Genomic DNA, 54,978 nt, shown 5'->3' with positions numbered 1-54,978 from the left:
GAGAAACAACGTCGCCGCGAAGCCGACATGCTTGAAACCCACAGCGCCGACGACGCCGCCAGCAAAGAACAATGCTGGTCGTCACGCTCTCGCTTTATGCCATCCAGAACGCCCTGCTCAGCCGCAGCGGCGCCGGTCTGCGCTAGGAGGCCCGGATGTCCTCCCCGCGATCAACCACCACCAGCCGGCTTGGCCGCTTCGGCCTCGGGCTGACGGCCATGATGGTGCTGGCTTTCCTCATGGCGCCGCTGATCATCATCGTGCTGTTCTCGTTCAAGAGCAGCGGCGATTTCACCTTTCCCATCACCGGCTGGTCGCTGAAATGGTACAGCGAGTTCTTCTCGATGCAGACCTGGATGGATGCCCTGCGCAACAGCCTGGTTCTGGCTGTCTCGACGACACTTTTGGCGACGCCGCTAGGCACCATGGCCGCGCTCGGCCTCGCGGCGCCTAATCTGCCAGGTCGGCGCACGATCTCCGCCTTGCTGCTGGTGCCGATGATCGCGCCGGTGGTCATCGTCGGCGTCGGCATGTATTTCGTCTTCTCGATGGTCGGCCTGACCGCGACCCTTCCCGGCCTCATCCTCGGCCATACCTCGCTCGCCGTTCCCTTCGTCGTGGTGACCGTCTCGGCCGTTCTCACCGGTCTCGACAGGCGGCTGCTCTGGGCGGCCGCCAGCATGGGGGCGCCACCCTTCCTCACCTTCCGCAAAGTCACGCTTCCGGTCATTCTGCCGGGCATCGCGTCGGGCGCGCTGTTGCCTTCGCCACCTCGCTCGACGAAGTCGTGGTGACGATGTTCCTCGCCGGTCCCGGACAACGCACCTTGCCGCGCGAGATGTTCACCATCGCGCGCGACACGCTGACGCCGACCATCGCGGCTGCTGCCACAGTGCTGATCGCCGCCTCGATCGTTTTGCTGATTGCGTCCACAGCGCTCGGCCGCTCGAATCGATAGCGCCGGCCGTCCCGACGGCTTCTGGCCACGGGTTTGTCGATCAAACGCATGTTGCCCAAAACTGCACAGCGGCTCGGGACAGCGGCTCGGATTGAAACAGGAGCGCAAAAGCGCGTCAGCGGATCGTGGTCTATCGCGTAATAAAGCCTTTCAGGAACGCGGCCAGCGATGGAAGTCGAGTTAATCCTGATCGTCCAGCAAAGCGATGGCATCGAACGGTTGTTCGCGCGGCACCCGGATTTCGGCGCCGATACTTTGAAGGCTGGCAAGGAGTGCCGACACCCTTTCGGGCTCTTCCGGGTTCTGTTTCAGCACGCCGCCGGCAAGTCGGGTCAGCGGGCTATGGAGGAATTGCCGCTAGCGGGCAAAGGTGATGCGGATCGCTCCATAGGGTCCGAAATCGGCAGCGATAGTGTCACTGTGGCGACACTCCACGGGCCGGATGAACGAGCCCGACAGCACGGCCTGTCCGGCGGATATCTGCATGCCGTACTGATGCAGCCGGTTGGCCAGCCAGGCGATGCCCTTCGCCGGATGATCGAGCACCCCGGCGCCGAGCCCGGTCTCTTCGACCTCGCCATTGCGCGACAGGATGGCGCCGATCCAGCGCAGGTCGGCCTCGCGCGGTGCGGCACGACGGCCGCCGACGACGACGCCGGCATTGGCGGCATTGTCGGAGATGGTGTCGAAGAAGGTCCGTATCCTGCCGCTCTCCTTGTTGACGCGCTCGATACGGGTGTCGAGGATCTCCAGCGCCGGCGTGATGTAGTCGGTGGCGTCGAGCACGTCGTCGATCGACACGTCCGGACCGGCCAGCGACGCCTTCATTACGAAGGCGATCTCGGCCTCGATGCGCGGCTGGATGAAGCGGCCGGCTGGAACGGTGCCGCCGTCATCGAAGAACATGTCGTCGAACAGCACACCGGAATCCGGAATGTCGATGGCGAGCGCCGACTGCATCGCCTTGGAGGTCAGGCCGATCTTCCAGCCTTTGATCGTCAGGCCCGAGGCCACTTTTCGTTTCACCAGCGCCGCCTGGACGAGATAGGCGTCATCCATCGTCGCCCCGGGGAAATCAAGGCTGAGCAGCCTGATCTGGCGGCGGTCGCGCTCGGCCTCGAACAGCCTCGCGGCCGCGTCTTCGACCTGTTCTGGCGTCATCATCGGCCGGTCCCTTCGTCGACGACGCCGTTGCTGAGCAAGCCAATACCGTCGGCCTCGACCTCGATCACATCGCCCGGCTTCAGCCAGATTGGCGGGTCGAACCGGGCGCCGGCGCCGGTCGGCGTGCCGGTGACGATGATGTCGCCCGGCGCCAGCGTGGTGAAGGTCGAGATGTAGTTGATGATCTTGCGGAAGGAAAAGATCATGCGGCCGGTGCGGTCCTGCTGGCGAACCTCGCCATTGACGCGCGTGGTCAGCGCGATGTCAGCGATCTGTGCCTCGTCGGTGAACGGCACAAGCCAGGGGCCGATAGAGCCGGTCCGGTCGAAGTTCTTGCCCTGGGTGACATTGAACTTGGCGTGGCGCACCCAGTCGCGGATGGTCCCTTCGTTGCAGAGCGAAAGTGCTGCGATATGGCCCAGCGCATCCGCCTCGGCGATCCTGCGGCCGCCCTTGCCGATGACGATGACGATCTCGCCCTCATAATCGAGCTGCGGCGATTCCCACGGCCGCACGAGGGGCGTGCCATGGCCGACGAAGGAGCGCGGGAAGCGGATGAACAGCGACGGGTTCGAGGGTGCGGCCTGTCCGTCCTTGTACTCCTCGTTGCGGTCCGGATAGTTGACGCCGACGCAGATGATCTTTTCGGGCGAGGGGACGGGTATCTCGTAGGCGATGGCGTCGAGCGGGAAATCGGCGGCGAAAGCGTCCGCCTCTTCCGTCAGCCGTCGCAGTGCGCCGGCCTCTATCACCTCGCGCAAACTCGGCCACTGTGCGTGTCGCGCCGACAGGTCGACGACGCCCTTGTCGGTGATTGCGCCGTAGCGCGTTTTGCCGCCAACGGTGAAGGTGGCGAGACGTGCCGCGCTCATTTGTTTCCCCTGCAGTTAGCCGACGTCACGGCGCGACGATCGGCGAGGCCGCCAGATCGGACTTGCGCGGCTCGACGCCGGCAAAGGTGCTGCCTTCCTCGAACCAGCTCTTCGGCGCCGGTGCGCCCCACAGCGTCTGGCGCTGCGGGTCCTTGAGGTCCCATTTGATCGGCTCTAGGTCGGGATCTACCGTCTGGTAGTCCGAGCAATAGATCTCGATGCGGTGATTGTCGGGATCACGGATATAGAGGAAGAAGGCGTTGGAGATGCCGTGCCGGCCGGGGCCGCGCTCGATGTTCGGCAGCCAGCCGGTGGTGGCCATCAGGTCGAGCAGATCGATGATGTTGAGCGGCGTCGGCACCCAGAAGGCGACGTGGTGCAGGCGTGGGCCAATGCCGTTGGTGAAGGCGATGTCGTGGACACCGCCCTTGCGGTGCGTCCATGCCGCCCAAAGTCTTCCGGTCGCGGCATCCTCCGTGTACTCGGTCACGCGGAAGCCGAGCTCGTTGTAGAACGCCACCGATTCATCGACATTGGGCGAGAAGCAGTTGAAGTGGTCGATGCGCAGCGGCTTGACGCCCTTATACAGCGCATACTTCTGATGGATCGGCGGCAGCCGCTCCATTCTGGAATAGAATTCGAGCGGAATGCCGTGCGGGTCGCGGGTGCGGAAGGTACGCGACTGGTAGGGCCGCTCGACCCATTTCACAGGCAGGCCCCTGGCTTTGAAGAAGTGCTCGGCCTTGTCGAGATCGTCGTCGGAAAACAGCTTGAAGCCGAGGTCGCGGGCTTCCGGCGCGGCACCTTTCCTGAGCACGATGCAATGGTGGCCGCGCTCTTCCATGGCGCGCAGATAGATGGCGTCCTTGGTCTCGTCGGTCACCTGCAGGCCGAGCGTGTCGACATAGAACGCGCGCGACTTACCGAGGTCTGTAACAGCCAGCTCGACGTGGCTGAGCCGCACGATGTTGAATGCCGGGTAGAGATTGGGTGTGGGCAAGGGCATCGTTGGGGTCTCCGGTCAGCCGCCGAGCTTCTGGATGGAATGCGGCGCCGTGGCGAACGCGATGTTCTTGGTTTCCATGTAGAAATCGAACGACCAGTCGCCGCCGTCGCGGCCGATGCCTGAGTTCTTGGCGCCGCCGAACGGCGTCGGCAGGTGGCGCACATTCTCCGAATTGACCCAGATCATGCCGGCGTCGAGCGCGTCGGTGAAGCGGAAGGCGCGGGTGACGTCCGAGGTCCAGAGATAGCCGGTCAGGCCGTATTGCGTGTCGTTGGCCAGCGCCAGCGCCTCGGCCTCGTCCTTGAACGAGATGGCGGTCAGCACGGGTCCGAATATCTCTTCCTGGGCGATGCGCATCTTGTTGGTGGCGCCGACGAACAGCGTCGGGCTGACATAGCAGCCGCCGCCCGGACCGGCGAACTTGCCGCCGCCGGCGGCGACGACAGCGCCTTCCGACTTGCCGATCTCGATATAGGACAGCACCTTTTCCTCATGCGCCGGATGGATCAGTGGGCCAACCACGGTTTCGGGGTCGAGCGGATGGCCTATCCTGATGCGCTTGGCCTTCTCCGCCACCAGCGCGGTGAACTTGTCGTAGATGCTTTCCTCGACCAGCAGGCGTGAGGACGAGGTGCAGCGCTCGCCGTTCAGCGAATAGATCATGAAGACGGCAGCGTCGGCGGCCCGCTCCAGGTCGGCATCGGCAAAGACGATGACCGGGTTCTTGCCGCCGAGCTCGAAATGCACGCGCTTCAGCGTGTCGGCACCCTGCTTCATGATCATCGAGCCGGTGCGGCTTTCGCCGACGAAGCCGATCGCCTTGATGTCGGGGTGTTCGGTCAGCGCTCTGCCGGCGTCCTCGCCAAAGCCGTTGACGAGGTTCCACACGCCCTTCGGCAGGCCGGCCTCCTCGGCGATCTCGACCAATAGCCGTGCCGTCAGCGGCGAGAACTCGGCTGGCTTGTGGACGATCGTACAGCCGGCGGCGAGCGCCGGCGCGATCTTCCAGGTCGACAGCATGAAAGGTGTGTTCCACGGCGTGATCACGCCGACCGGGCCGACCGGCACGCGCGTCGTCATGTTGACCTGGTTCGGTGCGCGGATCGCGTGGCCGTCGCGGGCCTCCGGCGCGCGGTCGGCGTAGAAGCGGAAGTTCTCCGCGCCGCGCAGCGCTGCCTTGGCCATGAACTTCAATGACTGGCCGGTGTCCATGCATTCGACGAAAGCGATTTCCTCGGCCCGCGCGACGATGGCGTCGGCTATTTTGTGCAACTGCTTCTTGCGGGCGTCGCCTGATATCGCCGCCCAGTCGCGGAAGGCAGCCTTCGCCGCTTTGGCGGCGCGGTCGATGTCGGCGGCCTTGCCGCGTGCCACCTTGGCGATCGGCTTCAGGTCGATTGGCGACAGCGTCTCGTATGTCGAGCCGTCGGCGGCCGGCACGGCTTCGCCGCCGATCTGGTTGAGCACGCCAGCGCTTCTGAAGCGCTCGAGATAGGCCTCGGCCTTTCTCAGATTGTCGTCCAATGCCGCCATGATATGGGTTCCTGTCACTTGCCGCCCAGGCGCGGGTGGATGGCATTCTTCTTCCAGCTTAGTTCGGCATCGATCTCGCGGATCTCCAGCGACAGCGCGAAATGCGGCGTCGTGAACAGAGATGCGAGATGATCCGAAACAGTAGTGAAGATCGCCTCGCCGGTGCGTTTCTTTTCCTCGGCGCTGCGGCCCTTGCCGATGCGGAAGTTCATGTCGATGAACCCGTTCTCCGGGAGGCGATCGGCGATCGCGTATGCCTCGGCGCAGAAAGCGCGTACCCTCACCGCGCCATGTTCGAACAGGCCGGTTTCGAGGATGGTGCGAGCGACCAGCGTGCAAAGCGCGCTGATGTCGACCTTGGCGTCGAGATTCGCCGAATATTCGATCGCCATATGTGGCAAGGTTTCCTCCACCTTGTAATTAACATGTGAATTACATCTTGACGGCGGAATGTCAAGTGTCGTTCTCTATGCAGGTACAGCTCCCGATGGTGGGATTGCCGCCCCCGGCAAAATCGCGGATATAGCTGCGATCCGAGCCTCATTGTGTGGTGCGAGTCGTACCGGAATTGGAATTTTTTGGAGACCTGACCTTGCTACCGCCCAGCACCCGCCGCTCCCTGCCCATGGCTCTGCTTCGCGCCCGCGAAGTGATCATGGCGCATTTCCGGCCGATGCTTGCCCGCCACGACATCACAGAGCAGCAATGGCGTGTGCTGCGTGTGCTTGCCGAAGCCGGGCCGCTCGAGGCAACCGAACTTGCCCATCGCGCCTCGATCCTTCCGCCCAGCCTGACCCGTATCATCAAGGCGATGGAGGAACGGCAGTTCATCACCCGCAACAAGGTCAAGGATGACGGTCGCCGGGCGCTGCTCGCAATCAGCCCGGCCGGGCTGGTGCTGATCGAGGATTTGTCGCCCGAGCGCATCGCCATCTACGATGCGATCGAGCAGCGCTACGGCGCCGAACAGCATGAGCACCTGCTCGACCTGCTCGAAAGCCTGATTCAGTCGGAATCATCCGAAAACCAGACCTGACAGCCTCTACCCGCCAAAACTGCCGAGTGCGCTCGGCTGCATGTAGTTGCGGCCGACATAGAGCAGCGCCGCCTCGTCGCTGCCGTGGCGGATGTCGACGACGCGGCCGAACATCACATTGTGCGTGCCAACCTTGTTCACGTCGCCGATCTCGCAATCGAAGCTGACGATGGCGTCGAGCAGCGCCGGCATGCCGGACGGCATGGTCTGCCATCTTGCCGCATTGTAGCGCTCGCTCATGTCGCGGATCGTGCCGGCGAACTTTGCCGCCAGATGGGTGTGTAACTGCGTCAGCACGTTGACGCAGAAACGCTGGTTGGCGAGGAACAGGCCGGTCTGCGCCGAGCGCTCGTTCATGCACACAAGCAGCGTCGGCGGATCGTCGGAAACGCTGCACATGGCGGTCGCAGTGAAGCCGCCGCGGCCGGCCGGACCATCAGTCGTGACGATGTTGACCGGCGCACAGACCCGCGCCATCGCCTCACGGAACTCCAGCCTTGCAACTTGTGGCTCCATGGCCGGGACCTCAGCTTGCGCCAGCCGGCAGCGGCGGCAGCCAGGTGTCGCCGGTCCAGCCCTTTTCGTCGTAGTCGGCCATGCAGGTGTCGACCAGTTCCTCCATCGCCCTCAGGCGCCCGCCGCGCTCAGCGCCCTTCAGCACCTGCAGCCGCACCTCTTCCGGCGCACCGGCATAGTTGAGCTCATAGAGCGCGTGGCGGCCGCCGAACTCGGTGCCGGTCGCATCCCACAGCAGCTTCATGATCTTGATGCGTTCGACATGGCCCATGTCATTGGAGCCGCGCACGTACTGGGCAAGGTACTTGTCGATCTCCGGATTGTCGAAATCCTTTGCCGAGGACGGCAGGTAGATCAGCCCCGAAGCGATGACTCGGCGCACCGTATCGATAACGCGCGGATAGGCCTCCGACATGAAAGTGCGATAGGCGAGCGCCGCTTCGAGATTGGGCAGCACGGCGCCGTTCGCCCATGGGATCGGGTTGTGCGCCATGGCGTTGGAAAAGCTCCAGAACATGTGGCGCAGCGCAATTACTTCGCCGAGGGCCGCCTGGTTGCCGCGGAAGGCATCCCCGCCCGTCGCGCGCAGCGCCTTCGCCAGCAGGCCTGCGAGGAAGTCGAGCTTGACAGCGAAGCGCGTGCAGCCCTGAAAACAATAGCCGTGCATGAAGCCCGACGCTGGGTGGAAGGAGAGGATCTTCTGCGCATCGCGCAGCACCAGCACGTCCTCCCAGGGGATGAAGACATTGTCCAGCACCAGGATCGCATCGTTCTCGTCGAAACGAGACGACAGCGGATAGTCGAAGGGATGGCCGACCGTGTTGGCCGTCTGCTCGTAAGAGACGCGGCAGAACATCTTTATCCCCGGCGCGTTCATAGGCACGATGAACATCACCGACAATGACGGGTCCTCGGTGACCGTCGCCGAGCTCTGCGCCAGGAAATTGTAATGGGTGAGCGCTGACGACGTCGCCACCACCTTGGCGCCGGACACCCAGATGCCGGCGTCGTTCTCCTTCGTGATGTGCACGAACACGTCCTTCACCTGCTCGGCCGGCTTGTGGCGGTCGATCGGCGGGTTGACGATGGCATGGTTCATGAACAGGGCCGCTTCCTGGGCGCGTTTGTGCCAGGCGAGTGCATTGTCCCTGAACGGGCCGTACCACTCGGCATTGGCGCCGAGCGTGTTCATAAGTGCTGCCTTGTAATCGGGCGTGCGCCCCATCCAGCCGTAGGACATGCGCGACCAGTCGGCGATGGCGGTCTGCTGTGCGGCGAGATCCGCGGCGGAATGGGCGACGCGGAAATATTTGTGCGTGTAGCCGCCAGAACCGGTGTCGGTCGGCGAGGTCAGCACCGCCTGCCGCGCCGGACCGTGCAAGGCATCGTAGAGGCGGGCCAGCGAGCGCGCCGAGTTGCGCATCGCCGGATGGGTGGTGACGTCGGCAATCCGCTCGCCATTGATATAGACCTCGCGCCCGTCGCGCAGGCTCTGCAAATATTCGGCACCGGTAAACGGCCGTTTCGTGTCGGCCCGGAAATCTTCCGATCGCATCATGATCCTCCTTTAACGCGTCAACTGTAGCGATCGTCGTGACAAAGGTTTATGGACGAAAGTATAGAACCACTTGGATTTTTTCGCCGTGATGAGCCAGACTGCCATTCCCGAATTCTTCGTCTACGGCGAACCGGCGCGTGCGCTCGACGTCGGATTCCTGCATGTCGAGACTGTTCTTGCACGTGCGTCCGTGCATCGCGGCCAGGTTCTCGCGCACAAGCACCCGCAAATGGCGCAGATCACCTTCTGGACCGGCGGCAGCGGCATTTATCGGATCGAAGACGAGACCTGGAGTTTTTCGGCGCCGACGGTGAGCTTCATGCCGAGCGGCGTGGTACACGGATTCAGCATCGAGACGGGCGCCGACGCCGTCGTTGTCTCGGTCGCCGATGCTGCCCTTGCGGCGATCGCTGAGCAGTCCGCGCTGCCGCTCGACCAGCCGGTCTTCGTCACCGGACGCGGTGAAACGGCCCTCTGGGAAAGGTTGGGTGATACGGTTACGATGATCCAGGCGGAATATGCCGACAGGTTGCCCGGTATGGAGAAAATCCTGCCGCCGCTGATCGCCGTGGCATTGTCGGGCATCGCCCGCCTCGATGCGCAGTCGCATGCTGTCGCGGTGCCGGCGACGGTGGCGCTGGGCGGCCGGCTGCGGCGTCTGATCGACCGGCATTTTCGCGACGACTGGCCGGTCGAGCGCTATGTCGCCGCGCTCGGCACCACGCGCCATCTGCTCGACAAGGCAGCGCGGCAGGTGCTCGGCGCGGGCGTACGCCAGGCGGTTGGTGAGCGGCGGCTGGTCGAGGCCAAGCGCCTGCTGCTGTTCACCGTGCGCCCGGTCGAGGACATCGCCTATGAGACCGGGTTCAACGACCCGGCTTATTTCTCGCGCTTCTTCCGCGCCGCCGTCGGCCTCTCGCCGGCGGCGTGGCGACGCCTGCGGCTCGGTCAGGACTGAGCGTCACCGTCGCTCAGGCGGCTGCCGTCAGTCCGGCGTCGAGAGCCTCGGCGATCTTTGCCACATCGGCGGACGAGATCACCAGCGGCGGCGACAGGATGATGGTGTTGCCGGAGACGCGCAGCATGACGCCGGCCTTGTAGGCGGCCTCTGCGGCGGCATTCATCGTCTTCTTGTCGGTCGGCTTCTTGGCGGCACGGTCGGAAACCAGTTCGAGCGCCGCCATCAGCCCTTGGTAGCGCACATCGCCGACCAGAGCGTGCTTCGTCTTCAGCGCTTCCAGCGCATTGCCGAGTTCGACACCGCGCGCCGCCGCATTCTCGTTGACGGCAAGCCGCTTGGTCTCGGCGAGTGTGGCCAGCCCCGCCGCGCAGCCGACCGGATGGCCGGAATAGGTGTAGCCGTGCCCGATCGAGCCGAAGCTGGTCTTGTCGGCCTCGAAGACGTCGGCAACCTTGGCGCTGATCAGCGTGGCGCCGAGCGGGAAGTAGCCTGAGGTGATCGCCTTGGCGATGCTCATGAAATCCGGCTTCACTCCGGAGAGCCGCGAGCCCGACCAGGCGCCGGTGCGACCGAAGCCGGTCACCACCTCGTCGGCGATGAGCAGGATGTCGTGACGGTCGCAGATCGCCCGCACCATCGGCATGAAGCTCTCATGCGGAACGATCACACCGCCGGCGCCGAGCACCGGCTCCATGATGAAGGCCGCGATGGTGTCGGCGCCCTGGAAGGCGATCTCGTCTTCGATCGCCCGCGCGCAGAGTTTCGCCAGCTTCGCCGGGCCGGTCTCGTCGAATGGGTTGCGGTAGGTCCAAGGCGCTGGCGTGTGGAAAACGCCGGGCATCAGCGGCTCGTAGTTGCGGCGGAAATTGGCGTTGCCGTTGACCGAGGCGCCGCCGAAATGCGTGCCGTGATAGCCCTTCTTCAGCGCCAGGAACTTCGTCCGGTCGCCCTGGCCCCTGATCTTCCAGTATTGCCGCGACAGCCGCAGTGCCGTCTCGACCGAGTCCGAGCCGCCGGAGGTGAAGAAGGTCCGTACCATGCCCTCGGGAGCGAACCAGTCGCACAGCTCATAGGCAAGCTCGATCGACGGTCCGGTCGAGGTGCCGCGAAAGCCGGAATAATAGGGCAGGGCGTCGAGTTGTGCTGCGATCGCCTTCTTGATCGGATCGCAGCTGTAGCCGAGGTTGACGTTCCACAGGCCCCCGACTGCATCGAGGACGGTGCGGCCTTCGGCATCGGTGACCGAGACGCCTTCGCCCTTCATGATGATCTTTGGCGGCGTCGCGCGCATCTCGGCCGGATGCGCCATCGGATGCCAGATCGGCTTGGCGTTGTTCTCGGTGAGGAAGTTGATGTCGCGCATCGGTGGGAACTCCGTTTCTTGAATTCTTAGGCCGCAACGCCGAAATGGCCGAGCGCCTCTGCATAGCCTTGCCCCGGTTGGGCGACGTCGAAATGCACGGCCAGCATGCCGGCGGCGACCGCGCCGTCGACGTTACGCTTCTGGTCGTCGACGAAGACGCAAGCCGCGGGCGGCAAGTGCAGTGCTTCGCTCACCATCGCATAAGCGCGCGGATCGGGCTTCAGGATATGCGTGTAGGTGGCGTCGATGATGGTCTCGAACAGCGACAGCAGCGGCAGGCGCTCGCGAAAGCTGTTGCCGTAGAACAAGTCGAGCTCGTTGGAGAGGATGGCGAGCCGGATGCCAGCTTCATGCGCCACACGGATCGCTCGTTCCGCCTCTGGCCGCACCACCGCTTGCGGGTCGGCGCCGCGCGCCCGCTGCACGAAAGTCGACATGTCGTCCCAGTCCTCGCCGACGAGACGGCCGACTTCACGCGTGCGCGTCTTCCAGTAGTCGCGCTCGCTGATCTCGTCGGCTTGCATGGAACGCCACAGCGGGTCGGATTCCGAATCGAACGGCCCGCGCCAGCCGAGCGTGCCGGGCGTCAAGTCCAACGCGCGTTCGGTCAGCGCGTGCGTCTCGAACAGCGTGCGGGTGACGACGCCGCCGAAGTCAAGCACCAGCGCCTTTGGCAATGGCCCGCTCATGCAGCTTGTGTTCCTTCCGGCGCGCCCAGCGGCACAATGCCTTCGGCGACCCAGCGGTCGAAGATCTCCAGCGCCTTGGCGCTGAAGGCGGCGTCGTTGATGTGCCCTGATATCTCGTGCAACTCGGCATTGCCGGGCACGCTCGAGCGCATCTCCTCGACAAAGGCCGACAGCGCCTCCGGTTCGTGCAGCGGCTCGCCCTCCTGGTCCCATTGCTGGATGCCGCCTGCCGGCAGGATGAAGGCGGTCGGCCCGGTTGCGGCGGCGAGCTTCTCGCCGATGGCGCGCGCGATCTCCTTGCGGGTTTCGCCGTCTGATGTCACCGAGGCGAGCAGGCGGTTGTGCGCATGGTACGGCCGTTCGAAGAAACGGGCAGGCACTGCTTGCCAGGTCGGAAAATCCACCATGTCGACGGCGCCAGGTGCCACGATCTGAGGGATGCCTTGCCGACCGGCATTTTCCAGCCGGTCGGAGCCCGAATTCACCACCGAGCCGGTCAGCTGGTTGGCGAGTTCCTGCAGGCTGAAATCCATCACCGCGACGAAGCCGCGCTGCGCGGCGATCGCCTCCAGCGCCCGGCCGCCCATGCCGGTGGTGTGGAAGACGATGACTTCATAGCCGCGCTTCTCCAGCTCCGGCTTCAGCGTCACCATATAGTGCAGGCAGCTTTTTCCCAGCGAACTCATGCCTATCCTGGGCCGCGTCGCGTCCGGCTTAACGACGGCGCGCGCGGCACCCACCACCGCTCCGCAGGCCTGCGACAGCACCGCCTTGCAGGCACTGTTGAGGCCATAGAGACCGCCCGCCCACAGGATCATCATCAGGTCTGTGGCGATCCGTTCTGGTGGCAGCAGATGTGAATAGGCAATGGTCGAGATGACGAATTTCGGCACGCCGAGCGGCAGCGCCAGCGCGACGTCAAGCGCAAGGTCGGTGCCCATCGAGCCACCGAGCGCGATGAAACCGTGGATTTCGCCCTTGTCGCAGAGTGCGCGGGCAAGCCGCGAGGCGCCGAGCGCCATCAGCGTCATCGCCGAATTCTCGTCGCCGCTGGCGATGATCGCCTCGATGGTCGTGTCGGCAGCTTGAGCCACCGCATGCTTGTCATGCGCCGGCTGGTAGGGCGGATCGCCGAGCACGCTCACATCCATCATCACGGCGACACCGCCGACCGCCTCGATGCGCTCGCGCATGAAGAGCAATTCGTCGGCCTTGGTGTCACCGGTGCCTATAACCAGGATTCGGCGTGTCTCCTCCACAGTCAATCTCCTTGCAGGGGTATTTGTTGTCATGCTCGCTTGAGGCCCGGCTGGCCCTGCCGTCCGAAAAGCCGCTCGCTGATAACGCGCGCAGCCGCCGCCACACTGGCGCCATAGCGCTCGATCTCGCCCTTCTGGACCCGCACCTTAGGCGCCGCGACGGCGATGATGCCAATGGCAAAACCGTCGGCGCCGAGGATCGGCGCCGCGACGCTGAGCACGCCCTCCTCGAAGCCTTGCGAGCCGGTCGAGTGCCCGCGCGCGCGGGCGGCGGCGACATGCTCGGCAAGTGTTTTCGCGTCGCGTATTGTGTGGGGCGTGAAGGCCGGCAGCGGTCCGGCCAGAACAGCGTCTCGGATACGCTCTTCCGTGAACGCCAGGAACGCAATGCCAGAAGCCGTCGCATGCATCGGCAGCACCTCGCCGAGTTGCACGCTGACGCGATTGGCCCTGGTCGATTCGACGACATGGACTGTGATCAGGCCGCGCTTCGAATATTCCGACAGGTGCACCGTCTCATCGGTTTCCGCCGCCAGCGCCTCGACCACCGGCACCGCCATGCGCAGGAAGGGGAACTGGGCTTCGCGCATCAGCGCCAGCCGCGCGACACCGGCGCCCAGCCGGTAAAGACGCGTGGCTTCATCCTGCTCGACCAGCCCATGCGCTATCAGGGAGACCAGCAGCCGGCGCGTTGTTGCCTTGTCATGGCCGGCGCGCCGGGCGAGGTCAGCCAACGCCGTCTCGGGCTCGCCGCGACCGAGCATTTCCAGGAGCGTGATGGCCTTGCTCACCGTACCCATGCGTATCTGATCCTCCATCTGATACTTAACGTGCGAATTAACTTGACAGGAAGCCGGTTCCTTTGCAAGTCTATATTCGAAATGTCGTTGCAAATAATGAAACGACAAGGCGGCCCGAAACAGGGCCTCGACATTTCAGGGACACTTGGCTTCCGCAGCGCGGAATTGGAGGGAAAGATGACGACAATTGAAGCCGGCGAAGCGAACCGGCTGAGGAAGAACAGCCTTGGCGTTGGCGCCATCACCTTCATGGTGATCTCGGCAGCGGCGCCTCTGACGGCTGTGGCTGGCGGCACGCCGCTCGGCATGCTGATGGGCAATGGCGCGGGCTTTGCCGGCACCTATCTGATCGTGACGCTGCTGCTGCTGTTGTTCGCGGTCGGCTATGTCGCCATGTCGCGCCATGTCGGCAATGCAGGCGCCTTCTATGCGTATGCGGCGCGCGGGCTCGGCGGTCTCGCCGGCGGCGCCACGGCGCTGATCGCAATCCTGTCCTACAATGCCATGCAGATCGGCGTCATGGGCCTTCTCGGTGCCGCGACCGCCGGGCTGTTCGCCGGCTGGGGCATCAACTTGCCCTGGTGGGCGTGGAGTTTCGTCGCCATCGCCATCGTCGCCGTGCTCGGCTACAGGCAGGTCGACCTGTCGGCCAAGATCCTGACCGTTCTGGTGCTTGCCGAATACGTCGTGGTGCTGATCCTCGACATGGCGATCGTCAAGACCGGAGGCGATAGTGGACTGTCAGCGGCGCCGTTCAGTTGGAGCCAGATCACCAGCGGCGCGCCGGCGATCGCCATCCTGTTCTGCTTTGCCGCGTTCATCGGCTTCGAGGCAACGACGATCTATGCCGAGGAGGCGCGCGACCCCAAGGTCACCATTCCGCGGGCGACATATTTCTCCGTCATCCTGATCGGCGTCTTCTACATGGTCACCGCATGGCTGATGGCGGTCGGTGCCGGCGTTGACAAGCTGCTGCCGGCGCTGCAGGGGCTTCAGGATCCGACCACGTTCCTGTTCGGCCTGTCCGACCGCTACGCCGGAACGATGCTCTCGCACGCCATGAGCATCCTGTTCGTGTCGAGCCTGTTTGCCGGCGTACTGGCGTTCCACAATGCGGTCGCCCGCTACATCTATGTTTCCGGCCGCGAGAAGCTCCTGCCGCGGACCATCGGCGTGACCCATTCGACGCACCAGAGCCCGCATGTCGCCTCGGTCATCCAGAGCGTGCTTGCCGCTGTCGTCGTCGGGCTCTTCGCCGTGCTTGGCCTTGACCCGGTGCTGGCGCTGTTTTCGTGGCTGACCAACGTTGCCACTCTCGGCGTCATCGTGATGATGGCGGTGGCCTCGCTCGCCGTCGTGATGTTCTTCCGTGCCAACCCGTCCAGTCAGGAGAACGCGGTGAAGACCACAATCCTGCCGGGGCTGACCTTCATCGCCTTCGTCATCATCATCTACCTGATCGTCATCAATTTCGGCGGCCTGTCCGGTGCTGGCGGGTTCCTCGGCGTGTTCCTGCCGGCGCTGGTGCTGATCGCGGCCGTGGTTGGCCTTGTGCTGGCGAGCGCGTTGAAGAGCCGGGATCCGGTGGCCTTCGCCGAGCTTGGACAGCCTTTGAAGGACTGAGATCAAGAGGGGCGGCGCATGACGCCGCCCCCTTCTTCACCCTAGGGGAGTAGCGGCGTTGAGCTTTGCCGAGAGCATCACCGTTGAGGCGCTGGAAGCCGATCCGTATCCGATCTATGCTGAACTGAGGCGCAACGCGCCGGTCGCTTTCGTGCCGGCGGTCAACCTCTGGTTCGTCACCCGCTGGAAGGATGTCGAAACGGTCGCGAAGTCGCCCGACATCTTCTCCGCGGTTGTCGGGACATCCCCGGTCGAACGCTCCTTCGGCAAGCCGACCATCCTGACCACCGACGGAGACGTCCACAAGGATCTGCGCCAGGGCGTCGACCCGAAATACCGGCCGCGCACCGTCGCTTCCTATGCCGGGGATCTCGTGCGCTCGATCGCCGGACCCTATCTCGACCGGATCGCCGAGCAGGGTGCGGCGGAACTGATGGCCGAGTATTTCGAGCCGGTGTCGACGCTCAGCCTGGCGCGCTCGCTCGGGCTGGCCGACATCGACATGCCGACCTTGCGGCGCTGGTTCTATGGCCTTGCCCAGGGCGCCATCAATTTCGAGAACGATCCGAAGCGCCAGGAAATCGCCGATGCGATCAGCGCCGAGGTTGGCGCCGCCATCCTGCCGACGCTGGAGAGGCTTGTCCACGCGCCTGACGACTCCGCCCTGTCGCACATACTGCATGACGGCATGCCGCAGGGTGCGACCCGCGCCATCGACTTCGTGATGCCGAGCATCAAGGTCATCCTGCTCGGTGGCATGCAGGAGCCCGGCCATGGCGCCGGCTCCATACTTGCCGGCCTGCTTTCGCATCCCGAGCAGATGCGGCAGGTGCTGGACGATCTGGAAACCTTGGTGCCGAAGGCGGTCGACGAGGGTTTGCGATGGGTCGCGCCGATCGGCACGCAGACGCGCCAGACGACGCGCGCGGTCGAGCTCGGCGGCGTGACCATCCCGGCGGGCGCGCCAGTCGCCGCGCTCGTCTCCTCGGCCAGCCGCGACGAAATCCGGTTCTCCGATCCCGACCGTTTCGACATCCTTCGTGATGAAGGCAACCACGCTGCCTTCGGCTTTGGCCATCACTTCTGTTCGGGTCGGTTTTTTGCGCGCGAGCAGATGTGCCTCGCGGTAAGGCTTCTGCTGGAACGGTTTCCGGATCTGCGGCTGGTGCCAGGCAAGGAACCGGTGTTCCGGGGCTGGGAATTTCGCGCGCCAACCACCCTGCATGTCGCCTTCGGAGCCGGTACCCAATGATCAACCAGAACACCATCGATATGCTGCGCAAGGCCGAGGTCGGTGTGCGAAACCTCTTCATCGATGGTGCGCAGACCGCAGGTGCAAGTGGCGCCACGCTGCCCGTGATCTCGCCGATCGATGGCCGCCCGTTCGCCAGCATCGCCGACGGCAACGCCGTCGATGTCGATCGCGCCGTGGCGTCGGCGCGCAAGGCGTTTGAGAAGGGCTCGTGGTCGCGCGCCGCCCCCGCCTTCCGCAAGAAGATTCTGACGAAGTTAGCCGAGCTGGTCGAAAAGCATGTCGATGAACTGGCGGTGCTTGGCGTCCGCGACAACGGCACCGAGATCGGCATGGCCTACAAGGCCGAGCCGTTATCGGCCGCGGGCACCATCCGCTACTACGCGGAGGCTATCGACAAGGTCTATGGCGAGATCGCGCCGACGGCCGAGAATGTGCTCGGGCTGATCCACAAGGAGCCGCTCGGCGTTGTCGGCGTCATCGTACCCTGGAATTTCCCATTGATGATCGGCGCCTGGAAGATCGCGCCGGCGCTGGCTGCCGGCAATTCCATCGTCGTCAAGCCGCCCGAGGTCGCTTCGCTGACGCTTCTGCGGCTGGCTGAGCTCGCTGCCGAAGCCGGGCTTCCCGCCGGTGTGTTTAACGTCGTTACCGGCCGTGGCGCGGTTGCCGGCGAGGCGCTCGGCCTGCACATGGATGTCAACGCCATAGCCTTCACCGGCTCGGGGCCGGTCGGCCGGCATCTGCTTGAGTATGCGGCGCGTTCCAATCTGAAGCGCGTCTTCCTCGAACTCGGCGGCAAGTCGCCCAACATCGTCTTTGCCGACGCCCCGGACCTGAAACAGGCCGCAATCGTCTCGGCCAACGGCATTTTTCGCAATTCCGGCCAGGTCTGCGTTGCCGGCTCGCGCCTGCTCGTCCAGGCGTCGGTCTACGACCGCTTCATGGACGAGCTCCTCGCAGCGACCACGCGGCTGAAGGTCGGCGATCCGCTCAATCTGACGAGCGACGTCGGTGCGGTATCAAGCGCCGAGCAGCTGGACAAGAATCTCGGCTTCGTCGAACGGGCGACAGCTGAAGGCGCCCGTCTGGTCACCGGCGGCGGACGGATCCTGGCCGAAACCGGCGGCAGCTACATGGCGCCGACGATCTTCGAGAACGTGACGCAAGAGATGCAACTCGCCCGCGAGGAGGTGTTTGGGCCGGTGCTCGGCGTGATGCGCTTCGAGACCGAGGAAGAGGCGGTGCGGCTTGCCAATTCGACGGTCTATGGCCTTGCCTCGGCGGTGTGGACCGCCAACCTCTCCACGGCGCATCGTATGGTGCGCAACATCAATGCCGGCGTCGTCCACGTCAACACCTATGGCGGCGCCGACATCACCGTGCCGCTCGGCGGCGTCAAGCAGTCCGGCTTCGGTCGCGACAAGTCGATGCATGCGCTGGACAAATACACCGATCTCAAAACGGCCTGGATTTCTCTCGGCTGACCGTTTCTCGCTAAGCGCTGCCGAGGATGAAATCGGCACAGCGGTCGGCGATCATGATCACCGGCGCGTTGGTGTTGCCACTGATGAGCCTGGGCATGACCGAGGCATCGCAGATCCGCAGGCGCGGCACGCCGCGGACGCGCAACCGCGGATCGACCACGGCACTGTCGTCATTGCCCATCCGGCAGGTTCCCGATGGGTGGTAGACCGTCTTGGCGTGTTCGAGGATGTGGCCGACGATCGCCTGGTCAGGAAGATCCGCGGCCGCGCCCGGCGAAAGCTCCTCCGCCACCATGGCCTGCAGCGCCGGCTGGCGCAGGATGGTGCGGGCGATCTTCATGCCGGCCAGCAGCAAGGCGAGATCGTCCGGATCGGACAGGAAGCCGGTGGTGAAGCGGATCGGATCGGCCGCATCGCGCGAGCGCAGCCTGACCGTGCCGCGCGACTTCGGCCTGAGCACACAAGGATTGATCTCCATGCCGTGCCGCTCGATCGAGCCGTGTTCGGCGCTCTCGATCATCACCGGCAGGACGTGGAACTGGATATCGGGACGGCCATCGCCATCGGCGTCGAAGAAGCCGCCGCTCTCGACCACATTCGAGGTGAGCAGGCCGGTGCGGAACATGAGGTACTGCAGGCCGTGGCGCAGCGCCCGCAGGCCACGGTCCTCACCAAGCAGCGAGATCGGCTGGCGCGTCAGCGCATAGACGGGAGCCGCGACGTGATCCTGCAGGTCGCGGCCGACCGCGGGCATGTCGCGGATGACGGGAATGCCCAGCGCGGTCAGATGTTCGGCTGGCCCCAGTCCCGACAGCATCATCAGCTTCGGCGTCGCCAGCGCGCCTGATGTGAGGATCACTTCGGCTTCCGCCGTCGCTGTATGGGTCTGTCCGTCCGATGTGGTGTAGGCGAGGCCGCTTGCCGCACCGTTTTCCAATGTCACGCCGGTGACAAGCGCATCGGTGACGACGGTGAGGTTGGCATTGCCTGCCAACGGCTTCAGGAACACCTTTGCCGCCGATTGTCTTTCGCCATTCGCGGTCGTCGTCTGGTAAAAGCCGACGCCTTCCTGCCTGTCCCCGTTGAAGTCGTCATTGAAGGGATAGCCGGCCTGTTGCGCGGCCCTGACATAGGCCAGAGACAGCGGATGGCGATGGCGGGGATCGGAGACGGGCAGCGGTCCGGTGGTGCCGTGGCGATCGCCGGCCAGCCGCTCGTTGCGCTCCAGCCGCCTGAACACCGGCAGCACCTCGTCCCAGCCCCAGCCGGGACAGCCAAGGTCGCGCCAGTCATCATAGTCCTGCGGCTGGCCCCTGACATAGAGCATGGCATTGATCGACGACCCGCCGCCCAGCGTGCGGCCCTGCGGCACCGGTAGCCGGCGGCCGCCGACGCTGGGTTCGGGATCGGATTCGTAGATCCAGCTGCGCGCCGTGCCGATCACCTTGGCGAAGGTGGCGGGCATGTCGATGAAGCGCGAATTGTCGGCCGGCCCGGCTTCGACGATCAACACGCGCTTGCCGGTATTGACCAAGCGGTTGGCCAGCGTGCAGCCGGCCGAGCCGGCGCCGGCGATGATGTAGTCGTACGCAGCGTTCATGGCGTCAGGCGTAGCGCATGATGACGGTCTTGGTCTCGAGATAGCCGTCGATCGCCGCGCGGCCGTGTTCGCGGCCGATGCCGGACTGCTTGAAGCCGCCGAAGGGTGCCGCAGGGTCCAGCGTGTTATGCGAATTGACCCACACCGTGCCGGCCTTGAGGCCGTGGACGGCGGTCATCGCCTTGCCCATGTCGCGGGTCCAGATCGAGGCCGACAGGCCATAGCGCGTGTCGTTGGCGATATGGATCGCCTCGTCGAGATCGGCGACCGGCATCGCCGCTACCACCGGACCGAACACCTCCTCACGCGCGATCTCCATGTCGGGCCTGATATTGTGCAGGATGGTCGGCGCGACATAATGGCCCCTGGCCGGTACCGACCGCGCGCCGCTGACGCGTTCGCCGCCGGCCGCCAGGCTGCGCTCGACAAAGCCCTCGACGCTCCTTCGATGCTTGGCCGAGACCAGTGGGTTGATCTGGGCTTCGGCATCGCGGCCGGCGCCCAGTGTCATGCCATCGGCGATCTCGGCCAGCCGCGCCAGCGTGCGGTCATAGATAGACTTTTCGATCAGCAGCCGCGAGGCCGAGGTGCAGACCTGGCCCTGGTTGAAAAACATGCCGAGCCCGGCGACCAGGGGCTCAATACCTTCTTCCATGTCGGCAAGCAGGATCATCGGCGATTTCGACCCGAGCTCCAGCGTGAAGCGGGCGACGCGGTCGACGGCCGCGTGGCCGACGCGCTTTCCCACTTCCGTCGAACCGGTGAAGGTCAATTTGTCGATGCCGGGATGACGGATCAGCGCCTCGCCGGTGACGCTGCCGCTGCCGGTCACGATGTTGATGACGCCGGGCGGGAAGCCTGACGCCTTGATCAGTTCTGCGAGCCTGAGCAGGCCGAGCGGCGTCTCCTGCGGCGGCTTCAACACCACGGTGCAGCCGCAGGCGAGCGCCGGCGCGATCTTCCACATGCCGATCAGCAACGGGAAATTCCACGGCACGATGGCGCCGACGACGCCGACCGGTTCCATTATGGTCATCGCTTGATGCCTGGCGCCAGGCGGCACCGGAATGGACACCTGGAAGGTCGAGCCCTCGATCTTGGTCGCCCACCCGGCATAATAGCGCAGCCAGTCGACGCTGCCGCCGGCGCTAAGCATGCGGGCGACACCTAGCGACTTGCCGTTCTCGATGCTTTCGATCTCGGCCAAGAGATCGGCATCGGCCTCGATGGCGTCGGCGAGCTTCAGCATCAGGTTCTGGCGGTCGACCGGCCGCATTGAGGCCCACGGGCCTTCAAGGGCTGCACGCGCAGCACGCACCGCCTGGTCGACCAGTTCGGGACCGCTCTCGGGCACATGCGCGACGATCTCGCCGGAGGCGGAATCATCGACAGCGAGGCCATTTCCCGCCAAGCCGTCAACAAAGCGTCCATTGATGAAGGGCCGGTGCGGACGCGCCAGGAAAGCGGCGGCAGCAGTGCTGATCGGCGGCACGGTTCTCTCGTTCACGCCATCCTCCTCGATTGCTGGTGAACACGTTGCATCAGGGTTATGGAGCGTGTCGGCTGGCTTCAAGCGGCTGATGGTGCCAGTGCACGCTCAGTCAAAACAAAGTTCCCGCTTGGACAAGACGCCCCGCAGTCGACTGGCCTAGACCAAAGTCGCATCGAGCAGCGTGTTTTGCGCAGGCTTCCCGGTTGTCAAAGAGGTGTCGACGATTGAGTGCGTTGCTGGGCAATCCGATGGTCACCACTGCTGCGCTGCCACTCGCGCTCGGCACGGTGATGGCGCTGTTGGCAAGGGTCGCACTGCCGGGATCAGTGCTTTCTCTGCTGTGGGCCGCTTTGATTTTGTTCTTCTATTGGGACACGCTCGGGCCGCCTGTGGTGCCGCCGGTCGCCGCCAGCCAGAAGCTGATCTATCTCGCCTCTGGCGGCATCGTCGTGGGCCTGTTGCCCGAACGCCTGTTGAGCGCTGCCGTTGCGGGCAAGCTTGTCGCCGCCGCGCTTGCGGTAGCCTTGCTGTGGCTTGGCTGGCGCCGCCTGGCCGGCGGTTCACTCGACCTGCAGATGGTCGCCGCCCTCATCGCCGGCCTGTTGGCGATCGTCGGCGCCGCGATGCTGCTGTCGGCGCGGTCCTCGCCATCGTCGTCCGCCGAAGCGCCGTTCCTGGTGCCGGCGGCGATGCTCGCTTTTTGCCTGGCCGGCGCCATCATCTCGGTGCTTGGCGCCTCGATCGTCACCGGGCAATTGCTGGGATCGCTTGCCGCGCTCGCCGGCGGCTGGTGTCTTGTCCAGTACATCACAGTGCTGCGCGGAGGCTCCGCCGTTGCCTGGAGCAAGGGCACTGAACTGCTGCTTATCTACGCCGCAGCCACCGTGCAGATCCAGGTCGCGCTGCTGGCGCCGAAGGCTAATCCGGTCGCGCTGGTGCTTTCATCCTTGCCGCTGATCGTGGCCATGCTGATGCCCGGTCCGCTGCGGGGCCTTGTTCCCGGCGTCCGGCCGTTGCGGCCGCCGATTGCCGGTCTGCTGATCGCCACACCGGCGATATTGGCCATCCTGACGGCGATCCTATGGGCGCCGCATGGAGCCGCCCTCGGCTTTTCCTGAGCCAAAGAACGACAACCAACAATGGGGAGAGTTACGTGACGATGAGAAAACTGACGGCCGCGTTGGCCTTTGCCTCGGTGTGCGCATTCGCATCGGCAGCACATGCCGACACTTACGAGATCGACGGCCAGCACGCCTGGATCACCTTCACCATAAAACACGGCATCTACGGCATCGCGCATGGCCAGTTCGATGCGGTGAAGGGCGCCATCGTGATGGACAAGGCCGATCCATCGAAAAGCAGCGTCAAGGCCGAGATCGATGTCGGCTCGGTGCACACCGCCTATGACCAGCGCGACAGCGATTTGAAAGGCCCCGACTTCTTCAACGCCGCCGAATTCCCGGCGATCTCCTTCGAAAGCACCAAGGTAGAGAAGGTCAGCGACAAGACCGGCAAGGTCACCGGCAATCTCACCATCAGCGGTGTGTCCAAAGAGATCACCCTCGACGTGACGCTGATCAACGAGGCGCCGGCGCCGTGGGATGCGACGCTGACCAAGGCGGCGTTCAGCGCCACAGGCAAGGTCAGTACGGCCGACTTCCCGATGGCCAAGGCCGCGGCCGGCTTCGGCCTTGGCCCGGATGTCGACATCGTCATGGATTTGGAAGCGGTGAAAAAGTAATCCGGCGAGCGAGTGCCGCGCGCAAGGTCGCGCGGCACTTCATCGGACAGGGCGCAAAGTGCGCACTCAGTCAAAACAAAGTTCTCGCTCGGACAAGACGCAGATTGGCCCGTGCCGCATTATTCCCAGCGAAGATCGGCACATAGCCGGCGCGCTTACCAATCGGGATGGAACAATGCGATTTTCGGGAAAGACGGCTTTCATTACCGGCGGCGGCACCGGGATCGGCGCGGCGGTGGCCAGGCGCATGGCGGCCGACGGCGCCAAGGTGGTCCTGATGGGCCGGCGGCGCGAGCCGCTGGAAGCTGTGACCAAGGATATTGGCGGTCTGGTGGTGCAGGGCGATGCCGCCGATCCGAAGGCGGTGCGTGCGGCGCTTGCCGAAGTGCATGAAAAAATCGGACCTGTCGACATCCTCGTCGCCAATGCCGGCGGCCATGGTGTCGGCCCGACGATTTCGATGAGCGACGAAACCTGGAGCCTGGCGACGCGCACCAATCTCGACACCGCTTTCGTCTGCGCCCGCGAATGCCTGCCGGACCTGATCGCGCGGAAGGGCAACATCGTCGTCGTTGCCTCGATCGCCGGCCTGTTTGCCGGCCCGGACGCCGCCGGCTACGTCACCATGAAGCATGCCTGCATCGGCTTCGGCAAATCGCTGGCGCGCGACTATGGCCGCAAGGGCGTGCGCACCAACATCATCTGCCCGGGTTGGGTCTCGACCGACATGGCCGACGAACAGATGGCGGTGATCGTCGAGAAGCACGGACTTGGCTCGATCGACGATGCCTACCGGCTGGTGACCAGGGACGTCCCGCTCGGCCGGCCGGCGACACCGGAAGAGGTTTCCAACGTCGTCTGCTTCGTCGCTTCGAGCGAGGCGGCCATGATGAACGGTTCGATCCTGACCGTCGATGGCGGCGCCACCGTCGTCGACCTGCCGACATTAGCTTTTGTCGATTGATTGGGGGAGTGCGATGAACGACCAGAACAGGCCGGCGGACTGGAAGCATTTCGACGATTTCGCCGCCGGCATCGCCACCAACCGGCTGGCGACGACATCAGCGTTGCGCGGCCAGACCTTCAAGATCACGCTCGACACGGGGCGCACAATCGACCTTGCCTTCACGTCGCCCGACACGGTGGCGTGGAGCGAGGGCAGCGAGGCCGGCGCGGACTGGTACGAGGCGCTCGAAGTCGCCGCCAACGTGTTCTTCATCAACATGACTTTCGCCGCCCGGCCGACCGAGGATGAGGCCTACATCGTCAACACAAGCACGCGCCGGGTGCTGTCGGTGCGCGAACGGGTGCGTGAAGCAGGCGAAGCGCCCGGCGAGCCGCGCGTCGCGCAGACCTGGTCGGCCGGCGTGCTCGGGGATCCCAGCAACGCGCCGACCGGTATCAAGCCGGCGCCGACCCGGGACCTGATCGGGCTCACCGCGCACTACACATACAGCCCCAACCACGTCTACGAGCACATCTATCTAAGCTCCGAGCGCTATGCCTGGCAGAACCTCGTCGGCATCCAGCGTGGCCATGGCGACGTCGACCTGGCGACCACCTGGAAGTTTGCCGACAACCAATATGTGTTCGGCTTCCGCGAGTTCATCATCCCGGTCGCCTCGCTGTTCTTCTACAATTGGGACGTCATGCGCTCGACCGGGAAATTCCTCGGCGTGACCAGCCTGGGCAAGGTCGAGAACAAGCCGGCCGGCGCTCACATCGAGAAGAAATCCAGAACCGTCTACGACGAAGGCAAGGCGCCGGTCTGACCGCGCGGGAGAACGCGATGAACAAGAACTACGAAGCGATCAAGGCCCATTACGCCGGTTCCGATGCCAAGGACCTATCTGCGATGATGGCGCCAATCACCAGCCGCACCGCCTGGACCGAAATGGCGGGCTTCCCCTATGCCGGCACCTATGTCGGCCCCGACGCCATCATAGCGGGGGTCTTCAAGCGCATCGGCGAGGAGTGGGACGGCTACACGCTGAAGCTCGAAAGACTGGTCGACGGCGGCGCCACCATCGTCGGCATCGGCACCTATTCGGGCACCTACAGGAAGACCGGCAAGCAAATGTCGGCGCGCGTCGTCCATGTCTGGGAGATGGACGACGGTAAAGCCGTGAGTTTCGAGCAGTTCACCGATACCAGGCTGGTCGCGGCAGCGACGGTCTGAGGCATGCGGGCGGGCGCCGATGCGTCCGGCCGATGAAACAACCTGGGAGGATGCAATGGGAAACAATCTGAAGGCAATGCTGGCGGGCCTGGTGCTGTCGACCGCACTTGCGGCCGGCGGCACAGGAGTCGCGAATGCCGCCGGCGACGAGATCGTCATCGGCGCTCCGATCTCCTTGACCGGGCCGCTGGCCGGCGACGGCAAGGAGCAGAAATGGGCCTATGAGCAAGCGGTGGCCGACATCAACAAGGCCGGCGGCATCATGCTCAAGTCGGCCGGCAAGAAGCTGCCGGTGCGCCTCGTCGTCGCCGACGACGAAAGCTCGGAAGGCAAGGTCGCCTCGGCGCTGGAAAACCTCATCAAGGTGCAGAAGGTCGACGCGCTGCTATCGACCCATTCCGGGCCGATGAACATCGCCGGTGCCATCGTCGCCGAGAAATACAAGAAGTTCTACATGATCACGACGGCGTTCCCGTTCGAGTGGCAGCCGTTGAAGCTCAAATACTCGGCCCTCTTCTTCTTCCACCCGGGGCCGGGCGCCGAGGTGCCATTCGAGATCTGGAACAAGCTGCCGGCCAATGAGAAGCCGAAGAACCCGGCACTTGTCACCGAGGATTCGCCCGACGGCAAGGGCTTTGGCGGCGCCTTCGAGGCGGCGGCCAAGAAATATGGCTACACTTTCGCGGTCGACGATCCCTGGGCGATCGGGGCCACCGACTATTCGGCGCTGATCACCAAGCTCAAGGCCGCCAATGTCGACGCCATGCTGGTGTTCGGCTCGCCGGCCGACACGGTGACGCTGCTGCGCCAGATGAAGGAGCTCGGCTTCTCCGTGCCTTATCTGCATGGCTGGAAGGGCACCTGGACGGGCGAGTTCCACGAAGCGCTCGGAGCGGATTCGGACTACATCATGACCGACGGTTTCTGGTCGTCGAGCTATCCCTATCGCGGCGCCAAGGAACTCGGCGATCGCTACGAGGCCGAATTCAAGAAGGACTCCGTCACAGTCGGCGCCTTCTACGCTAATGCGCAGGTGCTGGCGCAGGCGATCGAAAAGGCGGGAACCACCGATGCCGCCGCGCTGCATGACGCGGTCTTCAACCAGGAATTCAAGGACACCGTCGTCGGCGATCTCAAATTCGACCAGACCGGCTTTGCGCTGATCCCCAGCGTTGCCACGCAATGGTGGCAAGGCAAGCACCAGCTGATCTTCCCGAATGGCAACTGGACCTACAAGCCGGCGCCGGCCTGGGACAAGCGCTGAGCGGCGAGGGCACGGGCTCCGACGTTGCCGCCTGCCCTTCTCCCCGTCCTACTCGGGGAGAAGGCCGGCAGGGCGATGAGGGCGGCGCTGACCTCGATAGATTGCGCGGATAGCTTCCCCTCGAGAAACGGAAACACACGATGCAGCCTGACGAAACCTTGCTTCGCCTCGAGGCGATCCAGAAGCGGTTCGGCGGGCTTGTCGTGCTCAACAACATCGACATCGCCGTCGGAGCCAATGAGCTGATCGGGCTGATCGGTCCCAACGGCGCCGGCAAGTCGACACTGTTCAACGTAATTACCGCGCTCTACACCCCAACCCAGGGCCGTATCCGCTTCCGTGGCGAGGACATCACCGGCACGGCCCCGCATCGCATCTGCCGGCTCGGCATTGCCCGCACCTTCCAGCTGGTGCGCACGTTCCTGACCATGACGGCCTTCGAGAACATCATGGTAGGTGCCGTCTATGGCTCGGGCGGCCGCGTCAAGCATGCGACGGCAGCCGCCGAGGAGGCACTTGAACTGGTCGGGTTGACCGCCAAGCGCGATGTCCGCACCGCGCATATGACGTTGTCCGACCGGCGGCTGCTGGAGATCGCGCGAGCCGTTGCCTCCAGCCCGGGGCTGCTGTTGCTGGACGAACCGATGGCGGGGCTGAACCCGACCGAGATCCAGCGCACGGTCGATGTCATCCGCCGCGTGCGCACAGACAAGGGGGTCTCGATCCTGTGGGTAGAGCACAAGGTCGATGCCATCATGAAGGTATGCAGCCGGGTGATCGTGCTGGACCATGGCGAGAAGATCGCCGACGGCACGCCGCGCGAGATCGTCGCCAACCGCAAAGTGATAGAGGCCTATCTTGGCGAACCGGCTGCTTGACGTCACCAATCTGGAAGTCGCCTATGGCGACGTCGGAGCGCTGTGGGGCGTGTCGATCCACGTCGACGCCGGCAGCATCGTCGCCATTGTCGGCGCCAACGGCGCGGGCAAGACGACGCTGCTGAAGACCATCTCCGGTCTGCTGAAGCCGAAGCGCGGCGAGATCTTCCTCTCCGGCGCGCCGCTGGCCGGCAAGGCGCCGGAGGAGATCGCGGCGATGGGCATCGCGCATGTACCGGAAGGGCGCGGCCTGTTCCGGCAGATGACCGTGCTGGAAAACCTCGAGCTCGGCGCCTTCCAACCCAAGGTGCGGAAGCGCTTCAAGCAGTCGCTGGAGAAAGCCTACACGCTGTTTCCGCGGCTAAAGGAGCGGGCAGGGCAGAAGGCCGGTTCGCTCTCCGGCGGCGAGCAGCAGATGCTGGCGATCGCGCGCGCCACCATGTCGGACCCGTCGCTGCTCATCCTCGATGAGCCGTCGCTGGGGCTCAGCCCGATCGTGGTGCAGCAGATGTTCGCGCTGATCGAGACCTTGCACAAGCAGGGCGTCACCATCCTCCTGGTCGAGCAGAACATCCATCAGGCACTGAAGGTCGCCGACTATGCCTTCGTGCTGAAAACCGGCGAGCTTGCCATGCAAGGCACTGGTGCCGAGCTCATCGCCGATCCCGAAATCCAGAAGGCCTATATGGGCGTCTTGGAGGTGCAATGATGCAGAACATTCCGCCTCCGGAAATCCTGCTGCAGCTGTCGCTCAACGGCGCGCTGGGCGGCGCCATGTACGGCGTTGCGGCGGTGGGCCTCAGCCTCATCTTCGGCACCATGCGGCTGATCTTTCTGGCGCAGGGCGCGATGATCATCCTGTCCGCCTATTTCGTACGGGCGCTGTTCTACGGCGTCGGCATCGACCCTTTCGCGTCGCTGCTGATCGTCGTGCCCGTCGGGCTCGTCGTCGGCTGGCTGGTCTACCAAGGCCTGTTTCGCCGCGCGGCGGCAGCGGAGGACCGCAACATCTCACTCTTGATCGCGGTCGGTCTGATGTTCCTGATCCAGAACCTGATGACGGTTATCTGGGGCGGCAACACCGCGGCCATCGTCACCTCCTACACGGCGAGCGGCATCGAGATTTTGGGCGTGCGCACCTCCTTCACCCGCTCGATGGGCTTCGTGATTGCGCTCGCCGGTACCGGCCTGGTGGTGCTATTCCTGCGCAAGACATTGGTTGGTAAGGCGGTGCGCGCGGCCTCCGAGGACATGGAGGCGGCGACGCTGATGGGCATCAGCCCGCACCGCGTCAACGCCGTCGCCTTCGCGATCGGCATCGGACTCGCCGGAGCGGCCGGCGTCGCGGTGGCGACGACTTTCCCGTTCAACCCGTTCGCCGGCTTCATCTTCAGCCTCAAGGCGCTGGTGGCGCTGGCGCTGGGCGGGATCGGCAATGTCGCGGGCGCACTTGCCGGCGGCATCATCCTCGGCCTGATCGAAGCCTATGTGCAGTATTTCATCTCGGGCGGCTGGACCAACGCCATCGCCTACGGCGTGTTCCTGGCGGTGCTGATGTTCAAGCCGGAAGGCCTGTTCAGCCGGCCCTACAAGAAGGCTTGAGCGTCATGATGATGAAAGCCTTGCCGGAACAATTCTGGATTGGGATCGCAATTGCCGTGGTCGCTGCCCTCGCGCTGGTGCCGCTCCTGCCCGGCGCGATCGATTCTTATGCCTTCTCGTTCCTGTTCTTCGTTTTCATCTACGCCACTATGGCGCAAGGCTGGAACCTCGTTGCCGGCTTCGGCGGCCAGATCAGCCTCGGCAACCATGCCTTCTTCGGGCTCGGCGCCTACACCACCGCCATTCTGTGGAGCGGCAATTATCTCTGGGGCACGTTCTATGACGCCTATCCGCGGATCTACTATTTCGACCCGGTGACGATGATGCTGGGCGGGCTGGTCGCGGCCGTCGCCGCCATCATCATCGGCCTGCCGCTGCTGTCAAAGCTGCGCGGCGACTATTTCGCGCTCGGCACGCTCGGCTTCGGCGAGATCATCAAGGTGATGTTCATCAATGGTGGTGATTTCACCGGCGGCGCATTCGGCGTCGTGGCGCCCGCCGGCACCTTCGATACGCTCTTGCCGCACTATCTGGTCGGGCTCGGCCTGATGGTGGGCACGGCGCTTGCCATCCGCTTGCTGATGCGCTCGCGCTACGGCCTGGCGCTGATCGCCGTGCGCGATGACGAGATGGCGGCTTCGGCCAACGGTATCGACACGCTGAGGGTCAAGGTCGCCGCCTTTGCTGGCAGCGCCTTCATCGCCGGCGTCGCCGGCAGCCTCTATACCTACTACATCTTCCATGTCGGCCCGGACTCCGTCTTCGACCTCGACTGGATGCTTTTGCCGCTGATGATGACGGTGGTCGGCGGCACCGGCACCCTGCTCGGCCCGATCCTCGGCGCCTTCGTCATGTACGCGGTGTTCGACCTGGCGCGCATAGTGGTGCCGGATTACCACCCGGTGATTTCGGGGCTGACCATCATCTTGGCGATGCTGTTCTTGCCGAAGGGGCTGATGCGGAGTTTTGCGGGCAGGGCGCGGACGGCTTGAGGTCTGGGTAGAGCCCTGTTGAAGCGTCAGCGCTGCAAGTCGGGAGTGAGAGCCCTCGAAAAATTATGGAAGGTGAGGATACAATGTGCCTCATACGGGCGCAAAACAATTTGCTGTATCCGATAAAGGTACGGCTAACAGCACCTTCCTAATGCACCACCATACGCACTCGCTCCCGCAAATCTCTCGGCGCCACGTCATACTTGCTTCTGAACGCCCGCGAAAAATGTGCGCTCGAATTGAACCCGCAGGCAAACGCGATTTCCGAGATGGAGGCTGAGGCGCGGGCGGGCGACAGCAGCTCCTCCTTGCTGCGCTCCAGCCGCCTATCCCACACGAACCGCTCCAGTGTGGTGCCTTCGCCTTCGAAGGCGCGGTGCAGATAGCGGCGGGAGCAGCCCATGTGGCGGGCTATGTCCTCGGCCGACAGGTTTGAGCGCGCCAGGTTGGCGTCGATATAGGCGACGATGCGTTCGCGCAGCGCTTCCAGCGGCGAGCGGCGGAAGTCCGGCGCCGTCGGCTTTGCCTGGATCAGTCCGTTGACGAGTTGTATCAAGCTTTCTCCGACACGGCGGCAGCCGGCCTCGTCGAGCTTGTGAGCGGTGCCGATCGCCATCTGCATCAGACCGGAAACGATATGGGTGAGGCTGTCGTCGTTGCCGGGCAACGGCACCGGCGCCGAGAGCCGCGCCAGCGTCCCGTCGCCGAAGGTCGAGCGCGGCACCTGCAGGATGAGCTGGTCAACATCCGACAGGTTTTGCAGCGAATAGCTGCGCATTGGATCATAGATGATCGCAGCGCGTGGGCCGAGATCGACCGCGACCTCCTGCTGCTCGAAGCGGCTGTGACCGCTGAGCTGCATCAGGATCTTGATCGCGTCGGGATCGAAGCTGCGCCAGAAGGTACGGTCGCTGACGACCAGATGCGACTTGGCCTTGATCTCGGAAAGCCGGCAGGAGCCGAGATGCACGGAAACGAGCTTCGGCAGCGACGGCGCCTCGCCGCGTGAGAAACGCTGGGTGATCGGGCCGAACAGCATCCGCGACGCAGATAGGAAAGCCTCGCCGTCGGCGACGCTCACGTGGTGGGCGATCATAGTCTCCTCCACATTCTCGTTGTTCCCGTCTTGTCGCGGGATTGTGACGCAGCGGCAGCGCCACGTCATCCTTAACATGATAAGCATCTTTGCCGCAACGGCGGAGGTGCTTCACGCCGCGCCGGACGAAGTCGGCCGGCATCCTGGTGTCCGCGTTACTGAAGGGCCCCATGCCGCTGCCGTGCGGAAAGGCCCGATCTTGCGGTCGAGCCGTTTCAAAGGCCGGTACCCGGTCGCCGTCGGCGAGATAGCCGTGGACGTCGGCGCGATAGCCGGTCCGCTCGGTGGCCAAGCACTGGAAGACACATTCATCAGGGCGTCCATGCCGGCACAGGGAAGGCGTTCCGCCTCGGTCTATTCGACTTCGGACGCGCGAGCACGGCGAGCAGATCGCCGCCGTTCTCCTCGGAGAGGACCCTTCATAGGTCCTCCGGATCAGATCGAATTGGCGCTCATCTCAGCCCCACTTCATCTCGCCCTTCGCGACCTTCGAGCCGATGTCGAGGGCGACGCCCATGCCGAGGCCTGGGAAGCGGGCCTCCATCGCGCTCTTCAGCGCCGCGGCGTCCGCGGCCTTGGCGAGTTCCTGCTCGAAGGCCAGAAGATAGGTCTTGGTGTATTCGACAGCGGAGATGTCGACCGGCGACTCAGGCGTCATGTGCCCCGGCACGACGACGGTCGGTTTGCGCGCTGCGATCTTGTCGAGATTGGCAATCCAGACCGCGCGTGATTCCCTGGTCGGGGTGTCGGCGGTCCAAACATGAACGCCGGCGAAGACCAGGACGCCGCCAAACACCGCGTTCAGCGAGGGCGCCCAGAGATAGCGGCGATTAGCGAGGCCCTCGGCGGCGACGAACTCCACCGTCTCACCATCCACAGTCAGTGACGGACCGTCAAACGCATCGGGCAGGACGATGTCGGCCAGCGTCTGCGGACCGTTCTCCTTCAGTTGGGGTCCCCATACATCGAGCTTCTTCTTGACCGACGCCTTGATCGCGGCAACCGTGTCCGAGGCGGCGACGACCTTGGCCTCGGGGAATGCCTCACGCACCGGCTTCAGGCCGAAATAGTAGTCCGGGTCCGACTGGCTGACATAGATCGTGGTCAGTTTCTTGCCGCTGGCCTTGATCTCTTCGGCCAGCGCGCGGCCGTCCGGATAGGTGAAGCCGCCGTCGATCAGCAGCGCCTCGGTGGCGCCGGAAAGCAGGACGGGGGCGCGGAAAAAACCGTTTGGGCCGGCCGGGAAATGCTTCCAGGCAAGTCCGGTTCCAGCCGCACGGCCGATATCGGCAGGGGCGAAGACGGCAGCGGCGCTGATGGCAAATGTGGTTTTCATGACTTGTCTCCTCGTAAGCATGTGGGTGTCCTCTCGGATTGGATGGCGCTGAAGAAATCGGGGTGCGCGCGATATTGAGATCGAGTCGGCCGGGTCCAGCCGCCGGATAAATTCAGGAAGCTCAGATAGGGCCGAGTGATCGTGGTGTGGACGATACCGTTCTCGCAGTCCCCGACATGGACCCACGGTCGTCCCGGCAACCTCGGTCCAGACCATGAACACCCTTGGCCGAACTTCCAGCGCCCGGTCGCGGACGGCCTCCGCCTTGGCGAACTTGGCCGCCTCCGGAGGCAAGCGCATGAAGGTGCCTCGGCATCGAACTGCAGATGGAAGGCGAGGTCGCCGAAGCGAGCCTCGTAGACGTGGCCCATTGCGGGAAAAGCCTCGATCGTCACTCTGCTTTTCCTCCTGCGCGGACCCGGTTGCCCGACGCACAGAAGGATGGACCGTTTCGATTGGACGATAAATATCGATGAATTGGATTCAATGTGAGGTATAAGCGCACAATCGGAGCAGGCGAGCATGGAAGCGATCAACCTCAACAGACTGGCGTACTTCGCGGCCGTGGTGGACATGGGCTCGTTCACTCGCGCGGCCGATCGGCTAGGCGTCAACAAGACAGTCGTCAGCCAACAGGTTGCGCGGCTTGAAGCGGAATTGAAGACAAGCCTGCTGCTGCGCACGACGCGCAGGGTCGAGCCGACCGAGGCAGGCCGGCAGCTTCACGCGCGATGCGTGATGATCCTGAGCGAGGCAGAAGAGGCCTTCGCCGAACTTGCCCAGACCAATGCTCAGCCGTTGGGCGTACTGCGGATCACCGCGTCCAACGATTACGGCGCGATCACCGTCGCGCCACTGGCAGCCGAGTTCTGTCGAATCTATCCGGCATGCCGGGTCGATCTCATCCTCTCGGACGCCAGGATGGATCTGGTCGCCAACCAGATCGACCTTTCGATTCGCGTAGGTTGGCTTACCGACTCCAGCCTGCAGGCGCGCCGGATCAGCTCATTCCGGCAATTTCTGGTCGCCGCGCCCGACATAGCCGGAGACTTGTCCCCGAGCGAGCCCGAGGAACTGTCCGGCCTCCCCTTTGTCGCGAATGTCGCGCTGAAGGAGCCGCTGGTGTGGCGGTTTACCCGGGGGGATCATGAACTGCGGACAGTCCGCATGAAGCCCGGCATGACGATCAACAGCACCCCGGCCGTGCTGGAGGCAACCCTAGCGGGCGCCGGTATGTCGATCCTTCCCGATTTTCTTGTCGGCGATCATGTGGCGGCTGGCCGGCTGGTGCCGATTCTGCCTGCCTGGACGCTGCCTACCGGCGGCATCCACGCCGTGTATCCGGCCGGCCGGTTCCGCCCGCCCAAGGTTGCACGGTTCGTCGAGATGCTTTCTCAGAACGGCAGGCAGCGGCCTCGAAACCTCTTCCGCAACGGCTGATGTCTGCTCGCGGGCGTCGTCTCGCCACCGTGTACAGCGAAGTCGCCCCGAGTTCCTCTTTCGAGAAAGTCCGTCCAACGCCCTGAGCGTGTTCCGACCAGCCGGTCGAACCGATCGGAAACTGATCTTTGGGCAGCAGAAATCTGACCGCCGGCTATATGAGCCGCTCGCGGCATTGCGCGAGCGTCTTCGCTCTGCGGATATCCGGGCGGAGGGCAGCCGCTCGTTCCGCCCGATTTTGCGAGATTATGGCGCAAGGGCATGCCCGATGCATCCGTCGCGGAGATGCAAGGCTAAGGTTCGCCGGTGAGACGCGCCGTGATCAACCGTGCTGCCTTGATTGCTGCCCTGCCCTGTGTGGCTGCGGTCGCGTCGTCGACGCGTGAGACGGGTGAAGCCACCGCCAAGGTGCCGATCGGCTGGCCGTCAGCGCCGAGGATCGCCGCGGCGATGCTGTGCACGACTTCCTCATAGCCCTGTGCGCTGCGAGAGTAACCGCGCGTGGCGGCAAGCCGTATCGCCTCCACAACCTTGTCCGGCCGCGTCACCGTATGCCGGGTGAACACCTGCAGCGGCTTTTTGAAATAGGCGCCGACCACATCCGGGCTTGAAGCGGCCAGGAAGGCGACGCCGGACGCTGTGCCGTGCAGCGGCAGCACCTGGCCAACATCGACATTGACGCGGTTGGCCTTGGTGGAAAGCTCAACATGGACGGTCAGCAGCGCCCCGGCGCTGAATTCCGACAGATGCACGGTCTCGCCGGTTTCGAGCGAAAGCTCTCGCGCCACAGGCGCCGCGACGCGGACGAAGGGGAAATGTGCGTCGCGAATGCGGGCCAGCCGCGACAGGCCGGCGCCCAGCCGGTAGCGGCGACTCTTCGGCTCCTGCTCGATCAGCCGGTGGTTGGAAAGCGCTACCAGCAGGCGCCTTACGGTGGCTTTGTCGAGACCGGCCTTGCGGGCGAGGTCGGAGAGGCCGATCTCCGGTTCGCCGAGCGTGAACAGCTCGAGCAACGAAACCGCCTTGCCGACTGTGCTCATTATCGATTCTCCGAGATACTTCGCATGTGAATTAACTTGACAGCAGCCGACCGACCTTGCAGTCTATAACATACAAAATGCTGGTTCAAATAGTGAACCAGATTGGAACGCGCGCGCCCCAAAATAATCGCGCGGCAGGGAGAGTTAAGCGCTGTGATGGCTGCCAGCAGAAGCGATTCGCATTCAACGACCATTGGTGAGCTGCTTGACCGCGAGCAGGCGCGCTTCAGTGACACGCATCCGCGCTCAGCGGCGGCCTGGGAAGAGGGCAAGCAGCGTTTCCTCTATGGCGGACCCTCGCACTGGATGCGGCGCTGGGCCGGCGGCTTCCCGGTTTATGCCGCGTCGGCCAGCGGCGCCCATATAGGAGACATCGACGGTCACGACTATGTCGACTTCGCCCTTGGCGACACTGGCGGCATGTGCGGCCACGCGCCGGAGGCGGTGACGCGCGCCGCGCTCCGCCAGTTGCAGAACGGCACAACGATGATGCTGCCGACGCAGGACAGCCTGTGGGTTGGCACTGAGCTGCATCGTCGCTTCGGACTGCCCTACTGGACGCTGACCACCTCGGCCACCGACGCCAATCGCGGCGCCATCCGCATCGCCCGCATGATCACCGGCCGCGACAAGGTGCTGGTCTTTTCCGGCTGCTATCACGGCGGCGTCGAGGAAGCGCATGTCGAGATCCGCGACGGCCGTGTCGGCCTGCGCAACATGATCCATCCCAACGGGGTCGACCATTCGGCCGTATCGAGGGTGGTCGAGTTCAACGATGTCGCTGCGCTCGAAACGGCACTCTCGGCCGGCGACATCGCCTGTGTGCTGACGGAGCCGCTGATGACCAATTTCGGCATGATCCCGGTCGCCGATGGCTTTCATGCAGCCCTTCGCGAGATCACCCGCCGCACCGGCACGGTCTTGATCATTGACGAGACGCATACGATCTCCAGCGGACCCGGCGGTTATTCGTCCGAGCATGGGCTGGAGCCGGACATTCTGGTCGCCGGGAAGGCCATCGCCGGCGGCATTCCGGCCGGCATCTTCGGCGTCTCGCAGGCGATCGCCGAGCGGTTGTGGGCCATCGTGCCGATGGTCAATCCGCGCGTGCGCCAGTCGGGGCATCTCGGCATCGGCGGCACGCTGGCCGGCAACGCACTCACCGTAGCCACGATGCGCGCTGTGCTGGAAGAGGTGCTCACGCCCGCCAACTTCGAAATCATGATCGGCAGAGCCTCGCGGCTGGCGGAGATGGCACGTGGCATCATAAACGCCAATAAGTTGCCGTGGCATGTGACGCAGATCGGCGCCCGCGCCGAGATCATGTTCATGCCCGATCCGCCGCGGAACGGCGCCGACGTCATCGCCGGCCGGCGCGGCGATCTCGAGACGCTGCTGCACGCCTTCTACATGAACGAGGGCATATTGGTGACGCCCTTCCACACCATGTTCCTGATGTGTCCGGCGACGACCGAGGCCGATGTCGACCGCCACGCCGAGGTCTTCACCCGTTTCATTGATCTCGTGCGTGGCGCCGGAGTCGTCTGAGCGATGGCGAAACCATTCGATCTCAGCGGCAAGGTGGCGCTGGTGACCGGCGGCGGACGCGGCATCGGTGCTGCGATCGTGACCCGCTTCGCCGTGGCCGGTGCTAGTGTCGTCATCGCCAATCGAACGTTCGATATGGCAAAAGCGCTGGCCTCCGAATTGTCCGCCCGCAAGCTTGATGTGCGTGCGGTTCCGCTTGCTGGGCTCGACCGCGCCAGGCTGCACGCACTGGTCGGCGACATCGTACGTCAGGCGAGCCGGCTCGACATCGTCGTCCACAATGCCGGCGGCTGTCCCTGGGCCTCGATTGAGGATCTTGACGAGGACAAGCTCGATGAAGCGCTGGCGCTTAACCTCAAGCCTTGCTTCTGGCTGGCGCAGGCAGCAATTCCGGTGATGCGCAAGAACGGCTTCGGCCGCATCCTTGTCACCTCTTCAGTGTCGGCGCGCTTGGCGATGGCCGGCGGCGCGCATTACTCGGCCGCCAAGGCCGGCGTCAACGCCTTCATTCGGGGTGCCGCCTTCGAATTCGCGCGCGACGGCATTACCGTCAACGGTGTCGAGCCGGGCTTCATAGCCAAGCCGGGTAGGGGCACGATGAGCGCGCCGGAAGTCGCCGGGCGCCTCGGCCAACACATACCCGTTGGCCATCTCGGCGAGGCGGACGACATTGCCTATGCCATGCTCTATCTCGCCTCGGAGCAGGCCAAATACACCACCGGCCAGACGATCGTCGTCGACGGCGGCTCAACGTTGCCGGAAACCGGCTTCGCCGTCGAGCGCCATTGGGGGCTGACATGAGCCGATGCCTCGAAGGCCGCAAGGCGCTGATCACCGGTGCTGCCACCGGAATGGGCCGCGCCACTGCCGAATTGTTCGGCCGGCACGGCGCCGAAGTCATCGCCTTCGGCCTCGGCGGTGAGGGACTGGACGGCGCCGTCAAGGCGAGCGACGGTGCCGCCGTGCTCGGCGACATCACCAGCGCAGGCGATGTCGCACGTGCTATCGACGCCTGCGGCGGGTGTCTTGATATCGTCGTAAACGCCGCCGGAGTGATGATCCTCGACGAGCCGGAGAGCCTGAGCGATGAGACCTGGGCGCGCAGCTTTGCGGTCAATGTGACGGGCGCCATGATGGTCTGCCGCGCCGCACTGCCGCTCATGAAAAAGCGCGGCGGCGCGATCGTCAACATCGCCTCCGTCGGCGCCTTCAACGCCAGCGGCCAAAATGCCGCCTATTCGGCCAGCAAGGCAGCACTCGTCTCCTACACCCGCTCGCTCGCCTTTGCACATGGCCCCGACGGCATCCGCGCCAACGCGTTGGCGCCTGGCTGGGTGCGCACGCCGATGAGCGTCTACGAAATGGAAGTGGCGGCAGCGGCCAACGGCTCGACGCCCGACGAGGAGTTCACCGCGCTCACCGGCCGTATTGCGCTCAGGCGTGTCGCCGAACCGTCTGAGATCGCCAACTGCTGTCTGTTCCTGGCTTCCGATGCCGCCTCCTTCGTCACCGGTGCTGTGCTCGTCGCCGACGGCGGCGGCCGTGCACCAACGCAAAACAGGGCAGTGTGATGCGACCTGACCAGTGAGGCTTGTCACAGGCGAATGGCCAGGATACCGGCGCTCTGATAAGCGGCGCCACTTGTCTCACGCTGCTGCCTCTACCGACATTCAGATAGGGAAGACCGCGTTGATTTGCCCCGCCGCGCTTTTGGCTGCAATTCAGGCAGCCACGATGGCGCCAACGGTCGAACAGGCCAGGACTTGCTTTACACCCGCGTTCATAAACACTCAGAACGCGCGGCGATGGCAGGAATGGTCGATATGGTCGCGCGGATTGCCGTGCGAATACATGCACAACGCGCGTTTCGCTTTGCCTTCCGCGGTAATCGAGGCATCTGAACAGAAAGCATATCCGACAATATTGCCGCGGACTGCCTTCCGGACGCCCACATAGGTGAACAAGTACGCTCCCGTGGTGAACCCGACCCAAAGCGCTTCTCCCACTGGCGAAGAGACTGCACCATCAAGGTCCGGTGTCAAACACCCAGTTTCGAACCGGCTCTCAGACCGCCTGCTGCTTGAGCCGCATGTTCTCGCGGTACAGGCTGATGTGGTCCTTGAAAATACCGCCGACATAATCCTGGAAGGTCGGCAGCGTCGCGATGTCGATGGCGGCGCCCTTGGCAAACCAGGCGATGATCTCGTCGGATTCCGTCATATACTGTCCCGGCGTTAGCTCGACAGTTGGAAAGCCGACCTTGGGCAGGTGCGCGGCGAGCTTCTCTGTGATCTGGCACTTCTCTTTGCTGCCCTGTTCGACCAGCCGGATGTCGACCTGGTCGAGCAGTCTCGCCTCAAGCAGGAACACGCGAACCTTCATGCAGAACGGGCAGCCATGGAGCAGGTAGACGAGGGCTTGAACACGGTATTGGTCATGGCAAATGCCTTTTGCCGGATGCACTGCGGGTTGGCCGTGGGGCGGCTATGCGCGCTCGAATATGCCGCCGCATGACCCCGTTCGGCCGCCGGCGTTGCAAGCGCACCGGCAGGCCGATATTCAGACATGCGGAAAGATCAAGCCAAAACAGCGATTTCCGCTGCGAAGTCGCGATAGGAGCGCAGCGGGCGACCCAGCATGCCGGTCAATCGATCAACATCCCCTGCCTCAGGGACCATGCCAACCACAAGGAAGCGCTCGGCCATGAGACGCATGTCGAGCGCCATCCAGCTCGGTGCGTAATTTCGGAGGTTTTGCTCGAACCCAGCGGTATCGTCGCCGCCATAGTGGATCGTCCGCCCAAGAACATTCGACCAGATGGCGGCGACATCGGCACCGGTCAGCGTGTCGGGACCAACGACATTGATCCGCTTGAGAGGAAGCGGCTCGCTTGCCTGCTCACGGCGAACCAGCTCGATGGCTGCGATCTCACCGAGATCGCGCGCGTCGACCATCGCGATGCCTTTGTCACCGATCGGCATCGGATAGACACCGTGACCGAGCACCACGTCCTTCACCGAATAGTCGTTGTTGATGAAGTATGCAGGCCGCAGGATGGTGGCGTTGAAGCCCAGCTGCTCCAGCATGCGTTCGACACTGAACTTACCGGCGAAATGCGGCACGTTCACGTAGATGTCGCTGTGAAGCACGGACAGATAGACGATCCGCTTGATCCCGGCCTCATGGGCCAGATTGAGGGCGATCAGCGCCTGGGTAAACTCGTCGGGCACCACGGCGTTGAGCAAGAACAGGGTGGACACGCCCGAGAAGGCCGTGCGCAGCGCATCGACGTCAAGCAGATCGCCTTCGGCGAGGGCAACGGCGGCTGGTAAATTGGCCTTCGAGGGATCGCGGACGAGCGCGCGCACATTAGCGCCGCGCTTGATGAGCTGATCGACGACATTGCGGCCGACGGTTCCGGTTGCACCGGTGACGAGGATAGTCATGTGGTCACTCCTGCTTTTATCAGATCGTTAGCGCTATTTAGGAGTCCACAAACGCACCGGAAGCTGCCATTTGTAGACACCCTGTCTCACTGGTGGAACACATGGACCTGCTCGCCCTAGCCGACTTCAATCTGGTTGCACGTCATGGTGGATTCGGGCGAGCCGCGCGCGCCACAGGGCGCCCCAAGGCGACGCTCTCGCGGCGCGCCGCAGAACTGGAGAATAGCTTGGGCCTACGCTTGTTCGAGCGCGGGGCGCGTACCCTGAAGCTCACGCAGGAGGGAAAGGACCTGCATGAGCGAACCAGTCGCTTGCTGACGGAAGTGGAGGAGACGGCCGCAGCGATTGCGTCGGGAGACCGGGAACCGCGTGGAAATTTGCGGATCAGTGCACCGTTGCTCTTCTCTCAACTTGCGATGGGTAAGCTGGCGGCAGGCTTCTCGCTCAAATATCCCGACGTTATCCTTGAAGTCACGACCGAAGACCGTGCAGTCGACATGGTCGAAGAAGGGTATGACCTGGCCATTCGCGTCAATCCGCGTTCCGATGAAAGCCTGGTGGGACGGGTCTTCATGCGTGATCGGCTTGTGATCGTGGCGAGCCCGCAAGTGGCGAGACCGCGAGACGGAGACGCCGCTCCCGCTGTCGTGCGGAGCTCGGACAGAGGACTCTCGTTGTGGAATATCAAACCGGACACGGGGCCGACGACGATCGCGTTCACCCCGGTGCTCAGCCTGTCGTCGCTCATCATGGTTCGCGATGCGGTCGTCATGGGCGTGGGTGCGGCACGGTTGCCGGTATCGCTCGTGAGTCATGATCTGGCCGCCGGCACATTGGTGCATTGGGGGGACGTGGATGGTCCGGATACGGCCCTGTGGACGCTCTACCCGTCGCGGCGCCTGTTGAATGCCCGCGTTTCCGCCTTTCTCGACCATCTGAGAGGAGCGTTCCCAAAAGGAACTCCCGACGAATTGGCAGCGTTCATTCGGATTTGAAGCCGCCACGGTTACCTTCTGTCGGCCAACGCCATCACCCACGTCGCGGGCCAGCTTGATCCAATAACGCAAGCGACGACCGCCAGAAGGTGGCTGCTGCAGTCCGATGAACTACAGCAGCCGACGCATCAGCCCGCAAGCCGCGGATAGTCCGTGTAGCCGGCCGCGCCACCGCCATAGAAGGTGGATGGATCGGGCTCGTTGACGGGCGCGCCCAACCGCAGACGCTCGACGAAGTCGGGATTGGCCAAAGCCCAACGGCCGATCGAGGTCATGTCTGCCTGGCCCGAGACGATGTCCTGGTCCAGGGCTTCGCGTGTGCGGCCAAGCCGCAGCACCATCAGGGTCGTGGGCCACGCACGGCGGATGTCGGCGAGGAACTCGTCGCCCCCGCCATACATCAGATGGAGATAGGCCAGCTTCAGTGGTGCCAGCGCGGCGACCAGTTCGCGATAGAGCGCAGGACTCTCCGGACCTTCATCAAGCCCGCCCAAAGGCAGGCCTGGCGAAAGGCGGATAGCGGTGCGATCGGCGCCGATCTCATCGGCGACAGCCTGCGCCACTTCGACGGCGAACCGAATGCGGTTAGCGATCGGCCCGCCATAGGCGTCGGTCCGGTGATTGGCGTTCGGCGCAAAGAACTGATGGACGATATAGCCGTTGGCGCCGTGAATCTCGACGCCGTCGGCGCCGGCATCGATAGCCAGCCGCGCGGCCCGCCGAAAGTCCTGCACCGTGGCGGCGACTTCCTCGGTCGTCAGCGCGCGCGGCTCGGGGATCGGCTGCATGCCGCTCGCAGTGAACATCTGCTCACCGGGCGCGACGGCCGATGGGGCGACGGGCTGACGGTGATGCGGCGTGTTGTCCGGGTGCGACATGCGGCCGACATGCATGAGCTGCAGGAAGATCTTCGCGCCTTTTGCGTGAACCGCATCGGTGACCTTGCGCCAGCCGGCGACATGTTCGGGTGCGTGGATCCCCGGCGTCGCGAAATAGCCCTGGCCATCGGCCGAGGGTTGCACACCCTCGGTTATCAGCAGGCCAAGGGAGGCGCGCTGGGCGTAGTATTCAGCGGCGTGCTCGCCCGGTACGCCGTTGAACTCGGCACGGCTGCGAGTCATCGGGGCCAAGGCCAGGCGGTGGGGCAGGTCCATTTGGCCCACGCGGACCGGACTCCAGATAGTCGTCATGATAAACTCCTTGAAAGTTGAAAACTTGGTGATCAGCGGGTGAAATCAGCGACGATCTTGCCGGGTGCGTGGCCGGTGCGATTGCGCTCGATTGCGGAAGCCAAATCATCGAAGCCCACCACGTCGGCGATCGTCGATCGCAGGGCGCCGACGGCGACCTGCTGGGCGATCGCGGTCAGGCGCGCGGTATCAGGTTTGTTCGATAAAAAGACGCCGCGGCGGCCTGGCGGCGTACGTGATGCGAGGTCCGTGGCGGCGATGCTTACGAGAAGGCCATCGGGCGACAGGACTGCCCAGGAGCGGTTCACGACCTCACCACCGACGAGGTCGACGACGAAATCGATGTCGCGCGCAAGCAGCTCGAAGTTCTGCTGCCGATAGTCGATCACCTCGTCCGCGCCGAGCGCCCGGACATGTGGCAGGCTATTGGTCGAGGCCGTGGCAAAGACCGTCGCTCTGGCCGCCTTGGCGAACTGGACGGCAAAGCCGCCCACGCCGCCGGCTGCGCCATGGATCAGCACCCGCCGTCCGGAGAGGTCGAAATCCGCCGCCTGAATGACATGCCAGGCTGTCATCGCCGCGACCGGAATGGCCGCCGCCTCCACGTCGGACAGTGATGCCGGCGTCAGGACGAGCTTCTCGGCGTTGATGACCAGATGGTCGGCGTAGGCTCCGACGCCACCGATGGCGGCCATAACCCGATCCCCGGGCTTCACGCCTGTGACGCCGGGGCCGGTCCGAAGCACGACGCCGGCCATTTCGATGCCAAGTGTCGCGGGCAGGGTCAGCTTGAAGCGCTCGCGGAGGTAGCCTTCACGGATTTTCCAGTCGATACCGTTTACCGCGGCGGCCTTGACCGACACCAAGACCTCGCCCGGACCCGGCTCGGGCGCGGATACGCTATCGACTGTCAGCGATTCGGGGCCGCCATAGGCTTGAAGACGTAAGGCTCGGCCGGGGGCAAGCGGTTCGGATGTGGAGGCCCCGCGCTTGAGATCAGCGGATTGGATCATGTAGGTTCTCCTTCTTGGCAGAAGGTATGCGTTCGAAATCCGCGCCATAAGTCATCGAAATAAGACAGTCTGTCTCGCTGGAGAGACACCTAATGGCCTTCCGGCGTCTCCAATTTCGTATTTGTGGCCTTATCCGTACGGTGCTTTTCGGCCAGGCGGAAAAGCGGTCGGCCGACGGCGACCTTGTAGCGGCGCGTGATCGGGCTCGTCGATCATCAGCGCCAGGATCAGATGGGCCATGAGCCAGCTTCGGACGAGCCGCTCATCGCGTGCAGGAAGCTTATGGGTGCCCATGCCGCTCTTGAGCCGCTTGAAGGCGAGTTCTGCCAGTGTCTCGATCGAATACTAACCATAGCCTTCGGCCGGGTCCGCAGAGTGCACAGCCGCCGATCTCCATTGGCCGTCGGGCGCCCGTCCTCAGCCGGCGTGATATTCGAGCATGATGTCGATCAGCGCTCTGACTTTGCGTGGCGGGAAGTCGCCGGGAGGACGCACCACATAAAGCCCTGCCGCGACCACCGTGTGGTCGGCAAGCAGGGGGATGAGCGCACCGGAGGCGATGTGGGGCTCGATCAGGAAATCCGGCAGGGCCGCCACGCCGAGTCCGGCCAGCGCCGCCGAAAGGAGCGCTTCGCCGTTATCCGCCTTGAAACGACCGTGAGGATGGACCGCGATCGTTTTGCCTCCTTCGACGAACCGCCATGCTTCGGTCCCCTGCAACAGGCACTCGTGATCCGCCAGTTGGCCAAGCGTTTGCGGTGCCCCATGCCCGGCGATATAGGCGGGGCTGGCGACAAGCATCCCGGATATGGGCCGAATGCGTCTGGCGATCAGGCTCGAGTCAGGCAGAAATCCCGCCCTGATTCCCGCGTCGAAGCCCTCGGAAATCAGATCCACGAAACGATCGCTGTAGGCTGCATGAACATGCAGCAAGGGATGGCGTCGAGCGAGTTCGGCAAGAACCGGGGCGACAAGCCTCGGCCCGCCAGACAGGGGCGCGGCGATACGCAGAAGCCCGCGCACCGCGCCATCGGGTGCTATCGCATCCTGTGCCGCCTCGAACTCGCCGAGGATGCGAGTGGCGTGGTCGCGGAACGTCGCGCCGGCCTCCGTCAAGGCGGCGCCGCGAGTCGTGCGAGAGAGCAACTGGCTTCCGAGCGTTTCCTCCAGCCGAGCCAGTCGGCGGCTGACGACGGATTTTGCGACGCCCAGCCGCCGCGCGGCAGGCGATATGCCTCGCCCCTCCGCGATCTCCACGAAAGTCCTGACGTCCTCAATCTCCATAGCGTTCCGCTTTCAGCAACAATCAATCGCAAAACCGAAGGCTATCTTAAGCCGACAAGGAACGCCATCCTTTGTGGGTCAGTTCATCCGGCATAGCCGCGCCGGATCAACCCCATGGAGAAATAGATGAGCGTGCAAGACGTGTGGAAATACGAAGAATCTGCGCTGGTGCTGATCGACTACCAGCCGGAAATGTTCAGCCAGATCCGATCCGAAACGCCGGCCAACCTGGTCGAGCTCAACGTGCGGCTACTGATCAGGGCTGCACGGGCTTTCGACATGCCCATTATTCTCTCGACGGTCGGTGCGAACATGGGTGTCAACGGCCCCACGGTTCCGGCGATCCTCGCCGAACTGCCCGGCATCGAGGTGATCGATCGCTCGACAATGAACTCGTGGGAAGATCCGGCCTTTCGCGCCGCGGTCGAGAAGACCGGCCGCAAACGGCTGATCATCGGCGCCCTCTGGACCGAGATCTGCCTTGCTTTCCCGGTCATCGATGCGCTCAAGGACGGCCATGACGTGGCTTTCCCGGTCGACGCCGTCGGCGGTCGGTCGCAGCTTGCCCACAGCACGGCGATCCAGCGGCTCACTCATGCCGGGGCGGTCCCCAGTACGGCCTTGGCTGTCGTTACCGAACTCTTCCGCGACTGGGCGGGGCCGGTGGCCGACAAGGCCCGCGCGCTGGTGTACTGGTATTACGAGGAGCTTGCGAAGCTGCAGGGTCGGGCCGCAAAGGCCGCCTGAAGCGCCAGGCCGAGCACGGTTGGAGCGGCGGGGAAGCCTCTGACAGGGCCGATTTTTCCCGCCTGTTCCACCGGCAGCACCGACGAGCCCCGCATAGTCGGCTCTCCCGCCGCCAATTTCCCTATTTTCGAAAAGGACGATCAAAATGAACACTCAAACCGGCGCCGTTCGCGGCCCCATCAATCGTTGGAGCCTGGCGCTGTGGATCGCACAGGCGCTCCTGGCTCTCCTCTATCTGGCAGCCGGTGGCGCGAAACTGACACAGCCCATCGACGCGCTCGCCGCGAGCATGAGCTTCGTCACCCATGTACCGGAAGCCGTCACACGGCTGATCGGCACTCTCGAAGTGCTGGGCGCTGTCGGTCTCATCCTGCCGGCCGCGACGCGGATCAAGCCCTGGCTGACGCCGCTGGCGGCTGTCGGGCTTTCACTCATACAGGTGGGGGCGATCATCACGCATGCGCTGCTCGGCGAGACGGCCAGGATGCTGCCCATCAACCTGACGCTGCTCGCCTTGTCCTTGTTCATTGCTTGGGCCCGGCTGCGGAAAGCCAAGATCCCGGCTCGCTGAGCATGGCGAGTCACGAAGAGGGTAGGCCGGCCCGCCACTCGCGGATCACGACCCGTCGATGCAGACATCTACCGACATCGAGCCCCTGGAGCTTCAAAATGCAATTCGGAATCTTCTCTGTCAGCGACGTCACGCGCAACCCGATCACAGGCGTCACGCCGAGCGAGGCGCAGCGGATCGATGCGATCGTCAAGATCGCGAAGCGGGCGGACGAGGTCGGGCTCGATGTCTTCGCCATCGGCGAGCACCACAACCCACCCTTTTTCTCGTCCTCGCCGACGACTCTGCTCGCCCATATCGCCGCGCAGACGCAGCGCATCATCCTCAGCACCGCCGTGACGCTCATCACGACCAATGACCCGGTGAAGATCGCGGAAGACTACGCGATGCTGCAGCATCTCTCGAAGGGGCGGATGGACCTGATGCTCGGCCGCGGGAATACAGTGCCGGTCTATCCCTGGTTTGGGCAGGACATGCGTGACGGCGTCGCACTGGCGCTCGAGAACTACAATCTGCTCCACAAGCTGTGGCGCGAGGACGTTGTCGATTGGCAAGGCAAATTCCGGACCCCGCTGCAAGGCTTCACGTCGATCCCGCGTCCGCTCGACGATGTTCCTCCCTTTGTCTGGCACGGCTCGATCCGCACTCCGGAGATCGCCGAGCAGGCGGCTTTTTACGGGAACGGCTATTTCGCCAACAACATCCTTGCGCCCAACTTGCACTTCCTGCCGCTGGTGAACTTCTACCGCGAGCGGTTCGAGCATCACGGACACGGCACCAAGGAGCAGGCCGTCGTCGGGCTTGGTGGCTATGCCTTCATCGCGAAGCGCTCGCAGGACGCATTCGACCGATTCCGGCCCTATTTCGAAGGCAGCCCCATTTACGGAAAGACCTATCAGCTGGAAGAATATTCGCGCGATACGCCGCTCAGTGTTGGCAGCCCGCAGGAGGTCATCGACAGGACGCTGACTTTCAGGGAAGCCTTCGGCGACTACCAGCGGCAGCTGTGGGTTCTCGACGCCATGGGATTGCCGCTCGAGATGGCTCTCGAGCAGGTCGAGCTGCTGGGCACCGAGGTGGTGCCCGTGCTCCGCAAGGAAATGGCGGCGCGACGCTCGCCGGGCGCCGCCATAGCCCCGACGCACCGGAGCTTGGTGGAGGTCAAGTATGGAGACCAGCCGCCGCGCCAGCCGCGTCCGAACGCCAATCGCGGAGACAACCTGACGGATGTCCGGCCGTATCACGATACTGACGAAAACGTTACAGCGCGCGCCCCGCTGGTCGCGGGGCAGGCCGCCCGGTCCGGCAAAGCCGACGTTCCACCCGCGGAGCTGTAGGTCGACTGGCGGGTACATTCAGGAAAGGATTCGAGTGATGACGAAGGCGATCGAGTGCGTTAACGAGCCCATACGGCTCGTCGTGGTGAACGCAGGCGTAAACGATCCCTCGACAACGCGGATGCTGGCTGACCGCATCGCACAGAAGAGCATCGAACGTATCACTGGTACGGGAAAGACCGCCGTCCTTAGCGTCATCGACCTGGCTCCGCTTGCAGTCGATATTGCGCGTGCCGTGGTGGCCGGATTTCCCGAGGCCAAGGTGCAGTCCGTAATCGAAACGCTTGCCGGCGCGGATGCCGTCGTTGCCGCCACGCCAGTCTACAAGGCCGGTGTCAGCGGGCTGTTCAAGTCGTTCATCGATATCCTCGACAACGACTTGCTCATTGCCAAACCGGTGATCCTCGCCGCGACGGCCGGCACCGCCCGCCATGCGATGGTCGCGGACGCGCAGATGCGCCCACTTTTCGCGTTTCTGCGCACTTTTCCCGTGCCGACGTCGATCTTTGCTGCCCCGGAAGATTGGGGGTCGCCGGAGCTCGGCGGTCGCATCGATCGAGCTGCTACCGAGCTCACCCAGTTCCTGTTGAGTGGCACCAGCCGATCCATCGCGGACGCGGCATGGAAAGGCTATCAACACCAGTTCGCAGGCAATGCGGCGCGCGCGGAGCGCAGCGCTGCCGATGTCAATTTCGACACCGATCTGATGAAGCTGGCCGCAGGAGGGACGGCTGTAGAGCGGATGATCGTCAGAGGCTGAGGGAGCTGAATTTCCTTGCCCAATCCTTTGGCCTAGTTACCGCTTGCGGCCGCATCTGCATGCACAGGAAGAAGATCAACGTCTCGACCGTGCTCGCCGGTCAGAGGCTGGGAATCAAGGAGGTCGACGACGGCATTTGGCTCGTCAGCTTCATGCATTACGATCTCGGGTATATCGACTTGGAACAGAGGACCTTGCAGACCATCGACAACCCGTTCGGCACGAGGTTGTCACCCATGTCTTAGGTACAATCTGTTACCTATGTCTCCGGGTTGGACAAAGGTAGTTATGGTAGCGGGAGAGGGACTTGAACCCCCGACCCCAGGATTATGATTCCCGTGCTCTAACCAACTGAGCTACCCCGCCAGGGCGGCGAAGGCCCGAAATCCAGCTTAAATCGGCAGGCATATCGGCGCGTTCGCCAAGGTCGCGCGGATATAAGGTTGCGAGGCCAAGCCTGTCAAGCATCGAAGTGGCTGCCGCGCCGGCATATTGCTGGCCCCGAAAGCTTTGCCGGGCAGACATTTGGGCGCACAGGCCGGGGTTGAGTTCAGCGAGGCACGTCGCTATGTCTCGGCCACGAAAGTCATGGTCATGAATTGATGAAACCGCGCATTGCAGTCCTCGGTTGCGGATACTGGGGCAGCAACCACATCCGCACCCTAAAGGCGCTCGGCGCGCTGCATGCGGTTTCGGACGTCAACCCCGCGCGTGCGGAGGGTTTTGCCAGCGAGCAGGATTGCCTTGCGATAGAGCCGGAGGCGCTGTTTGCCCGCGACGATGTCGACGCCATTGTCATGGCGCTGCCGCCGCAGTTCCATGCCGACATGGCGGTGCGCGCCGTGCTCGGCGGCAAGGACGTGCTGGTGGAGAAGCCGATCGCGCTGACGGTGGCCGATGCCGAACGCTCGGTGCAGGCGGCCGCCGATAATGGCCGTGTCTTCATGGTCGGCCACGTGCTGCGCTTTCATCCCGCCTTCGAGACGCTGAAGGCGCTGATCGACAATGGCGAACTCGGCGAAGTCCGCTACATCCATTCGCATCGGCTCGGCCTCGGCAAGTTCCACACCGAAAACGACGCGCTATGGGATCTGGCGCCGCACGATCTGTCGATGATCCTGGCCATCACCGGCACCGAACCGGTCGAAGTGCGCGGCGAAGGCGCTGCTCTTCTCGACAATCTCAGCGACTTTGCGCATCTGCACATGCGCTTTCCCAACGGCCTGCGCGGCCATCTGTTCGCCTCGCGGCTCAACCCTTACCGCGAACGGCGGCTGACCGTTGTCGGCACCAAGGCGATGGCGGTGTTCGACGATGTCGAGCCGTGGGAGCGCAAGCTTGCCGTCTATCGCCACGCGGTGTGGCAGGACAGCGGCCAATGGGCGTTCACCGCCAACGAGCCGTCCTATGTCGCGGTCGGTGAAGGCATGCCGCTGACGCGCGAGCTGGAGCATTTCATCCACTGCATCGAGACGCGGGCCGAACCGCGCACCAGCGGCGAGGAGGCCATCCGCGTGCTGCGCATCCTGACCGCCGGCACCGTCGCCCATACAAGGCCCGCCCATACAAGGCCCTAAGAGAAAACGCCGTCTATTCGGCGGGAACCCGCGCCGGCTGGACGGCAAGCCGCGTCAGCATCGCCTCGGCCTCGGCGCCGCGCTCGGAGCGCTCGATGAAGCCGCCGCCGAACACGCGCGCCTCGTTGCCATCGTCGGAATAGAGCACGCAAGCCTGACCGGGCGCGATGCCGGATTCGCCGTCGACCAGTTCCACCGAAGTGACACCGGCGCGGTGATGCAGCACGGCCGGGCGCGGCGGCCGCGTCGAGCGCACCTTGGCGAAAAGCTCAAGCCCGGCCGCCGGGATAGCGGTCAGCGGGCCATCGCCCAGCCAGTTCATGTTGCGCAAGAAGATCTTGTGGGTCTCCAGCGCCTCGCGAGGGCCGACGACGACGCGGGCCCGGTCGGCGTCGAGATGAACGACGTAGAGCGGCTCGCCCGAGGCGATGCCGATGCCGCGGCGCTGACCGACGGTGTAGCGCAAAATGCCCTCGTGGCGGCCAAGCACGCGCCCGTCTATATGGACGATGTCGCCTGGATTGGCGGCAGCCGGCTTCAGCTTGGCGATGATGTCGGAATACTTGCCCTGCGGCACGAAGCAGATGTCCTGGCTGTCCTGCTTGGCCGCAACCGTCAGTCCCATCTCCTCGGCGATGGCGCGAACCTCAGGCTTCGACAGGCCGCCGAGCGGAAAACGCAGATAGTCGATCTGTGCCTGGGTGGTGGCGAACAGGAAGTAGCTCTGGTCGCGGTCGGCGTCGACCGGCCGGTAAAGCGCGCGGTGGGCGCCATTGGCGCCGGAACGGATGTAGTGGCCGGTCGCCAGCGCGTCGGCGCCGAGTTCCTTGGCGGTCGCAAGAAGGTCGGCGAATTTCACCGTCTGATTGCAGGAAACGCAAGGGATCGGCGTTTCGCCGGCGACATAGCTCTCGGCGAACGGGTCGATCACCGCCTTGCGGAAGCGCTCCTCGTAATCGAGGACGTAATGCGGGATGGCGAGCGTCTCGGAGACGCGGCGGGCATCGTCGATGTCCTGGCCGGCGCAGCATGAGCCGGCCCGGTGCGTTGCCGCGCCGTGGTCATAAAGCTGCAGCGTGACACCGACGACGTCGTAGCCCTCGCGCTTCAGGAGGCCGGCAACGACCGACGAATCGACACCGCCCGACATGGCGACGACGACGCGGGTGTTTTCGGGGCGTCCGGGAAGATCGAGGCTGTTCATGGTTCTTTCGTTCTGCGCGGCGCTTCAATGCCAATGGCCGGAATATAGGTCAAGCGTCTCGGCTGCGCCAGCTTTGCCGGGCCGGCTCATTTTTCCTGCCGGGTTCAATGCGCTTGCCGGCAGATGTTTCAAATGCCGATGAAAAGGCTAACGCCGCGTTCATGATCCTTACCTAACCATTAGGGTCTGCTTAGGCAAATTTTAAAGCTGTGGCGGTAATGTGGTGGGGATTGGGTCTTTGAGTTTTTTGTAGAGAGTACGATGACCGATCTAATTAGACCGCGAGTCAAATATGTTATCGGGCCGGACGGCAGCCCACTTACCATCGCCGATCTGCCGCCGACGAACACACGTCGCTGGGTTATCCGGCGCAAGGCGGAAGTGGTGGCGGCGGTGCGTGGCGGGCTTTTGAGCCTCGAAGAGGCATGCCAGCGCTACAAGCTCACCACCGAGGAATTCCTGTCCTGGCAAGCGTCGATCGACGAATACGGCCTTGCCGGCCTGCGCACCACGCGCATCCAGCAATACCGGCATTAGGCCGATAAGGGCGCTGATCAGCGCCCTTACGTCTGCGAGGGGCGACGATCTGCAATTTCAGACCGTCAGCACCACCTTGCCGATCGGCCTGGTGGCGAGAAAGGCATGGGCGGCACCGGCCTGTTCGAGGGGAAACGCCTTTGCCACGTGGACGGCCAGCTTTTTCGCGTCGATCAATTTGCCGAGCTCCACCAGAGCGGCACGGTCGGGCACTACGGACATGCGCTCGACGTGGATGCCTCGCGTCCTGGCCTTTGCCTTGGTGGCATCGCTGACATCGAGCAGCGACACCAGAACGCCGCCGGCAGTGAGCACTTTCAGTGATTGCTCCGCATGCACGCCGCCGAACGGGTCCAGAACCAGATCGATGTCGCGGGCCTTCGCGGTGAAATCATCCCTTGTGTAGTCGATCACCTCGTCGGCGCCGAGCGAGCGGACGAAATCGAGCTTTTCCGGGCTGGCGGTCGCGACGACGTAAGCGCTGTGCGCCTTGGCGATCTGCACCGCCAGGTGGCCGACGCCGCCGGCTCCGGCGTGGATCAGCACGCGCTTGGCAGAATCGAGCCGGCCATGGCGGACAAGGCCTTGCCAGGCCGTCAGGCCGGCCAGCGGCAGCGCGGCGGCTTGCGCGTGATCTATGCCTTCAGGTTTCGGCGCAAGCTCATCAGCCGGGACAGCGGCGAGTTCGGCGTAGGCTGCCGCCTGTTTGGGAAAGCGCGGCATGCCGAACACGGCATCGCCGACCTTGAGGCCGGAGACGCCGGAGCCCAGCGCCTCGACAGTCCCCGAAACATCCCAGCCAAGGACAAAAGGCGGCTCGCCAAGCAGCGGATAGTGGCCGCCGCGCACCGCACCATCGACCGGATTGATGCCGGCCGCTTCGATGCGGACGAGCACTTCGCCGGCTTCGGGTGATGGCGCGGGGCGATCGGCAATGACGAGGACATCGGGTCCGCCGAAGGAATTCTGGATAATGGCACGCATGGAAGGCTCTCCTGCTGGTTTTGATGTGCCACTATCATTTGGATAGTTATTTTCTCTTGTCTAGTATGTACCTTGTTGATATATACACACCTCATGGATAGTGAAGATGTTTCCCCTTTTGGCTATGACGCCTTTCGGCGGTCGTGCCCGTCACACGCCGTGCTCGAGACGCTCGCCAGCAAATGGGTCTACCTGGTGATCTGTGCGCTGCGCCGGGGCCGGCTCCGCAACGGCGAATTGGCGCGCAAGCTCGAAGGCATCACGCCGAAAATGCTGACGCAGACGCTGCGTATCCTGGAACGCGACGGGCTTGTGCGGCGCGAGGTTTTCCCGGTCATTCCGCCGCGTGTCGAATATGAGCTGACCGAACTTGGCCAGAACCTGGCAGGACTGCTCAATCAGATCAGAGCCTGGTCGGAGCAGCATGTGCCCGACATCAAAAATGCGCGCGCACGGGCGGCGGAACAGCAAGTAGATCTGGATGCCTGAGGCGGGCACAGTCGGTGCGCAGCAATAGCGCACAAGCGCGACGCGCGTTAGAGTCTTGTTTTCAGCCGATCATGGCGCTGCGGCCGCCGGCTTCCGTGTCGCGCGCCTTGGTGTCGCGCGATTCCAGCATCTCGGCCTTGGAAAGCTCCGCTTCGGCTTCGCTCAGCAATGATTCGGCGACATTTCGCTGCTGGGCGAGGTCGCTTTGCGAATTTCTAAGGTTGTCGCGGCGCAGACGTGCCGCCTTGGCGAAGGTCGGATAAGCAAAGTGATTGATGTCGGTGATGCCGGCCTTCTTCTCTTCGGCAGCAATCTGAAGTTCCAGCTCGACGGCCATGCGCTCGAATTCGGCGATCATCATGTCGAGCTGCAGCAGCTGCCGCCGCTTCTCGCTCACCTGAAATTGCTTCAGCCGAACGAGGTTTTCACGTGACTTCATGATTCGGTACTCCCGGAAACGCACACCTGCACATATCGTCCAATTCACCCGGCAAGGCCCAGGCTTGACCCGTTTCCACCGGCTTTCCCCGAACTATGGGAAACAAACTCCTAAAGTTTTTTGCCGGCGGTAACCATTCGTTTACGGGCATTGTTAATCATACGGCTCAGGACTTAAGGGCGGGTAAAAATTCTGCTTCTCGTCGGGAAACCCGGCCAACGAGTCCGAAGAGTCGCTTAGTCTGGCTTATTAATGTGCTGCATTAACGGTTTGGGTCTGTGATTCGTTATTGGATTCAACAAGGTGTAGAAAGGGGTTAAAAAATCTGATACCGTCATGGACGGGGAATTAGGTTTTATTAACCATTCGATGGCAGCCTCTGCTCAGGCAATCACTGCTCCGGTCCTGGACGGGTCGTGAAATGGTCCGGCAGCAGAAAAGGGGAATGAAATGCGCGTTCTGCTGATAGAAGACGACAGTGCAACCGCACAAAGCATCGAGCTGATGCTGAAATCGGAAAGTTTCAATGTCTATACGACCGACCTTGGCGAAGAGGGCGTCGATCTAGGCAAGCTTTACGATTACGACATCATTCTCCTCGACCTCAATCTCCCCGACATGTCGGGCTATGAAGTTTTGAGAACACTTCGCCTGTCCAAGGTGAAGACGCCGATCCTCATCCTCTCCGGCATGGCCGGCATCGAGGACAAGGTGCGCGGCCTCGGCTTCGGCGCCGACGATTACATGACTAAGCCCTTTCACAAGGACGAACTGGTCGCCCGCATCCATGCCATCGTGCGGCGTTCCAAGGGCCACGCCCAGTCGGTCATCACCACCGGCGACCTGGTGGTCAATCTCGATGCCAAGACCGTTGAGGTCGGTGGCCAGCGCGTGCATCTGACCGGCAAGGAATATCAGATGCTGGAACTGCTCTCGCTGCGCAAGGGCACCACGCTGACCAAGGAAATGTTCCTTAACCATCTCTATGGCGGCATGGATGAGCCAGAACTGAAGATCATCGACGTCTTCATCTGCAAGCTGCGCAAGAAGCTTGACGCCGCGTCTGGCGGGCAGAATTACATCGAGACCGTCTGGGGCCGCGGCTATGTGCTGCGTGAGCCCGAAGATATCCGCGTCAGCGCCTGAACTAGGGGCGTGATCCCAAGGTGGGCGCCGATTTTTTCGGAAAAGAACCCGGCAAAACAACAAGATAGAGCCGATCCGATTTTCGTCGGAATGGAACAGCTCTGATCAGGCGGCAATCTTCAAGGCGCGGAAGCACTCGAGCAGTTGCGGCCGGTTGAACGGCTTCAGCAGGTAGCCCTGGGCGCCGGCTCGTTTTGCCCGCATGATCGCCCCGACATCGACCTCGACCAGCGAAATCAAAACCTGCGGCAATACCGGGCTTTCCATGGCGCGCAGGCGGCGGATGAGGTCCTGCGCCTGCATGTCCGGCAAGGCGCCGTCGACGACGATGATATCAGGCATGTCGGCCGCGCACATCTCGATCGCCTCGTGGCCGCTGGCGGCTTCGATCACCATCATGCCGGAACCGCCCAGGATACGCCTTGCGACCTTCCTGATGACGCTCGAATTGTCGACGAACATGCAGCGTTTCATTCCGGGACCCTCTTTGCCATGCGGCGAACCGGCAGCGTCGTGGCATCTGCCGGGGAACATAGGCCGATCTGGTAAAGAAGCCGAAAAGCCGTTAGGTAAAATTTTCCTGAAGGTGTTTTAAGTGAAATCTTCTTTCGCAATGCTTCACGCAATCAATCCGCAAGCCCGCCCACAGATGTTAGGACAACGCCGCAAATATGACTTGAGAAAAATACTTTCCCCGCTCTTTAGGAGAACTTCAGGCTGCGGAAAGGACGATCTCGTCGGCGGTCGCATGGATCGAAATCGTCATGTTGGCTTCGCGGGCCAGGAGCAGCGTGTAATAGGGCTGCACCGAATGCGCGTCGATCGGCTCTTCCGGCCTGTGGCCGGAATGCAATTCCAGGAATTTGGGCGGCACGCGGAGCATCGGGCCGCTCGCCGCGAGCGCAAAGCGCGGCTCGGTCTCGAGGTTCTCCAGCGTGACCACCAGCCTGCCGCCGCGCGGAATGGCGGCGTTA

56 protein-coding genes, 1 tRNA gene and 1 pseudogene (1 of these 58 running past the window's edge) are annotated in these 54,978 nt (G+C 63.7%); 31 read left to right on the top strand and 27 right to left on the bottom strand.

Annotated elements, in window-relative coordinates; translation table 11 throughout:
• The first annotated feature begins 155 nt into the window (after nt 1–155).
• Together NKH33_RS03125 and NKH33_RS03120 are read left to right on the top strand one after the other, a co-directional pair.
• A complete protein-coding gene (locus NKH33_RS03125) occupies nt 156–794 on the top strand; it encodes an ABC transporter permease (protein WP_352817977.1) in 639 nt (212 codons plus the stop codon).
• Nucleotides 791–958 carry an ABC transporter permease subunit gene (locus NKH33_RS03120; RefSeq protein WP_352817974.1) on the top strand — a complete coding sequence of 56 codons (168 nt, stop codon included), beginning with the start codon at nt 791–793 and terminating at the stop codon, nt 956–958. The genes NKH33_RS03125 and NKH33_RS03120 overlap by 4 nt, the downstream gene beginning before the upstream one ends.
• Nucleotides 959–1,315: 357 nt before the next feature.
• Here NKH33_RS03120 and hpaH read toward each other — a convergent pair whose 3' ends face one another.
• The 5 genes from hpaH to NKH33_RS03095 are packed head-to-tail and all read right to left on the bottom strand — an operon-like array spanning nt 1,316 to nt 5,934.
• Nucleotides 1,316–2,122, bottom strand: a complete 807-nt coding sequence (hpaH, locus tag NKH33_RS03115; protein WP_352817970.1) for a 2-oxo-hept-4-ene-1,7-dioate hydratase — start codon at nt 2,120–2,122, stop codon at nt 1,316–1,318.
• Nucleotides 2,119–2,994 carry a fumarylacetoacetate hydrolase family protein gene (locus tag NKH33_RS03110; RefSeq protein WP_352817968.1) on the bottom strand — a complete coding sequence of 292 codons (876 nt, stop codon included), beginning with the start codon at nt 2,992–2,994 and terminating at the stop codon, nt 2,119–2,121. The genes hpaH and NKH33_RS03110 overlap by 4 nt, the downstream gene beginning before the upstream one ends.
• 25 nt (nt 2,995–3,019) lie before the next feature.
• The gene (hpaD, locus tag NKH33_RS03105) at nt 3,020–4,000 is read right to left on the bottom strand and encodes a 3,4-dihydroxyphenylacetate 2,3-dioxygenase (protein ID WP_352469637.1); all 981 of its coding nucleotides are present in this window, start codon (nt 3,998–4,000) and stop codon (nt 3,020–3,022) included.
• Between the two features lie 15 nt (nt 4,001–4,015).
• Entirely contained in the window at nt 4,016–5,533 is a 1,518-nt protein-coding gene (gene hpaE / locus NKH33_RS03100; protein ID WP_352767526.1) for a 5-carboxymethyl-2-hydroxymuconate semialdehyde dehydrogenase, read from the bottom strand.
• A gap of 14 nt (nt 5,534–5,547) precedes the next feature.
• A complete protein-coding gene (locus NKH33_RS03095; protein WP_352817966.1) occupies nt 5,548–5,934 on the bottom strand; it encodes a 5-carboxymethyl-2-hydroxymuconate Delta-isomerase in 387 nt (128 codons plus the stop codon).
• A gap of 224 nt (nt 5,935–6,158) precedes the next feature.
• Between NKH33_RS03095 and hpaR the strand changes: the two genes are divergently transcribed.
• Nucleotides 6,159–6,569 (top strand): homoprotocatechuate degradation operon regulator HpaR, encoded by a 411-nt coding sequence (gene hpaR, locus NKH33_RS03090; protein ID WP_352818422.1) that lies wholly within the window; start codon nt 6,159–6,161, stop codon nt 6,567–6,569.
• A gap of 6 nt (nt 6,570–6,575) precedes the next feature.
• Here hpaR and NKH33_RS03085 read toward each other — a convergent pair whose 3' ends face one another.
• Together NKH33_RS03085 and NKH33_RS03080 are read right to left on the bottom strand one after the other, a co-directional pair.
• Complete coding sequence (locus NKH33_RS03085; protein ID WP_352469640.1) at nt 6,576–7,085, bottom strand: flavin reductase; 510 nt, start codon at nt 7,083–7,085, stop codon at nt 6,576–6,578.
• Between the two features lie 10 nt (nt 7,086–7,095).
• Nucleotides 7,096–8,640, bottom strand: coding sequence for a 4-hydroxyphenylacetate 3-hydroxylase N-terminal domain-containing protein (locus NKH33_RS03080; RefSeq protein ID WP_352918366.1), 1,545 nt, complete (start codon nt 8,638–8,640; stop codon nt 7,096–7,098).
• Nucleotides 8,641–8,731: 91 nt separating this feature from the next.
• Here NKH33_RS03080 and NKH33_RS03075 point away from each other — a divergent pair, with 91 nt between their 5' ends.
• Nucleotides 8,732–9,601, top strand: a complete 870-nt coding sequence (locus tag NKH33_RS03075; RefSeq protein ID WP_352817963.1) for a helix-turn-helix domain-containing protein — start codon at nt 8,732–8,734, stop codon at nt 9,599–9,601.
• 13 nt (nt 9,602–9,614) lie between these two features.
• Here the strand turns inward: NKH33_RS03075 and NKH33_RS03070 are convergent, their stop codons facing one another.
• Genes NKH33_RS03070 through NKH33_RS03055 form a run of 4 tightly spaced genes read right to left on the bottom strand, consistent with a single transcriptional unit; the run spans nt 9,615 to nt 13,715 of the window.
• Nucleotides 9,615–10,967, bottom strand: a complete 1,353-nt coding sequence (locus NKH33_RS03070; protein WP_352817961.1) for an aminotransferase class III-fold pyridoxal phosphate-dependent enzyme — start codon at nt 10,965–10,967, stop codon at nt 9,615–9,617.
• Nucleotides 10,968–10,993: 26 nt separating this feature from the next.
• Complete coding sequence (locus NKH33_RS03065) at nt 10,994–11,644, bottom strand: HAD family hydrolase (RefSeq protein ID WP_352818419.1); 651 nt, start codon at nt 11,642–11,644, stop codon at nt 10,994–10,996.
• A gap of 8 nt (nt 11,645–11,652) precedes the next feature.
• On the bottom strand, nt 11,653–12,948 hold the full coding sequence (locus NKH33_RS03060) for a Tm-1-like ATP-binding domain-containing protein (protein ID WP_352685375.1): 1,296 nt from the start codon (nt 12,946–12,948) through the stop codon (nt 11,653–11,655).
• Entirely contained in the window at nt 12,945–13,715 is a 771-nt protein-coding gene (locus NKH33_RS03055) for an IclR family transcriptional regulator (RefSeq protein WP_352817958.1), read from the bottom strand. Before NKH33_RS03055 ends, NKH33_RS03060 begins: the two co-directional genes overlap by 4 nt.
• A gap of 177 nt (nt 13,716–13,892) precedes the next feature.
• Between NKH33_RS03055 and NKH33_RS03050 the strand changes: the two genes are divergently transcribed.
• Genes NKH33_RS03050 through NKH33_RS03040 form a run of 3 tightly spaced genes read left to right on the top strand, consistent with a single transcriptional unit; the run spans nt 13,893 to nt 18,077 of the window.
• Nucleotides 13,893–15,338, top strand: coding sequence for an APC family permease (locus NKH33_RS03050; RefSeq protein ID WP_352469646.1), 1,446 nt, complete (start codon nt 13,893–13,895; stop codon nt 15,336–15,338).
• Between the two features lie 58 nt (nt 15,339–15,396).
• Nucleotides 15,397–16,590 carry a cytochrome P450 gene (locus NKH33_RS03045; RefSeq protein WP_352469647.1) on the top strand — a complete coding sequence of 398 codons (1,194 nt, stop codon included), beginning with the start codon at nt 15,397–15,399 and terminating at the stop codon, nt 16,588–16,590.
• Nucleotides 16,587–18,077: an aldehyde dehydrogenase gene (locus NKH33_RS03040; protein ID WP_352817956.1), complete on the top strand. Its 1,491-nt coding sequence runs from the start codon at nt 16,587–16,589 to the stop codon at nt 18,075–18,077. The genes NKH33_RS03045 and NKH33_RS03040 overlap by 4 nt, the downstream gene beginning before the upstream one ends.
• A gap of 10 nt (nt 18,078–18,087) precedes the next feature.
• Here NKH33_RS03040 and NKH33_RS03035 read toward each other — a convergent pair whose 3' ends face one another.
• Nucleotides 18,088–19,677: a GMC family oxidoreductase gene (locus tag NKH33_RS03035; RefSeq protein ID WP_352767508.1), complete on the bottom strand. Its 1,590-nt coding sequence runs from the start codon at nt 19,675–19,677 to the stop codon at nt 18,088–18,090.
• A 4-nt stretch (nt 19,678–19,681) separates the two neighbouring features.
• Nucleotides 19,682–21,184: an aldehyde dehydrogenase family protein gene (locus NKH33_RS03030; RefSeq protein ID WP_352817953.1), complete on the bottom strand. Its 1,503-nt coding sequence runs from the start codon at nt 21,182–21,184 to the stop codon at nt 19,682–19,684.
• Between the two features lie 209 nt (nt 21,185–21,393).
• Between NKH33_RS03030 and NKH33_RS03025 the strand changes: the two genes are divergently transcribed.
• The 10 genes from NKH33_RS03025 to NKH33_RS02980 all read left to right on the top strand — a co-directional run bounded on the left by NKH33_RS03025 (nt 21,394) and on the right by NKH33_RS02980 (nt 29,825).
• Nucleotides 21,394–22,287 (top strand): hypothetical protein, encoded by an 894-nt coding sequence (locus NKH33_RS03025; protein ID WP_352469651.1) that lies wholly within the window; start codon nt 21,394–21,396, stop codon nt 22,285–22,287.
• 41 nt (nt 22,288–22,328) lie between these two features.
• Complete coding sequence (locus NKH33_RS03020; RefSeq protein WP_352539477.1) at nt 22,329–22,910, top strand: YceI family protein; 582 nt, start codon at nt 22,329–22,331, stop codon at nt 22,908–22,910.
• Nucleotides 22,911–23,085: 175 nt separating this feature from the next.
• Nucleotides 23,086–23,874, top strand: a complete 789-nt coding sequence (locus NKH33_RS03015) for an SDR family NAD(P)-dependent oxidoreductase (protein ID WP_352469653.1) — start codon at nt 23,086–23,088, stop codon at nt 23,872–23,874.
• Between the two features lie 13 nt (nt 23,875–23,887).
• Nucleotides 23,888–24,682 (top strand): MoaF C-terminal domain-containing protein, encoded by a 795-nt coding sequence (locus NKH33_RS03010; RefSeq protein ID WP_352469654.1) that lies wholly within the window; start codon nt 23,888–23,890, stop codon nt 24,680–24,682.
• 17 nt (nt 24,683–24,699) lie between these two features.
• Nucleotides 24,700–25,089, top strand: coding sequence for a nuclear transport factor 2 family protein (locus NKH33_RS03005; RefSeq protein WP_352469655.1), 390 nt, complete (start codon nt 24,700–24,702; stop codon nt 25,087–25,089).
• Nucleotides 25,090–25,144: 55 nt separating this feature from the next.
• Nucleotides 25,145–26,353, top strand: coding sequence for an amino acid ABC transporter substrate-binding protein (locus NKH33_RS03000; RefSeq protein WP_352539272.1), 1,209 nt, complete (start codon nt 25,145–25,147; stop codon nt 26,351–26,353).
• 140 nt (nt 26,354–26,493) lie between these two features.
• Complete coding sequence (locus NKH33_RS02995; RefSeq protein ID WP_027027454.1) at nt 26,494–27,231, top strand: ABC transporter ATP-binding protein; 738 nt, start codon at nt 26,494–26,496, stop codon at nt 27,229–27,231.
• Nucleotides 27,212–27,940, top strand: a complete 729-nt coding sequence (locus NKH33_RS02990; protein ID WP_502893727.1) for an ABC transporter ATP-binding protein — start codon at nt 27,212–27,214, stop codon at nt 27,938–27,940. Before NKH33_RS02995 ends, NKH33_RS02990 begins: the two co-directional genes overlap by 20 nt.
• Nucleotides 27,937–28,833, top strand: a complete 897-nt coding sequence (locus NKH33_RS02985; RefSeq protein WP_352469658.1) for a branched-chain amino acid ABC transporter permease — start codon at nt 27,937–27,939, stop codon at nt 28,831–28,833. The genes NKH33_RS02990 and NKH33_RS02985 overlap by 4 nt, the downstream gene beginning before the upstream one ends.
• A gap of 5 nt (nt 28,834–28,838) precedes the next feature.
• Entirely contained in the window at nt 28,839–29,825 is a 987-nt protein-coding gene (locus NKH33_RS02980) for a branched-chain amino acid ABC transporter permease (protein WP_352469659.1), read from the top strand.
• Between the two features lie 148 nt (nt 29,826–29,973).
• Here NKH33_RS02980 and NKH33_RS02975 read toward each other — a convergent pair whose 3' ends face one another.
• Both NKH33_RS02975 and NKH33_RS02970 read right to left on the bottom strand, forming a co-directional pair.
• A complete protein-coding gene (locus tag NKH33_RS02975; protein ID WP_352767497.1) occupies nt 29,974–30,921 on the bottom strand; it encodes a helix-turn-helix domain-containing protein in 948 nt (315 codons plus the stop codon).
• Nucleotides 30,922–31,378: 457 nt separating this feature from the next.
• Entirely contained in the window at nt 31,379–32,278 is a 900-nt protein-coding gene (locus NKH33_RS02970; RefSeq protein WP_352539269.1) for an MBL fold metallo-hydrolase, read from the bottom strand.
• A gap of 501 nt (nt 32,279–32,779) precedes the next feature.
• On the opposite strand from NKH33_RS02970, the gene NKH33_RS02965 reads away from it, so the two are divergent.
• The gene (locus NKH33_RS02965) at nt 32,780–33,697 is read left to right on the top strand and encodes a LysR family transcriptional regulator (protein ID WP_352817948.1); all 918 of its coding nucleotides are present in this window, start codon (nt 32,780–32,782) and stop codon (nt 33,695–33,697) included.
• A 293-nt stretch (nt 33,698–33,990) separates the two neighbouring features.
• Here the strand turns inward: NKH33_RS02965 and NKH33_RS02960 are convergent, their stop codons facing one another.
• Nucleotides 33,991–34,737, bottom strand: coding sequence for an IclR family transcriptional regulator (locus NKH33_RS02960; protein ID WP_352918149.1), 747 nt, complete (start codon nt 34,735–34,737; stop codon nt 33,991–33,993).
• 156 nt (nt 34,738–34,893) lie between these two features.
• On the opposite strand from NKH33_RS02960, the gene NKH33_RS02955 reads away from it, so the two are divergent.
• Genes NKH33_RS02955 through NKH33_RS02945 form a run of 3 tightly spaced genes read left to right on the top strand, consistent with a single transcriptional unit; the run spans nt 34,894 to nt 37,856 of the window.
• A complete protein-coding gene (locus NKH33_RS02955) occupies nt 34,894–36,285 on the top strand; it encodes a transaminase (protein ID WP_352817940.1) in 1,392 nt (463 codons plus the stop codon).
• A gap of 3 nt (nt 36,286–36,288) precedes the next feature.
• Nucleotides 36,289–37,086 carry an SDR family oxidoreductase gene (locus NKH33_RS02950; RefSeq protein WP_352918147.1) on the top strand — a complete coding sequence of 266 codons (798 nt, stop codon included), beginning with the start codon at nt 36,289–36,291 and terminating at the stop codon, nt 37,084–37,086.
• Complete coding sequence (locus tag NKH33_RS02945) at nt 37,083–37,856, top strand: SDR family NAD(P)-dependent oxidoreductase (RefSeq protein ID WP_352817935.1); 774 nt, start codon at nt 37,083–37,085, stop codon at nt 37,854–37,856. The genes NKH33_RS02950 and NKH33_RS02945 overlap by 4 nt, the downstream gene beginning before the upstream one ends.
• A gap of 493 nt (nt 37,857–38,349) precedes the next feature.
• Here NKH33_RS02945 and NKH33_RS02940 read toward each other — a convergent pair whose 3' ends face one another.
• Nucleotides 38,350–38,667: a glutathione S-transferase N-terminal domain-containing protein gene (locus tag NKH33_RS02940; RefSeq protein WP_352817933.1), complete on the bottom strand. Its 318-nt coding sequence runs from the start codon at nt 38,665–38,667 to the stop codon at nt 38,350–38,352.
• A 194-nt stretch (nt 38,668–38,861) separates the two neighbouring features.
• Entirely contained in the window at nt 38,862–39,731 is an 870-nt protein-coding gene (locus tag NKH33_RS02935; protein WP_352469670.1) for an NmrA/HSCARG family protein, read from the bottom strand.
• Nucleotides 39,732–39,832: 101 nt separating this feature from the next.
• On the opposite strand from NKH33_RS02935, the gene NKH33_RS02930 reads away from it, so the two are divergent.
• Nucleotides 39,833–40,726 carry a LysR family transcriptional regulator gene (locus NKH33_RS02930; protein ID WP_352918145.1) on the top strand — a complete coding sequence of 298 codons (894 nt, stop codon included), beginning with the start codon at nt 39,833–39,835 and terminating at the stop codon, nt 40,724–40,726.
• Between the two features lie 128 nt (nt 40,727–40,854).
• On the opposite strand, the gene NKH33_RS02925 is transcribed toward NKH33_RS02930, so the two are convergent.
• The 3 genes from NKH33_RS02925 to NKH33_RS02915 form a co-directional block, all read right to left on the bottom strand.
• Nucleotides 40,855–41,916, bottom strand: a complete 1,062-nt coding sequence (locus NKH33_RS02925; protein ID WP_352469672.1) for an alkene reductase — start codon at nt 41,914–41,916, stop codon at nt 40,855–40,857.
• 32 nt (nt 41,917–41,948) lie between these two features.
• Nucleotides 41,949–42,977: an NADP-dependent oxidoreductase gene (locus tag NKH33_RS02920; RefSeq protein ID WP_352918143.1), complete on the bottom strand. Its 1,029-nt coding sequence runs from the start codon at nt 42,975–42,977 to the stop codon at nt 41,949–41,951.
• A gap of 369 nt (nt 42,978–43,346) precedes the next feature.
• Entirely contained in the window at nt 43,347–44,213 is an 867-nt protein-coding gene (locus tag NKH33_RS02915) for a LysR family transcriptional regulator (protein ID WP_352685390.1), read from the bottom strand.
• A 126-nt stretch (nt 44,214–44,339) separates the two neighbouring features.
• Between NKH33_RS02915 and NKH33_RS02910 the strand changes: the two genes are divergently transcribed.
• The 5 genes and pseudogenes from NKH33_RS02910 to NKH33_RS02890 all read left to right on the top strand — a co-directional run.
• Nucleotides 44,340–44,960 carry an isochorismatase family protein gene (locus NKH33_RS02910; protein WP_352918141.1) on the top strand — a complete coding sequence of 207 codons (621 nt, stop codon included), beginning with the start codon at nt 44,340–44,342 and terminating at the stop codon, nt 44,958–44,960.
• 145 nt (nt 44,961–45,105) lie between these two features.
• The gene (locus NKH33_RS02905; RefSeq protein ID WP_352918139.1) at nt 45,106–45,531 is read left to right on the top strand and encodes a DoxX family protein; all 426 of its coding nucleotides are present in this window, start codon (nt 45,106–45,108) and stop codon (nt 45,529–45,531) included.
• Entirely contained in the window at nt 45,492–46,868 is a 1,377-nt protein-coding gene (locus NKH33_RS02900; RefSeq protein ID WP_352918137.1) for a CE1758 family FMN-dependent luciferase-like monooxygenase, read from the top strand. The genes NKH33_RS02905 and NKH33_RS02900 overlap by 40 nt, the downstream gene beginning before the upstream one ends.
• 37 nt (nt 46,869–46,905) lie before the next feature.
• Nucleotides 46,906–47,628 carry a CE1759 family FMN reductase gene (locus NKH33_RS02895; RefSeq protein WP_352814170.1) on the top strand — a complete coding sequence of 241 codons (723 nt, stop codon included), beginning with the start codon at nt 46,906–46,908 and terminating at the stop codon, nt 47,626–47,628.
• Nucleotides 47,629–47,660: 32 nt separating this feature from the next.
• Nucleotides 47,661–47,873: pseudogene (locus tag NKH33_RS02890) on the top strand (transposase); the annotation flags it as partial.
• 44 nt (nt 47,874–47,917) lie between these two features.
• Here the strand turns inward: NKH33_RS02890 and NKH33_RS02885 are convergent.
• Nucleotides 47,918–47,994, bottom strand: a tRNA-Met gene (locus tag NKH33_RS02885).
• A 236-nt stretch (nt 47,995–48,230) separates the two neighbouring features.
• Between NKH33_RS02885 and NKH33_RS02880 the strand changes: the two genes are divergently transcribed.
• Nucleotides 48,231–49,205: a Gfo/Idh/MocA family protein gene (locus NKH33_RS02880; protein ID WP_352452922.1), complete on the top strand. Its 975-nt coding sequence runs from the start codon at nt 48,231–48,233 to the stop codon at nt 49,203–49,205.
• Nucleotides 49,206–49,218: 13 nt separating this feature from the next.
• Here NKH33_RS02880 and mnmA read toward each other — a convergent pair whose 3' ends face one another.
• Nucleotides 49,219–50,409 (bottom strand): tRNA 2-thiouridine(34) synthase MnmA, encoded by a 1,191-nt coding sequence (gene mnmA, locus NKH33_RS02875; RefSeq protein WP_352456412.1) that lies wholly within the window; start codon nt 50,407–50,409, stop codon nt 49,219–49,221.
• Between the two features lie 261 nt (nt 50,410–50,670).
• Between mnmA and sciP the strand changes: the two genes are divergently transcribed.
• Complete coding sequence (gene sciP / locus NKH33_RS02870; protein WP_023679563.1) at nt 50,671–50,946, top strand: CtrA inhibitor SciP; 276 nt, start codon at nt 50,671–50,673, stop codon at nt 50,944–50,946.
• A gap of 57 nt (nt 50,947–51,003) precedes the next feature.
• On the opposite strand, the gene NKH33_RS02865 is transcribed toward sciP, so the two are convergent.
• The gene (locus NKH33_RS02865; protein WP_352849939.1) at nt 51,004–51,930 is read right to left on the bottom strand and encodes an NADP-dependent oxidoreductase; all 927 of its coding nucleotides are present in this window, start codon (nt 51,928–51,930) and stop codon (nt 51,004–51,006) included.
• 93 nt (nt 51,931–52,023) lie between these two features.
• Here NKH33_RS02865 and NKH33_RS02860 point away from each other — a divergent pair, with 93 nt between their 5' ends.
• Nucleotides 52,024–52,419 (top strand): winged helix-turn-helix transcriptional regulator, encoded by a 396-nt coding sequence (locus NKH33_RS02860; RefSeq protein ID WP_352683855.1) that lies wholly within the window; start codon nt 52,024–52,026, stop codon nt 52,417–52,419.
• A gap of 61 nt (nt 52,420–52,480) precedes the next feature.
• Here NKH33_RS02860 and NKH33_RS02855 read toward each other — a convergent pair whose 3' ends face one another.
• Nucleotides 52,481–52,858 carry a flagellar export protein FliJ gene (locus NKH33_RS02855; RefSeq protein WP_023719275.1) on the bottom strand — a complete coding sequence of 126 codons (378 nt, stop codon included), beginning with the start codon at nt 52,856–52,858 and terminating at the stop codon, nt 52,481–52,483.
• Between the two features lie 450 nt (nt 52,859–53,308).
• On the opposite strand from NKH33_RS02855, the gene ctrA reads away from it, so the two are divergent.
• Complete coding sequence (gene ctrA / locus NKH33_RS02850; protein WP_006203583.1) at nt 53,309–54,004, top strand: response regulator transcription factor CtrA; 696 nt, start codon at nt 53,309–53,311, stop codon at nt 54,002–54,004.
• Nucleotides 54,005–54,109: 105 nt separating this feature from the next.
• Here the strand turns inward: ctrA and NKH33_RS02845 are convergent, their stop codons facing one another.
• Nucleotides 54,110–54,478 carry a response regulator gene (locus NKH33_RS02845; protein ID WP_352452918.1) on the bottom strand — a complete coding sequence of 123 codons (369 nt, stop codon included), beginning with the start codon at nt 54,476–54,478 and terminating at the stop codon, nt 54,110–54,112.
• Between the two features lie 238 nt (nt 54,479–54,716).
• Nucleotides 54,717–54,978 carry the final stretch of a histidine phosphotransferase ChpT gene (gene chpT, locus NKH33_RS02840; protein ID WP_352452917.1) on the bottom strand. 368 nt of this gene lie beyond the right edge of the window, so only the last 262 of its 630 coding nucleotides appear in the window; its start codon lies beyond the right edge, outside the window; it ends in the stop codon at nt 54,717–54,719.

The organism is Mesorhizobium sp. M1182, from assembly GCF_040318335.1.
Classification (GTDB): Bacteria; Pseudomonadota; Alphaproteobacteria; order Rhizobiales; family Rhizobiaceae; genus Mesorhizobium.
The sequence above is the reverse complement of the archived record's forward strand: the minus strand, read 5'-3'. Positions and strand labels throughout refer to the sequence as shown.

What these genes read in the sequence shown, in the direction of transcription:
- NKH33_RS02935 (WP_352469670.1), bottom strand. Translation starts at nt 39,731, where the DNA reads ATGACTATCCTCGTCACCGGTGCAACCGGAACCGTCGGCCGCAATGTC.
- NKH33_RS02895 (WP_352814170.1), top strand. Translation starts at nt 46,906, where the DNA reads ATGACGAAGGCGATCGAGTGCGTTAACGAGCCCATACGGCTCGTCGTG.
- NKH33_RS02905 (WP_352918139.1), top strand. Translation starts at nt 45,106, where the DNA reads ATGAACACTCAAACCGGCGCCGTTCGCGGCCCCATCAATCGTTGGAGC.
- NKH33_RS03125 (WP_352817977.1), top strand. Translation starts at nt 156, where the DNA reads ATGTCCTCCCCGCGATCAACCACCACCAGCCGGCTTGGCCGCTTCGGC.
- NKH33_RS02855 (WP_023719275.1), bottom strand. Translation starts at nt 52,858, where the DNA reads ATGAAGTCACGTGAAAACCTCGTTCGGCTGAAGCAATTTCAGGTGAGC.
- NKH33_RS03110 (WP_352817968.1), bottom strand. Translation starts at nt 2,994, where the DNA reads ATGAGCGCGGCACGTCTCGCCACCTTCACCGTTGGCGGCAAAACGCGC.
- NKH33_RS03015 (WP_352469653.1), top strand. Translation starts at nt 23,086, where the DNA reads ATGCGATTTTCGGGAAAGACGGCTTTCATTACCGGCGGCGGCACCGGG.
- NKH33_RS02965 (WP_352817948.1), top strand. Translation starts at nt 32,780, where the DNA reads ATGGAAGCGATCAACCTCAACAGACTGGCGTACTTCGCGGCCGTGGTG.
- NKH33_RS02985 (WP_352469658.1), top strand. Translation starts at nt 27,937, where the DNA reads ATGATGCAGAACATTCCGCCTCCGGAAATCCTGCTGCAGCTGTCGCTC.
- NKH33_RS02920 (WP_352918143.1), bottom strand. Translation starts at nt 42,977, where the DNA reads ATGGCGCGGATTTCGAACGCATACCTTCTGCCAAGAAGGAGAACCTAC.
- hpaE (WP_352767526.1), bottom strand. Translation starts at nt 5,533, where the DNA reads ATGGCGGCATTGGACGACAATCTGAGAAAGGCCGAGGCCTATCTCGAG.
- NKH33_RS02860 (WP_352683855.1), top strand. Translation starts at nt 52,024, where the DNA reads ATGGATAGTGAAGATGTTTCCCCTTTTGGCTATGACGCCTTTCGGCGG.
- NKH33_RS03010 (WP_352469654.1), top strand. Translation starts at nt 23,888, where the DNA reads ATGAACGACCAGAACAGGCCGGCGGACTGGAAGCATTTCGACGATTTC.
- hpaH (WP_352817970.1), bottom strand. Translation starts at nt 2,122, where the DNA reads ATGATGACGCCAGAACAGGTCGAAGACGCGGCCGCGAGGCTGTTCGAG.
- NKH33_RS02865 (WP_352849939.1), bottom strand. Translation starts at nt 51,930, where the DNA reads ATGCGTGCCATTATCCAGAATTCCTTCGGCGGACCCGATGTCCTCGTC.
- NKH33_RS02950 (WP_352918147.1), top strand. Translation starts at nt 36,289, where the DNA reads ATGGCGAAACCATTCGATCTCAGCGGCAAGGTGGCGCTGGTGACCGGC.
- NKH33_RS02955 (WP_352817940.1), top strand. Translation starts at nt 34,894, where the DNA reads ATGGCTGCCAGCAGAAGCGATTCGCATTCAACGACCATTGGTGAGCTG.
- NKH33_RS02925 (WP_352469672.1), bottom strand. Translation starts at nt 41,916, where the DNA reads ATGACGACTATCTGGAGTCCGGTCCGCGTGGGCCAAATGGACCTGCCC.
- NKH33_RS02940 (WP_352817933.1), bottom strand. Translation starts at nt 38,667, where the DNA reads ATGAAGGTTCGCGTGTTCCTGCTTGAGGCGAGACTGCTCGACCAGGTC.
- NKH33_RS03005 (WP_352469655.1), top strand. Translation starts at nt 24,700, where the DNA reads ATGAACAAGAACTACGAAGCGATCAAGGCCCATTACGCCGGTTCCGAT.
- NKH33_RS02930 (WP_352918145.1), top strand. Translation starts at nt 39,833, where the DNA reads ATGGACCTGCTCGCCCTAGCCGACTTCAATCTGGTTGCACGTCATGGT.
- NKH33_RS02960 (WP_352918149.1), bottom strand. Translation starts at nt 34,737, where the DNA reads ATGAGCACAGTCGGCAAGGCGGTTTCGTTGCTCGAGCTGTTCACGCTC.
- NKH33_RS02980 (WP_352469659.1), top strand. Translation starts at nt 28,839, where the DNA reads ATGATGATGAAAGCCTTGCCGGAACAATTCTGGATTGGGATCGCAATT.
- NKH33_RS03075 (WP_352817963.1), top strand. Translation starts at nt 8,732, where the DNA reads ATGAGCCAGACTGCCATTCCCGAATTCTTCGTCTACGGCGAACCGGCG.
- NKH33_RS02880 (WP_352452922.1), top strand. Translation starts at nt 48,231, where the DNA reads ATGAAACCGCGCATTGCAGTCCTCGGTTGCGGATACTGGGGCAGCAAC.
- NKH33_RS03060 (WP_352685375.1), bottom strand. Translation starts at nt 12,948, where the DNA reads ATGACAACAAATACCCCTGCAAGGAGATTGACTGTGGAGGAGACACGC.
- NKH33_RS03050 (WP_352469646.1), top strand. Translation starts at nt 13,893, where the DNA reads ATGACGACAATTGAAGCCGGCGAAGCGAACCGGCTGAGGAAGAACAGC.
- NKH33_RS02970 (WP_352539269.1), bottom strand. Translation starts at nt 32,278, where the DNA reads ATGCTTACGAGGAGACAAGTCATGAAAACCACATTTGCCATCAGCGCC.
- ctrA (WP_006203583.1), top strand. Translation starts at nt 53,309, where the DNA reads ATGCGCGTTCTGCTGATAGAAGACGACAGTGCAACCGCACAAAGCATC.
- NKH33_RS03080 (WP_352918366.1), bottom strand. Translation starts at nt 8,640, where the DNA reads ATGCGATCGGAAGATTTCCGGGCCGACACGAAACGGCCGTTTACCGGT.
- NKH33_RS03085 (WP_352469640.1), bottom strand. Translation starts at nt 7,085, where the DNA reads ATGGAGCCACAAGTTGCAAGGCTGGAGTTCCGTGAGGCGATGGCGCGG.
- NKH33_RS03000 (WP_352539272.1), top strand. Translation starts at nt 25,145, where the DNA reads ATGGGAAACAATCTGAAGGCAATGCTGGCGGGCCTGGTGCTGTCGACC.
- mnmA (WP_352456412.1), bottom strand. Translation starts at nt 50,409, where the DNA reads ATGAACAGCCTCGATCTTCCCGGACGCCCCGAAAACACCCGCGTCGTC.
- NKH33_RS03040 (WP_352817956.1), top strand. Translation starts at nt 16,587, where the DNA reads ATGATCAACCAGAACACCATCGATATGCTGCGCAAGGCCGAGGTCGGT.
- hpaR (WP_352818422.1), top strand. Translation starts at nt 6,159, where the DNA reads ATGGCTCTGCTTCGCGCCCGCGAAGTGATCATGGCGCATTTCCGGCCG.
- hpaD (WP_352469637.1), bottom strand. Translation starts at nt 4,000, where the DNA reads ATGCCCTTGCCCACACCCAATCTCTACCCGGCATTCAACATCGTGCGG.
- NKH33_RS02975 (WP_352767497.1), bottom strand. Translation starts at nt 30,921, where the DNA reads ATGATCGCCCACCACGTGAGCGTCGCCGACGGCGAGGCTTTCCTATCT.
- NKH33_RS02915 (WP_352685390.1), bottom strand. Translation starts at nt 44,213, where the DNA reads ATGGAGATTGAGGACGTCAGGACTTTCGTGGAGATCGCGGAGGGGCGA.
- NKH33_RS02995 (WP_027027454.1), top strand. Translation starts at nt 26,494, where the DNA reads ATGCAGCCTGACGAAACCTTGCTTCGCCTCGAGGCGATCCAGAAGCGG.
- sciP (WP_023679563.1), top strand. Translation starts at nt 50,671, where the DNA reads ATGACCGATCTAATTAGACCGCGAGTCAAATATGTTATCGGGCCGGAC.
- NKH33_RS02910 (WP_352918141.1), top strand. Translation starts at nt 44,340, where the DNA reads ATGAGCGTGCAAGACGTGTGGAAATACGAAGAATCTGCGCTGGTGCTG.
- NKH33_RS03055 (WP_352817958.1), bottom strand. Translation starts at nt 13,715, where the DNA reads ATGGGTACGGTGAGCAAGGCCATCACGCTCCTGGAAATGCTCGGTCGC.
- NKH33_RS02945 (WP_352817935.1), top strand. Translation starts at nt 37,083, where the DNA reads ATGAGCCGATGCCTCGAAGGCCGCAAGGCGCTGATCACCGGTGCTGCC.
- NKH33_RS03035 (WP_352767508.1), bottom strand. Translation starts at nt 19,677, where the DNA reads ATGAACGCTGCGTACGACTACATCATCGCCGGCGCCGGCTCGGCCGGC.
- NKH33_RS03070 (WP_352817961.1), bottom strand. Translation starts at nt 10,967, where the DNA reads ATGCGCGACATCAACTTCCTCACCGAGAACAACGCCAAGCCGATCTGG.
- NKH33_RS02845 (WP_352452918.1), bottom strand. Translation starts at nt 54,478, where the DNA reads ATGAAACGCTGCATGTTCGTCGACAATTCGAGCGTCATCAGGAAGGTC.
- NKH33_RS03020 (WP_352539477.1), top strand. Translation starts at nt 22,329, where the DNA reads ATGAGAAAACTGACGGCCGCGTTGGCCTTTGCCTCGGTGTGCGCATTC.